Source organism: Sorangium sp. So ce375 (assembly GCF_051473855.1).
Taxonomy (GTDB): Bacteria; Myxococcota_A; Polyangia; order Polyangiales; family Polyangiaceae; genus Sorangium.
Genome location: NZ_CP150335.1, coordinates 12,347,590 through 12,405,260, shown reverse-complemented (window position 1 = coordinate 12,405,260; position 57,671 = coordinate 12,347,590). Strand labels below are relative to the sequence as shown.

The following is a 57,671-nucleotide window of genomic DNA, read 5'->3' as shown; positions in this document are numbered from 1 at the left end:
CCTCCTGGTGTTCTCGATCGCGATGTACGTCGTGAGCGGCGTCGTCAACAACCTCACGGCGCTCGTGCTCGTCCTTCCGGTGCTGCACGTGCTGCTGAAGCTGATGGGCACGCGCCAGCGGTACGTCTCCTGGCTGCTCGGCCTGCTGCTCGTCGCGTGCAACCTCGGCGGGGCCGCCACGCCGATCGGCGACTTCCCGGCCATCCTTCTGCTCGGCCGGGGCAGCATGACGTTCGGGGCCTACCTCGCGCGCGCCGCACCGGCGACGCTCTGCGCGCTGGCCGTGCTGCTCCTCATCGTGCGCGCCGTGGTGCGCCCGGCCGCGGGTGTGCCGCGCGATCCGGTCTCGGCGCGGCTCACGCGCGCGGCCATGGAGGCGCTGCACCGGCGGGTGCGGGCCGACCGGCGCCTCCTCGTGCCGGCGGCGGCGTCGCTCGGCGCGATGGTGGTCGCGTGGCTGTTCCTGCCCGCGGAGCTCGGCGTCGGCCCCGAGCTCGTGTGCTGGCTCGGCACCGGCGCGGCGCTGCTCATGTCGCGCAGGCTCGGCGAGCGGCTCGCGCGGACGGGGCTCGACATCGAGGCGGTGCTCTTCCTGCTCTCGCTCTTCGTGATGGTCGCGGCGGTGCGGCGCACCGGCCTGTTCGAGGAGGTCTCGCGCTCGCTGGCGCGCCTCCCGGTCACCCCGCCGCTGCAGCTCGTCGCGTTCCTCGTCCTCGCCGGCGTGCTCACCGGGCTGTTCTCGGCGGGCCCCAGCATGGCGGCGCTGCTCGACGTGGCCGAGTCGCTCGCCCAGCGGCTGCCCGCGCCCGCCGTGTACGTCGGCCTCGCCCTGTCCGTCTGCGCGGGCAGCTCGCTCTTCCTGACCGCCGCGACGTCGGGCCCGCTCGCGCAGGCGCTCACCGAGCGCGCCGACCTGCGGGACGTCGATGGCAGGCCCATCCGGTTCGGCTTCTTCGATTTCCTGCCGACCGGGCTCCTGAGCTTCGCGGTCATCCAGGCCGTGGCGATCGCGTACGCGCTCCTCGCCACCTGGGCGGCGCGATGAGGGCGCCCGCCGGGGGCAGGAGCTGGCTCGCCCTACGGGAAAGACCGGCCTCGTAGGCTCGCTCCGGCGAGGCGAGCGTCTCCTCGATCGCGGGCAGTCCTGATGGCGGCGGGCGGGGCGGGCCAGCTAGTTGCACCCGAGCCGGCACACCATGGCCGCCGTGTAGGCGCACCCGTGGTCGCCCCACAAAGACGAGCTCGGCCCCGTACACCGGAACGCGCACCCGCGCCCGTCCGCGGTCGCCTCGGCCGTCAGCCGGTATCCCTCGGCGTTGCAGCTCCCCGTCGACGACAGGCAGCTCGACAGCTGCGGCTCGCACTGCTCGACCACGTAGCCGGCAGGGCACGTCCAGTCCACGCTCGCCCGCCCATAGTCCGGCGACCTCCCCGTCTCGGTCGCGACGGGCTCGTGCTTCGAGAACGTCGCCATCCCCGTCGTCACCTGGAGCGGCACCACGACGGCCCGCTCGCGCGGCACCACCGGGGCGGCCGCGTCCTTCGGTCGCACGACGAACGTGTCCCGCCGCGTCTGCCGCTCGCAGCCGGCCGTCGCGCCCTCCGGCGTCCACGAGAACGTGAGCTCCGCGCTCCCATGCGCGGGCACCTCGACCGTGCGCTCGCCGTGGGTCACCCGGACGTCGACCTGCGCCCGGTTCGTGATGAGCGCCTGCGCCGTGCCTGCGGCGCCGTACGGCACCACGCCGAGGTCGACCGGCAGCGGCGCGATCTCCGGCTCGGCGAGCGAGAAACGGCACACGTCCGCCACGGGGTAGATCGCATACGCGAGCGGCACGGCCTTCTTGACCTCCATCCGCAGCGCGCCGAACGCCTGCCCGCCGCCCTTCGCGCCCGCGACCGGCGCGCCCTCGACGCCCTCAATGGCCAGCTCCCCGACCGAGGTCATCGTCACCCGGCGGTCCCCCGCCTCGATCCGGGCCTTGAACAGGCCGAGCGCCGTGCCGTGCGCCTCGCCGGCGGTGACGTCCGTCTCGTAGGCGACCATCGCGCCGCGCTTCACGGCCCCGATGAAGTGCGTCGCGCGACCGCAGCCGCAGCCGCCGCCCGGCGCCGGCACCACGCTCTCGGTCGGCTCGAAGAACTGCGGATCCTCGTCGGCGACCAGCGCCATCGCGACCAGCCGCAGCCGGCGCCGGTCGAGCGTCCCTCCGGCGCTGAAGTACGCCGGCAGATCGGCGTCGGCGCCGACGAGGACCGAGTCGACGGCGATGCCCACGTAGCGGAAGTCGATCGCGCGCTCACCCGATGCCGGCGCCGGTCCGCCGGGCGCCACCGTGGCCGCAGCCGCGGGCGCCGCCGCAGCCGCGGGCACCGCCGCAGCCGCGGGCACCGCCAGGGCCACGGGCGCTCCCGTCGCCACCGGCGGCGCCACGGCCGCCGGCGCCGCCCCGGCCACCGGCTCCACCTTCGGACGCGCGCAGGCGACGCCGACCGGCGAGAACGCCCCCGCCGCGCTCCGCGATAGCCCGCGGCCGGGCACCATCGCGCTCGATGTGTCGAGGAGATAGTCGTGCCGCACGTCGCTGAACGCGCGCGCGGCCGCGAGCAGCGCCCCTGCCTGCGAGCAACCGCTCTCCTTGCAGGCCGGCGAGACGGCGGCGCCGTCCGGCCTGCGCGACGGCGGGACCGGCACCTCCGGCGGCCCGGGGCAGCCGAGCGCGGAGGCCAGCGCCCCGAGCAGGAGCCCGCCCGCGCGCAGAGGCGCGGCGCACGGCCGACGAGCGCGATCTGCCCCGCTCACGGCCATGCGATCGTCATCCAGCGGACGCGCCCCGAGCCGCTCACCGAGTCGTCGGCGAAGAACAGCGAGGCGCCGGACCGCCCCGCGAACGCCGGCGTCACGTCCTGCGCTGCGCCGCCGGTCAGCCACGCCAGCGGCTTCAGGGGGGGCTCCGACACGTCGCCGGGCGCCAGCGTGAAGGCGTTCAGCACCACCGAGTCCCCCGGGGCCGACGCGAGCACGCCGCGGCAGACCTTGTCGCACGCGAGCGCGAGCGACGACACCGCCGCGCCGTCCGGACCGCCCACCACGACGGGCGCGCCCTGCACCGCTCCGCTGCCGTCGAGCCGCACGAACCGCGCGCGCCCGCCGGCCGCCACGCCCCCGGAAGCCGCGGCGGCATCGCCGACCGGCTCGTCGATCCAGCCGACGAAGAGCCCGCCCTCGAGCGGCGCGAGCACCGGGCTGCGCGAGTGCTCCGAGGAGGCATGGAGGCGCGACTCGTCCCCGATCCGCTGCAGCGTCTTCGCGTCGAGCCGCGCGAGGAAGATGTCGCCGCCAGGCTCGTCGCCCTGGCCAGCCGCGCCGACCGCCCCGCCCTGGCCAGCCGCCCCGCCCTGGCCAGCCGGCCCGCCCTGGCCAGCCGCGGCGACCGCCCCGCCCTGGCCCGCCGCCCCGCCCTGGCCAGCCGCGCCGACCGCGCCGCCGGCCGGACGCGCGTCCGACCACACGAGCCACACCTCCTGGCCGCGCATCGCGATCTGCACCTCGGCCGCGTCGAGCGGCGCGTTCGTGATGCGCCGGTCCGGCACCGTCCTGTTCAGCGCGCGGTCCACCCGCGCCGCGTACACCTCGGCGTTGCCGTCGCGCGAGTCGATCCACGCGACGATGAAGCCCCCCGCGCCGTCGTACGCGATCGCCACGTCCGACGCCTCGCTCGCGGCGCCGCCCTGCTTCTTCCGCGGCGCCGTGGTGAGCTTCTTCTGCGCGACCTTCGCGCCCGTCGCGTCGACCTTTGTCAGGTAGACCTGCGTCTCGCCCCGCTCGCGCGCGACCCACGCGATGACGCTCTCGCCCTGCGCCGCCCCGCCCTTGCCCTTCGCGTCGGCCGGGAGCGGCGGCGCCGTCGCGACCGCGACGCCGCCGAGCGACGACGCCTTCTGCGAGAGGACGTTCAGCTTGCCGAGGCCGCCCGGGGACACGGCGCGCACCGCGACCGTCGCGGAGAGATCCTGCCCGCGGCGCGCGCCGTCCGACGCGCCCTCGACGAAGTACGTGACCCACGCCGAGAGCGCCGCGCCGCCGTCGAGCTCGACCGCCGCGACCTTGGCGATGGGGTCGCCCGCGGCGAGCGCGCGCACCGCGGTCGCGCGCGGCGGCGGGTCCTTGTCCTCCCGGAACGCGGGCGCGCGCCACGCGCTCTCGCGCACCGGCAGCGACACCAGCGCGAGCGGCGCCCGCGCGCCCGACGCGCCGCCAGCGCCGCCAGGCTGCGGGCCCGCCGCGGCGCTCGCGAGCGTCGCGCACGCGCCCGCGTGGCACGTCAGCCCGCGCACGAGGTACGGCACGCCGTCCGTCGCCGCGAACGGCGCGGCGCGCACCGGCTCGGCCGCCCGCACCGAGAGATCCGGGCCGAAGCGCACGAACGTCGGCCAGACCGGCGGCGCGGCCGCCCCGTCGCGCGCCATCTTGAGCGTGGCGGGCGCGAGCGTCACCGCCGCGAAGCCGTCCCCGTCGCTCGCCAGGTCGGGCGGCCCGCTCGCGCTGAAGACGAGCGCCGCCCGCTCCGCGCCGAGCGCCCCGTCCGGGCCGACCGTCGCGAGGTGGATGAGGCGCCCCGGACCGCGCGCCCCCCCGCCGCCGTCGCGCTCTCCGCCGCGGGCGCCCAGCAGGTCCTCCCACGCGAGCAGCGCCCGCCCGCCCGCTCCTTCGGAGGGCGCGACGAGCGACACAAGCGCCTGCTCGCCGGACGGCGGCGTCGCCTGCCGCGGCGCCACCGCCACCTTGCCGCCCGGCTCGACCGCCGCGAGGTAGACCGCGCCGTCGATGTCCCGCTCGTCGGTCCAGGTGAGCAAATAACGCCCGCCGACGGCTGCGATCTCGAGATCGATCTGCGCGGTCGGCTCGGGGCTGACGACCACCGGCGCCGACACCTTCCCGGCCGCGTCGATCTCCAGGAGCGCGACGAGCCCGAGCTTCCCGCCCTCCGAGGCGTCCTCGGCCTCCGCCTTGCGCGCGGGCTTGCCCTCGCCCCGCCCGCGCGGCGCGGCCGGCGCGAGCACGACGGCGACCGCCGCGCCCCGCTCGGTGGCGACCGCGTGCCACCCGAGCACCTCGCGCGCGACGGACGCGGGCGCCGTCGGCTTGATCGCCGCGCCCTTGCCCTGCGCCACGACCGTCATGACCACGTCGACGCGGTCCACGTCGACGTGGCCCGCTTCGACGCGGCCCGCGTCGCCGCGCGCCTCGCGCGGCATCTCCCACAGCACGAGCGCGCCCTGCGCGTTCGGGAGCACCTCGAGCCACGAGATCTCCTCGGCCGTCTGCGCGACGAGGCTCGCCGGGGCGCTCGGCTTGCCGGCCGGGTCGAGCGCGAGCACGCGCACCGCGCGGCCCCCATCGACCTGCTCGATCCAGGCGGCGATGTAGCCCTGCGGCGTGGCGCGGAGCGCGGCGACCGGCACGTCGGCGGCGACCGGCCCCGCGTCCACGACGTCCCCGCGCGGCGCCCCGTCCGCGCCGAGGGCGCGCGTCCGCCACCGGCCTCCTGCCGCATAGAGCAGGAGCGCTTCGTCGCCGCGCCGGGCGAAGTAGGGCGTCGCGTCCTCGTCGTCGAGCTCCGCGATCACCCGGGCCGGCAGGAGCGGCGGCCCTTCCGGGGCCTTCGGCTGCGCGGGCGGCGTCTTCACGACGCGCGGCGGGCGCGCGACGGGGGCCTGCGGCGCGGCGGAACACCCGAGCGAGAGGGCGAGCGCGGCGCCGAGCAGCGCCGGCGCGCGGCGCCCGAGCGCGGCGCCGGTCTGGCGGCGCGCGTCGCGTCGCGGGCCGCGTGGAACCCAGGGGAGAGCGCTGCGGACGAGCATGGCGGCGACCATGCCAGAAGCGCAGAGCCCCCGCTACAGGGCGCCGCGCGCAGGCCACTCCGAGGCTCGGCTGCGCTGGTCGAACGGCCCGATCCGCGGACCGACGGGCCCGGGCGGTAGCCGAGCACGTACTGGTTGTGGCGGGGAGATGCGTCTTTCAGGTGCTGTGACCGAGCCAGCGGTGGCGAGGGAGATCCTCGCGCGAATTGGAGCCGGCGCAGCGCTCGCGTCCCTCGCGATCGATCGCGATGTCATGTGGCGGCGCAGCTCGTCGTACGGCGGCTCCGAGCGCGGGGCGCAGGCACGGCGTGTTGATTCGTTTGTGGTGAAATGATCCGGCGCGGGTGCGTAACGGCGGCTCCTCCGAATTTCGTGTGATCCGGTGCTGGACACGAGCCGCCCCGTTTCCTAGGAACGCGTCGCCCGAGTCCGTCCGAGGTCCGCCGCGGAGAGACCGGCGTGGAGACGAGCCCCAACAGAGGCTCGCCGGCGCGCTGGCCACGTGTGCGACGAGCCTGGAACGAACTTGGACGACAACCCACCTCGGTCGGAACGGCGACTGCGGGACTCTCGTCCTGCCCGCGCATCCGAAGGTCGAAAACCACCATGCCCGTGCCCAAGATCCCAGACCCACCACCAGAACCTGCTCTATCCACGTGGAAGAGCGATCTCGTCTCGGGGTTCCTCGTCTTCTTGATAGCGCTCCCGCTCTCCCTCGGCATCGCCATGGCGAGCGGATTCCCCCCCATCGCAGGCGTGCTCACCGCCGTCGTCGGCGGCGTGATCGCCACCTGGCTCGGCAGCGCACAGCTCACCATCAAAGGCCCGGCAGCGGGGCTCATCGTCATCGCGCTCGGCGCGGTTCAGGAGCTCGGCGGCGGGGACAACGCGACGGGCTACCGCCGCGCGCTCGCGTGCATCGTCGTCGCCGCCGTGGTGCAGATCGCCTTCGCGCTCGCGCGCGCCGGCACCCTCGGCGACTTCTTCCCCACCTCGGTGGTGCACGGCATGCTCGCGGCCATCGGGATCATCATCTGCTCGAAGCAGATCCACACGCTCCTCGGCCTCACTCCGACGGCCAAGGAGCCGCTCCCCCTGCTGCTGGAGATCCCGGCGAGCGTCCTCCGGCTGAACCCCGCGATCGCCCTGATAGGCGTCCTGTCGCTCGTCCTCCTGTTCGGCTATCCGGCGCTGGCCAGGCGAACACGATGGATGCAGAAGATCCCCGCGCCGCTCCTGGTGCTCGCGGCCTCGATGCCGCTCGCGATGGTCTTCGACCTCGAGCACAGGCACACGTACACCTTCTCGGTGACGGACTCGATCCACACGATCGGGCCAAAGTTCCTCGTCAACCTGCCTGGGAGCCTCGTGCAGGCGATCGCCTTGCCGGACTTCAGCGAGGTCGCCTCGTCCGCGTCCCTCAAGTATGTCGTGATGTTCTCCCTGGTGGGAAGCATCGAGTCGCTGCTGTCCGCGAAGGCGGTCAGCTCCCTCGATCCCGAGCGGCGCAGCGCTGATCTCGACAAGGACCTGCTCGCCACCGGCGTCGGCAACCTCGTCGCGGGCATGCTGGGAGGACTGCCGATGATCTCGGAGATCGTCCGCAGCTCCGCCAACATCGGCTACGGAGCGAGGAGCCGGCTCTCGAACTTCTTTCATGGCGCGTTTCTCCTGGTCTTCGTCGCCTTCGCGCCGGGGCTCATCCACAGGATCCCGCTCGCCGCGCTGGCCGCGATGCTCACCTTCACGGGCGTCCGCCTCGCGTCTCCCAGGGAGCTCGTGCACACGTTCCGCATCGGCAAGGAGCAGCTCGTGGTCTTCGTCGCCACCGCCGTGATCACCATCGCGACCGATCTGCTCGTGGGCGTCGCGGCCGGCATCGCCGTGGAGATGTTCATCCACGTGCTCAACGGCGCGCCGATCCGGAGCCTCTTCCGGCCCGACATCGAGGAGCGCGTCGACGGCGGGCGGCTGGTGCTGCGCGTCAAGCAGGCCGCCGTCTTCAGCAACTACCTCTCGATCAAGCGGAGGCTCGCGCGGCACCCCGACGCCACGGCCGTCGAGATCGACTTCGCCGATACGCGCCTGGTGGATCACACGGTCATGGCCAACCTGCACGATCTCAAGGCCACCCTCGAGCGCGAGGGACGGAGGCTGACACTCTCGGGCCTCGACGACCACGGTCCGATGTCGTCGCACCCGCTCTCCGCGCGGAAGAAGGTCGCGCTCGCCCCCGCGGTGAGCCGCTGAGTTTGCACGGCGGGCACGAGGCAACTCACGAGGCAACTCACGAGGCAACTCACGAGGCAACTGCCGTGCATCCGGTGAACCACGCGCGAGATGCGCGAAAACTGCGCGTGCACGCCGCGGATTTTGGACGACAACAACACTCCACGATTGACATGAACGAGCCAAGTTCGACATCCGGCGCAGGCGAAGCTCCAGAAGAGCGGCTGCGCGCCCTCCTCCAGCACGTCGGTCATTTCCTGCCAGCACAGGGGCCGATCGGCGTGTTCGTCCACCACAACACGCTGCACGCGTTCCAGCACCTGCCGTTCCACGACGCGCTCGCCGCGGCGAGCGCGCTGTTCGAGGCAGAGCCGTACCTCTCCGAGGCGGAGTTCCGCGCGCACATCGCGTCGGGCCGCATCGACGACCAGGACATCGAGGCGGCGCTCGCCGAGCGCTTCGCCGAGATGCCTGACGAGCGCCGAGGCCCGCTGTCACGCATCGAGATCGAGCGCCTCGCGCTGCGCTTCCCCATCGAGACCGCCACCGAGGCGGGGCTAGGGTGGCGCATCGCCGAGACGGGAGCGACGCGCAAGCTCCGGCCCGATCTGCCGCTCGGGCCGTACCGCCGCCTCCTCATCGATACGGAGCGCTGGCTCGCCGAGCGTCCCGACGCCGCCGCGCGCCTCCTGGACCAGGGCGGCCATGACCCGGAGTCCCACGCCGCGCTCGCCCTCTGGGACGCCTGCCGCGGCGTGCCGCTGCCGCCGACGGAGCCCGCCGAGCCGCCGCTCGTCGATCGCGTGGGCGTCGATCGATCGCACCGCGATCTCCTGCTCGCGATCACGGGGGAGGATCCGGCCGAGCTCATCGATCCGCCCTTCATCCGGCTCCTCGGCGCCTACCTCGACGAGGGCGTCGCGCACTGGGCGATGCCGGACCGCGCGCGGGGGCTCTTCCGCGCGTTCCGCGGCCTCGTGCTGGAGGGGTCGAGGCCGGCCGGCGCGCACTTTGCCGGGCTCGAGGCGGAGCTCCGCGCGATCGGGGCGAGCATGCCGCCCGCCGCCGTGGCCGTCGCCGCCCTGCGCGACCTCGGCGTCGCGGAGGACCACTGGGAGGGCTACGTCACGCGCGTGCTGCTCGAGCTGCCGGGCTGGGCGGGCATGGTCCACCGCCTCGAGCGCACGCCGAGCGACCGGCCTGCGGGCGCGCCGCCGGCGTCGCTGCTCGAGTACCTCGCCGTGCGCCTGACGCTCGCCCGGTACGCGCTGCGCGACGTGGCGCGCCGGAGGCTCGGGTACCGGGGGCCCCTCGCGGGGCTCGTCGGGCACGCCCGGCGCGCCGCGAGGCCCGTCGAGCCGCCGCCGCGCTCGCCCGACGGCGACAGGCCCTTCCGCCTGTTCCAGCTCGCCCAGCTCGCAGGGCTGTCGGTCGCCCAGCTCCAGCCGGTCTCGGCGGCGGATCGCGTCTGGGCGCTCGAGGTGCTCGAGGGGCTCGACGAGATGGCGCGGCGGCGCCTCCTGCACGAGGCCTACGAGCACCACCACCGGGCCGAGGTGCTGCACGGCATCGCGGCGAACCTGCGCCGTCCGGCGCACGAGCGCGCGGTCCGCTCGCCCCGGTTCCAGGTCGCGCTCTGCATCGATGACCGCTGCGAGGGGCTCCGGCGGCACTTCGAGGAGCTCTCCCCGCGGCACGAGACCCTCGGCATCGCCGGGTTCTTCGGCGTGCCAATCCGCTACCGCGGGCTCGACGACGCAGGCCACGCGAGCCTCTGCCCTGTCAACGTCGCGCCGGCGCACGAGATCGTCGAGCGACCCCGCGAGGAGGGCGCCGGGCTCGTCCGGAAGGCGCGCCGCAGGCGCTGGGCGCGCTTCGTCCACGCGCTCGGGCACGGGACCCGGACCCTCTCGCGCGGCCTCTTGCTCACGCCGACCCTCGGGCTGTTCTCCACGATCCCGCTCGTCGGCCGCACCCTCTTCCCGCGGGCGTACGCGCGGCTGCGCCGCGCGTTCGAGCGCCGCCTCCTGCCCGCGGTGCCGACCCACCTCCACAGCCCGCACGAGGAGGGGACGGAGCAGGGCCGCGGAGGCGCGGCCTTCACGGCCTCCGAGAAGGCCGCGCGGGTGGCGGCGACGCTCGAGATCATGGGGCTCACCCGGCGCTTCGCGCCGCTCGTGGTGATGCTCGGCCACGGCTCGAGCAGCGTGAACAACCCGCACCAGTCCGCGTACGACTGCGGCGCGTGCGGCGGCCGCCACGGCGGTCCGAACGCGCGGCTGTTCGCCGCCATGGCCAACGATCGGGAGGTGCGCGCCCAGCTCCGCGAGCGCGGCATCGACATCCCGGACGGGACCTTCTTCCTCGGCGGGATGAACAACACGACGACGGAGGAGATCGTCCTCTACGACGAGCACCTCGCGCCGGCGTCGCACCGCGGCGAGATCGCCGCGCTCAAGGACGCCCTCGGCGAGGCGCGCAAGCGGCACGCGCACGAGCGCTGCCGTCGCTTCGCGTCGGCCCCGGAGCGCCTGAGCCCCGAGCAGGCGCTCGCGCACGTCGAGGCGCGCGCCGTGGACCTCAGCGAGGCGCGGCCCGAGCTCGGCCATGCCACCAACGCCGTCTGCGTGATCGGCCGCCGCGAGCTCACCCGCGGGTTGTTCCTCGACCGCCGGGTGTTCCTCGTCTCGTACGACCCGACGCAGGACCCCTCCGGCGCGATCCTCGAGCGCGTCCTGCTCTCGGCCGGGCCGGTCGGGGCGGGGATCAACCTGGAGTACTACTTCTCCCGCGTCGACAACCTCCGCTACGGCGCCGGGACCAAGCTCCCGCACAACCTCGCCTCGCTGCTCGGGGTCATGGACGGCGCGCTGAGCGATCTGCGCACCGGCCTGCCGAAGCAGATGATCGAGATCCACGAGCCGGTGCGCATGCTCACCGTCGTGGAGACGAGCACGGAGACGGCCGCGGCGATCTGTGCGCGGCAGCCGGCGCTCCGCGAGCTCATCCACGACGGCTGGATCCAGCTCGCCTGCCTCGATCCGGCGACGGGCCAGATCGCGCGCTTCACCCGCGGCGCCTTCGCGCCGTTCACGCCCCCGGAGCGCCCGCTGCCCGAGGTGGCGCGGTCGCTCGACTGGTACGCGGGCAAGAGCGGCTTCGTCCCGCCCGCCATCATCCGCACCACGCCCTCGCGGCCCTCGCTGGAGATCGCCGACCATGCTGCCTGACCTCGTCCTCGGCAAGCTCACCGCGCTCGCGGTGCTCTCTCCGGCGGCGGCTTTCGCCGCGCTCGGCGCATTCCTGCTCCTCCTGCGCAAGCCGAGCGAGCGGGTCGTGTCGGGCGTCGTCTTGTCCTCGCTCTCGATCTCGCTCGCCGCCTCGCTCGTCGTCTGGGGCTCGTCCGTCCTCTCGCCCTACGCCTTCCTCCCGGTGGAGCTCGGGCACTGGTTCGAGGCGTCGGGCTACGCGTTCGACGTCGTCCTGCTCGCCGACAGGCTGTCGGCGACGATGATGGTGCTCGTCTCGCTGATCGCGCTCGTCGCCGGCAGGTTCTCGGTCGCGTACCTGCACCGCGAGGCGGGGTTCGCGCGGTTCTTCCTGCTCCTCGCCCTGTTCTCGGTGGGCATGCTCGCGCTCGTGTCCGCGGGGAGCCTCGACCTGCTCTTCGTCGGCTGGGAGCTCGTGGGCGTGACGAGCGTGCTCCTCGTGGCCTTCTTCCACGAGCGCGCGGCGCCGGCGCGGGCGGCGCTCAGGGTCTACATCACCTACCGGCTCTGCGACGTGGGGCTGCTCGTGGGCGTGGTGCTGATGCACGAGATCGCGGGCTCCTCCCACTTCGGCGAGGTGTTCGGCGGGGCCGCCTGGCCCGGGCCCGCCGCCGCGATCAGCGCCTCCGGGGCGACGGCGCTCGCGCTGTGCCTCTTCCTCTCCGCGATGGGCAAGAGCGCGCAGTTCCCCCTCGGCAGCTGGCTGCCGCGGGCGATGGAGGGCCCGACGCCCTCGAGCGCGCTCTTCTACGGCGCGATCTCGATCCATGCGGGCGTGTACCTGATGCTGCGCGCGGCGCCCGTGCTCGAGCGCTCGCCCGCGGCGAGCGCGGCGGTGGCCGTCGTCGGCGCGCTCACGGCCGTCCACGGGACGCTGGTGGGTCGCGTGCAGGCGGACGTGAAGAGCGCGCTCGCGTACGCGACGATGTCGCAGGTCGGGATCATCTTCGTGGAGATCGGGCTCGGGTATTACAGGCTCGCGCTCGTGCACCTGTTCGCGCACGCGTGCCTGCGGTGCCTGCAGATGCTGCGCGCGCCCTCGGCGCTCCGCGACGCGCAGGAGATCCGGGCTGCGCACGCCGGCGACCCGCTGCCGCACCTCGGGATCGCCGCCCGCCTGCTGCCGGCGTCGCTCGTGCGGCGCGCGTACTGGCTCGCCCTCGAGCGCTTCCACGTGGAGGCGCTGCAGCAGCGGTTCATCGCGGCGCCGTGCATGCGCCTCGGGCACGCGTTCGACCGGTTCGAGCGCCGCTGGGTCGCCGCGCTGAGCGGCGTCGCCGAGCGTGAGCCCGGCGGCGCGTCCGCCGGGAGCGCGCGCGGCGAGCGCGCGGGGGCGGCCGCTCCCGCGGGCGCTCCGGCCTCCGCGGCCGGCGCGAAGGGGGTGCGATCATGACGACGTTCCTGCTCCTCTCGGCGCTCGTCCTCGCGCCTGCGCTCGCCGCGCTGGCCGCCTCCCGCGCGCGCGGCGACGACGCCGCGCGCCGCGTGGCCCTCGCCGGCGCGGCGCTCACCCTGCTGCTCGCGCTCGTGGCGCTCGCGGTGTTCCACGCGGGCGGCGGCGTCGCCCTCGACGCGATAGGCCCGGCGGTGCCGCTGCTCGGCGTGCGCCTCCGCCTCGGCCTCGACGGCTTCAGCGCCTCGCTGCTGCCGCTGCTCGGCTTCATGCTGCTCGCCCTGATCGCCTCGGGCCCGCGCGCCGCGCTCGACCGGCCGAACCTCGCGGCGCTGCTCGCCACGGGCAGCGCCATCCTCGGCGTCTACTGCGCGACCGACCTCGCGGTGCTCGCCGTGGCGTGGGTCGCCGCGCTCCTGCCGGGCGCGCGCCTCACCTCCGGGAGGGGCGCGTCCGATCAGCTCCTCCGGCGCACCTACCGCATCTTCCTGATCGGCGGCGCGGCGCCGCTCGTCCTCGGGATCGGCATCATGGCCGCGCTCGCAGCGCGCCGCGGCGCGGCGCTGCCGTTCGACATCCAGGAGGTCGCCCGCGCCGGCATCCCAGAGGCGTGGCAGTCGCCGCTGCTCGCGCTCATCGGCATCTCCGTGCTGATGCGCATGGCCGCCATGCCGTTCCACGGCTGGTTGCCGGTGCTGCTCGAGCGAGGGCCGATCGGCGTGACCGTCCTGCTCGCCGAGATGCAGGTCGGCGTCTGCGTGCTGGTCCGCGTCGCGGTGCCGCTCCTGCCCGATGCCTGCGCCGAGCACATGCCGTTCCTCGCCGTGCTGGGGCTCTTCAGCGCCGTGCACGGCTCGATCCTCGCGCTCACGCAGACGGATCTCCGTCGGATGATCGGGTACCTCGTGGCGAGCCAGAAGGGGCTTGTGCTCCTCGGGATCGCGTCGATGAACCCGCAGAGCGTGAGCGGCGCGCTGATCCAGAGCTTCGGCCTCTCGATCGCGGTCACCGGGGTGACGATGGTCGTCTGGGCGATCGAGGCGCGGACGGGCACGGCGGACATGAGGGAGCTCGGCGGCCTCGTGGTGAGGACGCCGCGCATGGCCGCCTTCTTCTTCCTGCTCGCGTTCGCGGCGATCGGGTTCCCGGGGGCGCTGACGTTCATCGGCGAGGATCTGCTGCTGCACGGGATCCTGCACGTGCACGCCGTGCCCGCGGTGATGATGCTGGGCGCGACGGCGCTCAACGGCATCACGATGTTCCGCGCGTTCCAGCGCACCTTCCTGGGCCCGATCCCGCGCGGCCGGGCGAGCGCCGCGGCGATCACGCCGCTCCTCTTCCGGGAGCGGGCCGTCCTGCTGTCGATCCTGACGCTCATCGTGACCCTGGGCGTCGCGCCGTCCCGGCTGCTCGCGCAACACGCGCCGGTGGTGGAGCGCGTCCTCGCGGCGGTCGGCGACGGCCCGGCGAAGGTGTCACCTCACGCGCGGGCGGAGTGAGCTCTGGCTCATGGCTCAGGGAATGGCACCGAGCACGGGCGGCGTGCCCCGCGGGAGGACGCCGCGGCGCACGCCCTCCCGCGGCGCGCAGCCGGTCAGCTGGCTCGATGCAGACGGGCATCGCCGTCTCACGGGGCGTTACTCCCCCTTCGAGCCCCGCCAGCTGCTTCCCCCGGCAAAGCCGCCGGGCGAGCGGCGCGGACCGGTCGACGCTAGAATGCGAGCAGGCGCCCGAGCAGCGATCTGTACCTGCGCAGGGCGAGCCGGAGCTCCTCGGTCGATGCCTCTGCTCGGCCGGGCTCACCGTCGAGCAGGCGCTGCAGCCCGGCGCGCTCCTCCCGGAAGCTCTGCGCGACCCGCTGGATCACCTCGTTCACGAGCGCGTCGGCCTGTTCGACCGAGAGGCGCGGCGCCTCGATGAAGCCCGCCTGGATCGCGCCCCAGCGCTCGGACAGCTCGCGCGCCTCTTCCGGCGTGAGCACGGGCGCGCGCTCTGGCCAGGGCTCTCCGGTCGGTCCGCCGCGCGCGGTGTAGACGGCCGGCTGGCGGCCCGACTCGGGCGGGACCTCGTCGTCGGCGAACCGCGCCTCGGGCAGGCTGCTCTCGCGCGCCGTCACCATCCGTTCTCTGTGCAATGGGCTCACGATGGCCACCTCTCCGCTCGTTCGCGCTGTGCGCCCAGCGGGCATAGCAAGCAGCATGCGCGTCTCGATGTGTATCCGCGCCCGCTACCGCACGCGCAGCGCGGCAAGGCCAGAGGCCCGGAAGAGCCCGAGAAAATCCAGAGAGCTTTTCCGGCTCCGCCGAGCCGCCCGGCGCCGATCGCCCGGGCGCCCGCCGTGGCGATCCTTCATGAGCCGATGAGGCGGAAGAGTGCGGAATACGCCCGGCGCCGGCGGAGCCGCTCTGAGGACGGCAGGGCCCAGGTACGGCAGCGCCTCCCTCCGAGCGCGGCAGAGCCTCCCTCCGGGCGCGACAGAGCCATCGTTCGGGCGCGGCAGCGCCTCCATCCGGGCGCGACAGAGCCATCGTTCGGGCGCAGCAGGGCAGGCGCCCGGGCGACGACGCCCGCGCTCACCTCGGCGATGGGCGCAGCTTCGTCACGACCGTGCGGATCTCCCGCGCGACCTCGAAGAGCGCCTCTTCCGTGTCGGCCCACTGGGTCACGGGCTTCCTGTCCCGCGGCACCGCCTGGAGCTCGGCGAAGCGCGTCGCCTCCCAGAGGCAGGGGCGGAGCAGGATCGGCACGACCACGGCCTGCCCCGCGGCGCGCCGGCGCATCGCGTGCGTCACCTGCGGATCGCCCTGCTCGGACGCGAGGTAGCTCGCGCTCACCAAGAGGAGGACGAGGTCGGCCGCCTCGAGCTGCTCGCCGATCGCGCGCGCCGTGTCCTCGTCCGCCCCGATCTTCCCGCTGTGCCACGGCGCGATCAGCCCCTCCCGCCTGAGCGGGGCCATGTGCGCCTCGAGGCGCGTGAGGAGCTCCTCATCGCGCGAGGCGTACGAGAAGAAGACGCGCACCGGCCGCGGCGCCGCGAGCGCCTTCACGAGCGACGACGGCAACGTGGGCGACGACTGCTGCTGGGCCCGCACACCGGCGCGCGGCGGCGCAGCGGCGTGCGGCGGCGCAGCGGCGTGCGGCGGAGGAGGCGCCGCGCCCGGCTCCAGGCCGAGGAGGACCTGCGCGACCTCCGCATGATCCCCGTCCTGGTTCTCGTAAACGATGAGCCGGACGCCCGAGTCCTCGAGCAGCCGGCGGCGGAACGGCGGCGCGCCCTTCGGGAGCAGCGCGAAGTGCATGGGCGGCGGCCCGCCGGAGAGAGCGCGCACGCGGGCGAGCGTCTGCTCGATGTTGTCGTCGGCGAGGCCGAAGCCCACGAACAGGATGGAGTGCGCGCGGTAGAGCGCGCCGAACGCGTCCTCTAGCCGGGGCGAGCCGAAGATCGCCCGGTCGTACTGGTCGCGCGAGAACACCCAGGTGTCCCACGCCCGCAGCGTGCCGTGCAGCTTCAGGATGAAGCGCCTGTCCATGGAGAGGTCGCCCGCCGGCCGATCGATCATGCGCCACTCGCCCTGGAACGCGCGCTCCAGGAGGCGGTCGATGTTGGTGGTGAGCACCGCCTTGAGCCTCGGCTTGAGCGCGGCGATCGCGTGCGCCACCTCCGGGATGTCGCGGCCGGTGTCGTCGAGCTCCTTCTCGACCGTCGAGTTGAACTCCTGCGGCCCGAGCGCCAGCTTTGCGGCGGAGAGCGCGTGGATGAGCTGGTTCGAGGCGATGTACTTCTGGATCTCGTCGAGGACCGCTGGGTCCGCGCTCCGCCGCCGCGCGCGGTCGCGCAGCCTCTCGGCGAGCTGCTTCCAGGTGGGCATGCCTGCAGCCGCCGAGACGCCGGGGCCTGCGAAGACGATCAGATTCCCTGACGCGTAGCGCTCGCGCAGCTGCTCGAGGATCTCTTCATCCATCAGCGATCACGATACCGCGGATCCGCATCAACGGGCGGCGCCGCGCCCTCACCGCGCTGCACCGCCCCCTCACCGCGCCGCACCCTCACCGCACCGCACCTTCGCCGCGCCTCACCGTCACCTCGGCGGCGCGGAGCGCCGCTCGGCGGCGAGCGAGAGGCCAACCCCCAGCCAAGCCCCCTCGACTGCGCCCGCCTCCCCGCGGGCGCCCACGTAGTGCGCCGGCCGAAGCACGATCCCCGGATCCAGCGTGAGCCCGAGCCACACGGGGCCACCCAGCCGGGTCTCCACGCCGAGCCCGAGGCCGGCGCGGGCGGACCACGTATCCCGCTCGCCCGCGATGCCATCGACGGAGATGGCGGCGGGCAGCCTGAGCGATGCGACGGAGGCGGTGGCGCCGATCGAGAGGCGCCACGAGGCGGCCAGCCAGAAGCGGTAGTCGCCCGAGAAGCCCGCCTCGAGCCAGCGCAGCGGCTCACCGCCGGACGGCGCGGCCAGCAGGCGGGCGAACAGCGACTCCGTGAGCCTCAGGCGCCGCAGGCCGAGCGTAAGGCCGGCCCCGCCGAGCGCCTGCGGCCCGCCCGAGACGACCGCGGCGTAGGGCCCGGCCGAGATGGAGAGGGTGTCGAGATCGCGCGAGGCGAGCTCGACCTCGTCCTGGGTGGGGCGCCGCGGCGACGGCGGCCGCCGCGGGGCGCGCGCGCGGCGCATCTCGGCGAGGATCATCTCGGAGGCGGCGATCGCCACGAGCCGCGCGGCCACGTCCGAGGTGAGGCCGGAGACGGCGATCTGCCGCCGCACGACCGCGCGGCCGTCGAGGCGCACCTGGATCTCGAGGCGCGCCGCGGTGGGCCGATCCACCCACACGCTCGCGACGCGGTCGCCGAGCGGGCCGACCGGCTCGGCGGCGAGCGATGCGCCGTCCGGGAGCTCGATCTCGAGCAGGCGCCGCACACGGACGCTGGAGACCTCCTCCGCCGCGCCGCGCGACAGGGCGACGCGCACCTCGATGGGCGCCGCGGCGTCGGGCAGCCGCGGCGCAGCCGGCGCGGCGGCGCCGCTCGTGATGGCCACGACGGCGCGCGGCTCGGCGGCCTCGGCCGGGTGGGCGGCGCTCAGCTGGAGGACGAGCGCGACGACCAGGAGGACTGCCGCGCGAGCGGCGAGCGCGGGCAGCTCCCAGCGCGGGGCGCGCGCCGGGCGCTGGCGGCCAAGGCCCGTCCTCAGCGGCGGCGTCCGCGCCGGAGATGATCCGCTGGGCATCCTCGCACGGGCCATCGGGGTACTTGGCCACATACCCTGTTGCCATCGGAATTGCCTCTTTCTTGTGGTCCGAGACCACCTTACCGAGGCTGCTCTGGCCGGACGAATCCACCGCGGCGCGCCCTCGATCCAGAGCGGCCGCGCGTGCTCGTAATATTTCGCCACCAGCGCTCACCCCACAGGGGAGCGCGGCGGCCCGCCCAGGTCACGTCTCCTGGCGGAACGCGGCCACGAGCCAGTTGACGTGACGTCCGGTGTCGTCGTTGCTCGAATGGCGCTTGAAGAGGGGCATCCTCAGGATGCGCACGTGATCCTGGAGGTTCGTCTTGAAGGGCGAGCCCTGGATGGGCGTCCCGTCGGGCCGCACCTGCCGCCCCTCGATCTTCATCTTCTTCAGCACCTCGAGGGACGCGAGCCGCAGGAGCTCATAGGCCCTGTCCGGGTCCTTGCAGCTCACGGAGACGATGAGCTTGCCGAACGTGGGGTCCTTGTTCACGAGCACGTCCCCCGCCTCGAAGCCGCAGTCGAAGCGGACCTTCAGGTCGGTGAGGCCCTTCTCCTCGAGCGCCGCGCGGATCGCGTCGGTGTCGGGGAGCGCGATGCGGTCGAAGATACCCGCGTTGGGCAGGAAGAGCCCTTTGCCGCCGTCCCGCGAGTCCCTGAGATCGGGATTCCAGCTCTCCGCGTTGATGCGGAACTCGCGGCTACAGTGGGTCTGCACCACGTGGTCCTGCTCGAAATCGATGGCTTGCCCGTCCGCGATGCGCATCTGCCACGCGACGAGGTTCACCGGGACGCGGCCGCGCTTCCGCTTGATGGCGTAGCTCTCCTCGCTGACGGGGTGCTCCACCTGGATCCGCGTGTTCATCTCGAGGAAGTAGAACTTCCCTTCCTTGAACATCAGCTCCACGGTGCCCGCGCCCACGTAGCCCACGCGCTCCGCGATCCTCACGGCGAGCCCGCAGATGCGGTCCTCGAGGCCCGGATACCGCCGGAGCAGGGCCGGCGGCGCCTCTTCCTGGATCTTCTGGCTCGCGCGCTGCTCGCTGCAGTCGCGCATGCCGAAGTGCCGCGTGTTGCCGTAGCGATCCCGCAGCACCTGCACCTCCAGGTGGATCGTCTCCGGGATGTTCTGCTCGAACATCACGCCCGGCTGCCAGTTGTAGGCCTTGATCTCGCCGAGCACCTTCTGGATGGCCTGAGGCACCTGCTCCACCGTCGGGATGACCGCCTGCCCGCGGCCGCCGCCGCCGTTGGCGGCCTTCAGGCGCCCCGGGAACGTGAAGCGCCCGGCCGCGTGCGCCTCCAGGACGATCCGCTGGATCTCGCCGGGATCGTCGCTGTCGATGACGATGCCGGGCGTCACCGCGGTCGGGTCGAAATCCTGGGCCATCAGGCGGAATTTGCGCTTGTCGCCGGCGCTCTCGACGACGTCCTGCATGGGGCCGATGAAGACGATGTTCTTCTGGCGGAAGTGCCGGATGGCCGCGGCGTTCTCCGCGAGCGGGCCGTACCCGGGGTAGAGGCCCGCGCGCGACAGCTCCTCCTGCCAGCCGTCGCCGAAGCGCCGCTCGAACTCGTCCCTCACCTTGTCCGCGATCTGGATGTAGTTCGCGTAGCTCTCGCGGAAGCTCCCCTCGAGCCCCACCCCGAAGCCGCCGCCCTCGCGCGCGATCCGCAGCTGCAGGGCGTTCTCGTCGTCCTTCAGGCTGTAGAGGACCACGGGGATCTTGCCGAGCGAGATCGCCTCCCGCGTAGCCCGCACGCCCATCTCACCCTTGTCCGCCACGAGGATGTACTTGAGCCGCCCCGCGCTCACCGTCGTCGCGGGGAAGCTGTCCAGCCGATGCACGGCGGCGTACAGGAGATCCAGCACCTGCGCGTCTTCCCGCAGGAGCTCTCCGGCCCGGGAGCGCAGGAGCTCCGCCGCTTTGTCGCGGAGCGAGGGCTCGTCCTGCTCCAGGATCAGGAACTTGAGGAAGCGCTCGTCCTCGAAATCACGGCGCTTCAGCGCCCGGAGCAGCCCGCCCTCGAGGTAGCGGGCGAACCCGTCGCGGTCCGCGTCCGTGATCGACGCGCGCGCTTCCCGGATCCGCGACAGGAGGCCCTCCGCCGCCGGGAGGAGCTCCTGCACCCGCTCGTCGTCGAGGAGCGCCCTGCGCAGCGCCGCTTCCAGGGGGCGCTGCCAGCCGAAGTGCGTCCTCCACACCTCGCCGTTCGCGATGAGGTACCGCAGCCCGAGGAGGCGGTGCGCGTCGATGCCGCCGGCCAGCGTGCCCAGGTCGAGCAGCACGAACCCAGGGACGCCCATCGCCGTGGTGAACGCCTCCATCGAGGACACATAGCCGCCTCGGGGCAACACCAGCTTCCACGACGGGAGCGATTGGACATCGTTGCGAGCGGGTAGAGAGCTGGTGCGGACGGCGGTGGTCATCCTGAGCGGTTCTCCGGCGAGCGAGCAAACAAGCGCAGAACCGCTAGGGGATGTCAAGCCTGTCGGCCGAGCTCACCGGGGAGCGATCGACGTGGACGGGAGAGGCCAGTTACGGCGTCGGGCTCGCGTCCGGGGCCGGCGGAGGTTGCGGCGGCGGGGCCGCGGGCACCTCTTCCTCGGCCGCCTCCTCGCCCGAGACGATCCGCTGGACGTCCTCGCACCGGCCGTCCGGGTACTTGGCCACGTACTCCTTGGCCATCTGGGAGGCCTCTTCCTTGTTCCCGGCGACCACCTCGGCGCGGATGCGCTTGCAGAACGAGTCCTCCGCGAGGTTGCCCTCGGGCGACAGCGAGCGCGCCTGCTCGTAGTACCTCGCCGCCAGCGCCTGCTCGCCCATGCTGGCGTACATGTCGCCGAGCTTGTAGGCCGCGATCGGCGCGTTCGCGTCGCTCGGGAAGCCCTCGACGACGCGCGCGAACGCGCGCATCGCCGCGGCGCGATCGCCGCCCTTCGCGCGCAGCAGGTCGCTGAGGTCCATCAGCTCCCTCGCCGTCTTCGCGGAGGCGATGGCGCCGTCGATGCCGCCGCTCTGCTGCTGCAGGCTCTGCAGCGCCTCGGCGACGTTGCCCGCGTTGTACCGCGCGCGCCAGTCCGGCGCGGCGGCGACCGGCGCCGCGGTCGCCGGCGGCTCGACCGGCGCCACCTCCGCGCTCGATCGCGGGGTCGACGCGGTGCGGGCGCGCCGGGGCTCCGGCGGCGCCACGACCGCGATCCGCTGCCGGATCGGCACGCCCTCCTCGACGTCGCCGCGCCCGAGCTCCCGCGAGCCGGCCGGCGACGTGAGCTTGACCGAGCCATCCGCGACGTTGACGTCGATCGCGTCGACGTTGTGCTTCACGCGCAGCACGCTGCCCGCCGCCGCCGCGAGGCGGGCCTCGCCGGCGACGATCGCGAGCGCCGCCGTGCGCGTCGCGCTCACGGTGTCGAGCCACGCCTCTCCCTGCACGAGCCGCAGCGTCAGCGCGCCGCCGTCCGCCTGCTCGACCTCGACGGTCGTGCCCGCCGTCAGCGAGATCGTGCCGCCGCCCGGCAGCTGGAAGGTGCGCCCCTGCGAGCCCGCGGCGAACACGTCGACGAGCGACGGCGCGTCGTTGGCCGGCGCCACGGCGGTGGGCGCGGACGCGGCCTGCTCCTCGCTCCAGATCGCCTTGCCGAGCCACAGGCCGCCGCCGAACGCCGCGAACGTCGCCGCCGCGAGCATCGCCGCCACGCCCGCGCGCCGCGGCGACGAGCGCTCGCGCGCCCCGAGGTCGTGCTCGATGCGGTCCCAGACGCGCGCGATCCGCTCCTCGGTCGCGTGGTCGCGCAGATCTGCCGGGGCGATCCGGGGTAGCCCTCGCCGGCTCATGATGAGGCCTCGCTGCTGGTTGAATCCACAAAATGACCGTCGAGGAAGTGTTGCGCCCGCGAAATCCGCCGCTTGACGGTCGCGAGCGAGCAGTCCGTCATCTGCGCGACCGTCTCGAGGTCGTGCCCCTCCACCGAGCGGAGGATCCACGCGATCCGGTCGTCGGCAGGCAATGTCTGGAGCAGGGCGTAGATCTGCGCGATCTGCGCTCGCGCGTGGGGCGACGCGGCCGGGCTCGCCAGGGCGTCGAGATCGACCGGCTCGCTCGACTTGCCCATCCCGAGCACGCCGAGCAGCCGCGCGCGCCGCATCCGCGAGCGGACCTTGTGGACGATGATCGACCCGAGCCACGCGCGGAACGCCGCGGGATCCACGAGATCGTCGAGGCGCTCGAAGGCGCGGAGGAACGCGTCGTGCACGATGTCCTCCACGTCGCGCGCCGAGCCCTCGATGCGCGTCGCGAGGTGGATGGCGAAGGCGACGTGCCGCCGGTAGAGCTGCTCGAGCGCGCTCACGTCCCCGCGGGCGCCGAGCACCACGAGCTGCGCGTCCGGCAGCTCCGCGATGCCTCCTCCCCGCTCCGCCGGCGCCGTCGCGACGGAGGAGCGTCTGTCCGCCGCGCTCCCCGCGCGCGCGCCCCCGGGCCGTGCGCCGCCGCGCCCGCGCTCCTCCGGAGCGAGGGCGGACCCGGCGTCGCCCATGTCCTCCTCGACCTCCGCGGCCGGAGCGGCCGGGACGACCGGCTCGACAAGGCGCAAGCGCCCTCGCTGAGGTCTCATCGCCATGCGTTCGTACCAGGGGACATGACTGGAAAAGTACCGTGGATGGTGATCGCGACGCCCTCGCGGGCGGTGGGCGCTCGGCCCGGGCGGAGCGCTGCGCCCCGGGTTCCTGTCCAGAGCGGCATCAGGAGCGCCCCGAGCTTCCCACACTTTTCTAGACGCCTGGTCGGGCCCGGGCGGCTCATCGAAAAAACTGTGAGCCGTTCTGGCCCCCCGCGGCGTCTGGGTGGTGGCCGCCGGATTTGCGTGCGGTTTACACGCCTGTTGGTTGAGGGTGGTCTGCCCTCGTTTTGGAGGATTCCATGAAGAAGCTCGTTCTTGCGCTCGTCGCCGTGTCGTCCCTCGTCGTCGCCTGCGGCGGCAGCGCCCCGGCCCCGACCGACCCGGCGTCGACCCCGGCGGCTGACCCGGCGGCGGCTCCGGCGGCTGACCCGGCGGCGGCCCCCGCGGCTGACCCGGCGGCGGCCCCCGCGGCCGACCCGGCGGCGGCCCCCGCGGCTGACGCCCCCAAGCAGTGAGCTCTCTGCGCGGCACGTCGCTTCCTTGGTGAAGCGCGCACCGCGGAGCGCTTTGGGCGACGCCTCTCCGGAGGCGCCGCCCTCTTTCATTTTGTGCCGTGTGATCCCGCCGTCCGGCGCGGCTCGCCCGTTCAGAGCGGCTCGGCCGCTCGACGCGGCTCCGCGCTCGCGGTCTCGCTGACCGACGCCGCGCCCGTCAGCCCGCCGGCCGCGCACGCCGCCTCCCCGTCCTGGCGCGGGCGCGCCTGTGCTTTGGCGCCATCCACGGACCGTCTCCATGTATGTTCCGTCCGCGCGCCTTCCCGTGGACGGCTCAGCGCGGGGCCGCTGCGGCCCGCGAGCCGGTCCGACTCCTCCTGACAACCAGACCTCTCGTGTCCCAGGGGCTGATCGTATGGGTACCACAAGCCGGCTGAGCTTCCTGCTGCGGTCCGGGCGGCATCGCCCTGGCTTCCTCTCCGCGCGTGCCATCGCGTGGTCCGCGCTCCTCTGCCTCGCGGCGGCGTCGCTCGGGGCGGGCTGCGGCCGCACCGAGACGTGGGACTACGACGGCTCGTCCGGCCCCGAACCCTCGGCGTGCGGCGACGGCGCCTGCGATCCAGCGAGCGAGTCGTGCTCGAGCTGCGCGCGCGACTGCGGCGCCTGCCCGGCGTGCGGCGACGGCGCCTGCGCCGGCTCCGAGGACTGCGGCAGCTGCGCCGAGGACTGCGGCCCGTGTCCGCGCTGCGGCGACGCGGCCTGCGATCCGGCGAGCGAGTCGTGCTCGGCATGCCCGATCGACTGCGGCCTGTGTCCGAGCTGCGGCGACGGCGTGTGCAGCGGCGCCGAGACGTGCTCGACGTGCGCCGCCGACTGCGGCGTGTGCGAGCGTTGCGGCGACGGCGTCTGCTCGGGGACGGAGGACTGCCTCTCGTGCGCCCCCGACTGCGGCGTCTGCGATCCCTGCGGCAACGGCGTGTGCAACGCCGGGGTGGAGAGCTGCTTCTCGTGCCCGGCGGACTGCGGCGCGTGCGCCTCGTGCGGCGACGGCGTCTGCTCGGGGACGGAGACGTGCGCGTCGTGCCAGCGCGATTGCGGCGTGTGCTCGGTGTGCTCGAACGGCGTCTGCGAGAGCTTCGAGACCTGCACCGCGTGTCCTCAGGACTGCGGCGCGTGCGAGCCCATCGACTGCGAGGAGGTGGTCACCTGCGCCGCCCGGTGCATCGACGCGGAGCAGACGCCGCCGGCGTTCAGCATCGCGTGCGTCTCCGCTTGCGTCTCGAGGGGCTGCGCCAACGCTCAGTTTTTCGCCGATCAGGTCCTGACGTGCGCCTTCAGGTCGCTCCCTGCCTGCAACGGCGACTTCGGCTGCATCCAGAAGCAGTGCGGCGTCCAGCTCTCGGCCTGCATCAGGTCCACCTGCTGATCCCGCCCCGAGGCCGGCGCGGGCGTCCGCCCCCCTCGCCTCGGCCGCCCTCACCTCACGCGTCGTCGAGCAGCTCCTTGGCCGTCAGCTCGCTGGCCGCCCGGCCGTGCTCGTACTCGAGCAGGCCGAGCGAGGCGTAGCGCGGCCGGACCCGCTCGGAGAGCAGGCCGATCCGCTTCAGGTTCGGGACGATCCGCCGGAACATCGTCCGGCGGAAGAACCCCATCAGGTCGCTCTGGAGCATGAGCTCGTCCCACGCGCCGCGCGTCATGCGGTGGGCGTAGAACTCGTCGTAGAACTCGTGCGCCAGAAAGCGGTTGCGCAGGAGCACCGACAGCTCGAACGCCCAGTCCTCCCGCTCTCTCCTCGCCCGCTCGTCGATGCCCTCACGGTAGAACCTGCTCAGCGCGAGCACCCCGTAGTGGACGTGGCGCGCCTCGTCGGTGATCACCGACCGGAGGACGTCCTTGAGGAGCGGCTCGCTCGTCACCTGTCGAATCGAGCTGAACGCGCCGAGCGCCAGGCCCTCGATCATGATCTGCATGCCGAGGAACTTCATGTCCCAGCGGCCGTCGCTCATGATCGCGTCGATGACGACATAGAGGTTGTCGTTGATCTCGTAGAGCTTCTCCAGCTTCTGCGTGAGGTAGGCGTGGAACACCTCGACGTGGCGCCCCTCGTCGGCGACCTGCGTGCTCCCGTAGAGCTTCGCGTCGAGCGATGGCACGCACTCCGTGATCTGCGACGCCGCGAACAGGGCCCCCTGCTCGCCGTGCAGGAACTGGCTCAGCATCCAGGAGAGCAGCCCGTGGCGCTGCGTCGCGCGCTCCCGCTGGGAGAGCCTGTTCCAGGCGGGCAGCTTGGACGGCGGCATCCAGCTGTCGGGCAAGAGCGGCATTGCCGGGTCGAGCCAGTCGACGCTCCGCGACCAGTCGAGGTCTGTCGCAGCGTTCCACTGGGACGTCTTGGCCATGTGGTAGAGCCTCGCCATGTCGGGGTCGTCCCGCCCGTAACTCCAGTTAAAGCTGGCCTCGTATCCAACCGAGATTCCGGTCGAGACCACGCCCTTGCCGCGCCGCTGGACGAAGCCGCGAAAGGCGGGACCGAGGAGCGAGGCGAGCACACGGACGTTGCCGCTGCTCGACGCGTCGCGGAGGAGAGGGGCGGAATCGAGGAGGGTCTGGAGTGCTTGCTGGAGTCGCATGGACATGAGAGCTTTCCGGAGCGGCGAGGCGCGGACGCGAGGTCGAGCGACCCGCGGGCGGCCCTTATAATGGCACCTATCGTCGAGCGGCAATCGCCTCACGCTCGTTTTTGCGTCGTCATATCGACTCCGGGAGATCCCGAGTCGGCCAGGGGGTCCTCGCGGAGCGCGCGCCCGTCGCTCACCTGACATCGCACATCGCGGGGGCGCGGCGCGCGCGCCGCGCGCATCGCTGGACAGGCCGACGCGCGACGCCGGCCGCGCGCCCTCCGCGTCAGAGCGCGCGGCACCGCAGCGTCGGCGCCGGCGAGGAGCAGTGCCCGGAGGCGTCGCCGATCAGCACGAGCCCGGGCGGCCCCGCCGAGAGCTCGAGTCCGTGGATCCCGCTGACCGCCGCCTCCGTCGCGCAGAGCCCTTGCACCAGGTCGACAGGCGCCCACGCGCCGACCCGGGCGAGGTCGCCGCCGATGATCTCCGGGTGGTTCACCGAGCGCACCACCACCTGCCCGGCGTGCAGGCACAGGTTCGTGTGCACGCGCGTGTCCGGCCCGCTCCGCAGCGAGATCTCCTCGTGGAGCGCGGCGGCGATCTCGATCACCGCGGCGCGCTCCCGCAGCGCCTCCCACGGCTCACCGGAGAGCAGCCGCACCGCGAGGATCTCGCTGCCGGTCACGGAGGCCAGCGCGAGCCCGGCGTCCCGGAGGCGCTCCTCCGCGAGGTCGAGCACGAGGCCGAGCTCCTCGGCGAGCGAGTCGTCGAGATCATCGGCGTCGGTGCGCACCCGGAGATCGACGTACACCGCAATCGCGGCGGTCTGGAGCTCCGGCATGCTGCTCCGCCCCGACGTCGGCTCGCCGACCGCCTCGCGGAGCGTGTAGAGGAAGCTCTTCACCGAAGGGTAGCGGTGCTCCGGCTGCTTCTCCATGCAGCGCAGCACGACCGCGTCGAGCGCCGGCGGCAGCGGGGTCCGCCGGCTCGGGCGCGGCGCGGGCTCCTCCAGGTGCTGCCGGAGCAGCTCGGTCGCGTCCGGCGAGTAGAACGGGAGCTTGCCCGTGAGCAGCCGGTGAAGCAGGACGCCGAGCGCATACACGTCCACGCGCGCGTCGAGGACGCCGCCGAGGATCTGCTCGGGCGCCATGATCGTGAGGGTGCCGGGCGCCCTCCCCGCCGTGGTGAAGCCGCTCGATGCCTCTTCCGGCTCCATCAGCTTGGCGATCCCGAAATCGAGGAGCTTGACCGCCCGCGGCGTGCCCCTCGAGACGAAGATGTTGCTGCCCTTCACGTCGCGATGGATGACGCCGGCGGCGTGGGCCGCGTCGAGCGCCGAGCAGACCGGCTCGAGCAGCTCGAGCGCCTGCTCCGGCGAGAGCCGCCCTTCCTGCCGGAGGAGCACGTCGAGCGTCACCCCGTCGAGGTGCTCCATCACGTAAAATGGCCGGCCGTCCGCGAGCTCGCCGGCGTCATGAATCTCGACGATCCCGGGGTGATTGAGCAGCCGCACCACCTCGACCTCGCGCAGGAAGCGCTTCACCATCTTCGGCGACGCGGCGAGCGTCCCGTGGAGCACCTTCATCGCCACGCGCGTGCCGGTGCGGAGGTGCCGCGCCTCGTACACGGCGCCGCATCCGCCCCGGGCGATAGGCGACACAACGCAGTAATCGCCCGCGCGCGCGCCGCACGCCAGCTCGCCTCGGGAGAACGACCTCTCCTCCAGTGAAAATGCCCGCGTCTCGTTATCTCTCGTTGCCAAAGCATCCAACGTCATAACCCCCCCGATGCGGCTCAGGCCCCACCCGAGCGACGCGTTTCCCGCGCCAGACGGCCGTGTTGGCGCCACACGTCGCTTCGCCAAGTGGTACAGTAAATCCATCGTTATCCTTACGGTAGCCTATTCCATCTGCTAGCAGAAAGGGGGAGGGGGCCGAACCAGATGAAGAGGCGAATCCAATCGCTGTGCTTGCAGACGTTTCTGTTGGCTTCAGTGCCGTGCTGCGGTGGCACCGACGGATTTCCGGCGGAGTGGGGGTCGGTCGACGAGGTCTCAAGTGCGCTCCTGAATCACAACGCGCTCAACCCGAACGCTCTCAACCCGAACGCTCTCGACCCGGACGCTCTCGCCCCGAACAGACTTGCCGGGAGAAACCTCTCGGCGGCGGTCCGCGCCGTCATCGCCGCCCCCGGGGAGCTCGGCGCGATGTCCAGACAGCTCCTTCGATACATCGTCGGCTGCGCGCTGAACCCGTCTCAATCGCTCCGATTCTCGTGGCACGACGAGCTCGGCGAGCTGCACGAGGAGGTCTACCCGGGGAACCTCGGGCTCGCCGCGAGCTGGCTCATCGCACCGCTCAGCGAGTCCCGGGAGCAGTGGATCTCGGCCTGCGTGGCGTCGCGCGCCAACCGGACAGGCGTCTCCGTGATGATCTCGTCGCGCGCGGCGCACCTCGCCCTCAGGTACCCGGACGCGAGCGAGGTCGAGTCGTATCCCATGGAGGAAGGCGCGTTCTGGGGCAATCTGTTCGCGACCCCGCCCCGCCTCTATGCCTGCTACAAGGAGTCCAATGTGGAGAGCTCTCGCGCACTCAGCAGGGACTGCGCCGCGGGGCTCCCCGAGCCCGAAGGCGGCGTCCGGGAATGCCCGAACATTCACATCGTCGGCTCATGCGATCTCGCGTGTGGCGCGCTCAGCGCGATCGGCGGCTATCGCCCGAGCTGCGTCGACGATCGGGGCGAGTCGTGGCCCGCGGTGATTACGACGTTCCTGCCATGAGGCCCCCATGTTGCCCGAGGCTCGTCGAGGCGGAAACGCGGCTCGCGCCGGAGCGTCCACCGCGCGGTGCAAGGAGTGCGGCAGGCGTGTCGCCCACGCGGATCCCGGGTGTCCAGAGCACGGCCCCGTGGTGCGGCAGGCCAGCCCGGAGCCCGACGCGCCCGTCGGCACGGACGACTTCAGCGGCAGCTGGCTCCGCGAGGCCGCTCTGCCCACCATCGAAGGCTACCGCGGCCTCCGGCTCGCCGGCGCGGGCGGGTTCGGGGCCGTGTTCGCGGCCGAGCCCGAGGACGGCGGTCCGACGGTAGCGATCAAGATCGCGCGGGCCGACCGGCCCGACGCGAGCGCGCGCCTCGTCAAGGAGATGCGGGCCCTCTACGACATCGGGCCACCTCACGTGCCCGCCGTCTACGGGTGCGGCCAGCTCGCCTCGGGCGCGCCGTACTTCGTTATGGAGTACCTCGACGGCCCCACGCTCGCCGACCGCCTCGTCGCGCACGGCGTCGCCGACCCGGTACCGGCGCGCGAGGCGTGCGCCCTCGCGCGCGCCGCGCTCCGGGCCCTCGAGGCGATCCACGCGCGCGGCTACGTGCACCGCGACGTCAAGCCGGAGAACATCTTCGTTGCCTGCGCGCCGCTCGCCGCGGGCGCCGCCGACGACGGCGGGCACCGCGCCACCATCATCGATCTCGGCCTCGCCGCGGGGCACCGCGAGCCGTCACCCCACCTGCCCCGCCTCACCGCCGACACCGACGCGCCCGGCACCGCGGAGTACATGGCCCCCGAGCAGTGCGACGGCCGCGGCGACATCGACGCGCGCGCGGACGTGTACGCGTTCGGCGCCGTGCTGTTCGAGCTGCTCACCGGCAAGCCGCCGTTCTGGGGACCTCCCGCCCTGGTGCGGCAGGACCACCTGAGCCGCCGCCCCCCGCGCCCCTCCTTGTTCGCGCCGATCTCGCGCTCGCTCGAGGAGATCGTGCTCCGGTGCCTCGCCAAGGACAGGGGCCAGCGCTTCGCGAGCGCCGCGGCGCTCGGCGCCGCCCTGGAGAGCTACGAGCGCGGCCAGGAGCGCCGCCCGAGCCGCCTCCGGCGCCCCACCACGGAACCGCCGCCGCCGAGCGTCCGCAGCGTCGAGCGGCGCGCCGTCGCGCTCCTCTTCTTCGAGGCCGAGCTCGACGTCGTGGCCCTCCAGCGGAGGCTCAGCGCCCTGGGCAGCGAGCTCGCCCACGCCGCGGGCGGCCGCTTCGTCGCCGTCTTCGACCATGCCGACGGCGCGAGCCCGCTGCGCCGCGCGGTGTACGCCGGCCGCGAGCTCGAGCAGCAGGGCGTCCTCTCCCGCGGGCTGCTCGACCTCGCGACCGTGTCCGTCCAGCAGCGGCCCGATGGCACGCGGCGGTTTCTGAGCCCGCTCTTCAAACGGGAGGACCGGTTCGCGCCGGGCGGCCCTGCAGGCCTCACCCTGTCGTCGGCCGCCGCGGCGGCGCTCGGCGACGATGCCTCCCAGGCCCAGGGCGACGGCCTGCCGCCGCCGGGACCGGCCTCCGTCCGCCCCGGGCCGGCCGCCGCCCTGCCCGACGCGGACACCGCGCTCGACTCGAGCTCCCAGCCGCTCTTCGGCCGGAACGACGTCCTCGATGCGCTGATCGCGGGCGCGCGCGACGCCGTGGCGACCGCGACGCCCACCATCGCCAGCGTCATCGGCGTGGCCGGCCACGGCAAGAGCCGCCTCGCCGGCGCGCTCGCGCAGCGGCTGCGCGCGATCGAGGGGCGCGCCGAGGTGATCGAGCTGCGGACCGGCGAGCCGGTCGCGAACGGGGCCGATCGCGTGGTCCGGGAGATCCTCCAGCGCGCGCTCGCGCTGCCGTCGTCGCCACCGGCGGACCGCGGCAGCGCGCTCCTCCGGCGCCGCTTCGCCGGCGCGCAGCAGGCGCGGCTCGGGGCCGCCGTGGCGCTCGCGCTCGGCTGGATCAGCGACGACCCGCGCGCGGAAGAGCACTTCCCGGAGCTCCGCGCGCTCTCCGCGGCGCCCGGCGCGCTCCGCGCCGCGCTCGCCGTCGCCGCCGGCGAGGCCCTCCGCCGGCGATCGCGCCGGACGCCGCTCTTCGTGGTGCTCGACGACGCGCACGTGGCCGACGACGCGGCGCTCGCCGCGCTCGAGTACGCGGCGCTCGCCGAGGCGCAGGCGCCGCTCTTCATCTGCGCGTTCGGGCGGCCGAGCTTCGAGAGCGCGCGCCCCTCCTTCGGCCAGCGCGCCGCGCGCCGCGAGACCTACCGCCTCGAGGCGCTCGATCGCGAGAGCGCGATCGCCCTCTGCCGTCGGCTGCTCCTGCCCGCGGAGGACGTGCCCGAGCCCGCGGTCGCGCACCTCGTCGAGCGCGCGCAGGGCGTCCCGCTCCTGCTCATCGAGCTCGTGCGCGGCCTCAAGCGCGGCGGCATCGTGCGGCGGCACCCGCGGGGCGACGCGTGGTACCTCGCCACCGACGAGCTCGATCGGCTCCCGGACATGCCGCTCCTCGACTGGCTGGCCCTCGGCGAGATCGACGCGCTCCCGCCCGCGCTGCAGGCGCACGCGCGGCTGATCGCGCTGCTCGGCCCGGACATCGCGCTCACCGAGGTGGCCGGCGTGCTCCACCGGCTCGACGAGCACGGCGAGGCCGACGACCTCCCGCTCGACGCCGCGGTCGGCGTGAAGCGCCTGATCGCCGCGGGCCTCCTCGTGCAGGACCGGCGGGGCCGCATCGGCTTCCGGCACGCGCTGGTCCGTGAGGCGGTGGCCCGCGGCGCGCCCGAGCCGCTGCGCCGGCGCGTCCACCTCGCGGCCTTCAAGCTGCACCGAGACGCCGCGAGCGACGAGACCGGAGAGCGCGACGCGCCGCACCTCAAGAACGAGCGCCTCATCCCGCTCGCGTACCACGCTGCCCAGGCGGGCCTCGGCGAGATCGCCGAGATCGCCTACCTCACGCTGGCGGAGCGCGCGCGCGCGCGGCACGCCTACCTCGACGCGGAGACGCTCTACAGCCGCGCCCTGGAGCAGCCGATCGAGCCGACGGGCCCGGGCGGAGGCCCGCCCAGCCGCCGCGCGCCTGGCGGGGTGCGGCCCGACCGCGCGGCCGCGCACCGGGGCCGCGGCCTCATGCGCTACCGCCTGGGCCGCTACCACGACGCGCTCGCCGACTTCGCCAGCGCGCGGGCCATCGCGCGGGCGCGGGGCGACGTCCCGGCGCAGATCGACATCCTGCTCGACGAGGCCACGGCGCTCGACTGGATGGACGAGTTCAAGAGCTCCGAGGAGCGCGTCGAGGAGGCGGGCGTGCTCGCCGACGAGATCACGCTGTCGCCGGCGCTCGTCGCGCGCCTCGCGCTCGGCGCCGGACGCACGCTCCACCGCTTCAGCCGGGAGGAAGAGGCGGCCGCCGCGCTCGAGCGAGCGGCGGCCGCGGCCGCCACGCTCGGCGACGAGGGCTACGAGACGCTCGTCATCTCGCTGCTCATGCTCGGCTTCGTCCTCCAGGGGCTCGACCGGCTCGACGACGCCGAGGAGGCGCTCGGCCGTGCGATCGCGCTCTGCGAGGCGCACCACGACACGCTCCACCTCTGCTCCGTGACGAACAACCGCGCGCTCCTCTGGGCGTGCCGCGGCGACAAGGCCCGGATGATCACCGACCTCGAGCGGGTGCTCGCGCTCGCGCGCGACCTCGGCCAGAGCGCGCTGGAGCGGATCGGCGAGTACAACCTCGGCGAGTACCTCTACCTCATGGACGACCTCGCGGCGGCGAGGGCGCACATCGATCGCGCGCTCGATATCGAGCGGCACCGGCTCTGCGGGACGTGCCGGCCGGTCGCCCTGCTCCTCAAGGCCCGGTACCTCTTCTACTGCGGCGAGCACGCCGAGGCGCGCGCGCTGTTCGAGCAGATGCGCGAGATGCAGGAGCGAGCCCGCGAGGAGGACTGCGCCGACGCGCTCATGGTCCCCTCGGAGGAGGTGCTCTGCGCCATGATCGATCTGGCGACGCAGGACGGGGGCGCCGCGGACGACGCCGCGTGGGACGCCCTCGTCGACCGCTCGGCGCGCAGCTCCGTGGGCCAGGAGCACATCGAGGTCCTCGAGATCCGCGCGGTGACCGCGCTTCGCCGCGGCCGGCTCGCCGCCGCGCGCAGCGCGCTCTCGGCCGCGCTCCTGGCCGCGGAGCGCATCCCGAACGTGATGGGCGACCGGCTGCGCCGCCACGCCGCCGCCCTCGCCGAGCGCGAAGCGGCAGAGGCCGCCGTGGATCAGTCGACGCAGCTCGCGTAGGCGCGCGTCCGCGACCCGACGCGGCCACGGGCGCCGGGCCGCGCGCGCCCCGCGGCGCGCCCGCCCGGCAGAGCGCGGTCGCGGGCGGCGCCCCGCGAGCGCGTCACCCGGCGGCGGCGAGCGAGAGGGTCCTCGCGTTGTCGGGCACGCACGTCAAGAAGCGCTCTCGCCAGGTCGCGTCGCTGATCTTCGCCGCGCGCTCGAGCAGGTTCTCGCGCGCGACGGCGAGCGCCTCCGCGGCCTCGCGCGCGGCCCCCGCGGCGGCGAGCGCCTCGGCGTAGGCGAGCCGCACCAGCGACTCGCCCTCCTCGAGCGAGCCCGCCTCCTCGAGCTGCGCGAACGCCTCGCGCGCGGCCGGCAGCGCCTCTCCCGGGCGGCCCTGCGCGAGCAGCGCGCGCGAGAGCACCGCCACGGCGGCGGCGCGGAGCGGCGGCGTCACCGTCAGCACCTCGATCGCGGCGCGCGCCTCGCGCTCGGCGGCCACGGGATCGCCCGACAGGAGCAGGATCTTCGCCAGGTACGTCAGCGTCACGCCTTCCATGCGCCGGTCGCCGTTCTGCTGGAACACCGCGGCGACGCGCTGCTCGAGGAGCTTCGCCTCCTCGAGCTGTCCCAGGTGCGCGATGACGTAGCCGAGGTTCTGCAGCGCGGCCGTCTCCAGGTCGTCGAGGCCCATGCGCTGCGCCGCGGCGAGCGCCGTCCGGAGCGCCGACTCGGCCACCTCGAAGTCGCCGAGCTCGCCGTACAAAAAGCCCAGGTTCTCGCGCACCGCGCAGGCGTTCCGGCGGTCTCCGGCCTGCTCGAACGCCGCGAGCGCCGCCGTGAGCCCGTTCAGCGCGGCGCCGATGTCGCCCTTCGTCTGCGCCCGGATCGCGCGCGCCTCTTGGTAGACCCCGAGCGCCTGCGGCTCGAGCCCGGCGGGCTCGCTCGCGACCGCGTCGAGCATCTGGATCAGCGCGTCGGCCGCCGCGTAGCGGCCGCCGAAGATGAGGTACGTCGCGGCCTCGCACAGGCACATGATCCGCGGGCTGAACGCGCCCGCCGCCTCGGCCGCCCGCGTCGCCCAGGCCTCGACGCGATCGAAGTGGCCGAGCTTCCCCTCGGCGATGATCACCTGCCCGATGGCGCGGAACCACGGCGAGCTGCCGGTCCGGACGAGGCTCGCCGCCTCGGTGCCGCGCTGCGCGGCGAGCGTCGCCTCTCCTTGCCACAGGCCGATCTCGGCCTCCACGAGCCGCAGCCGCCCGAGCTCCTCGTCGGTGGCCCCGCACTGGATGCCCATCTCGGCGCGCGCCAGCGCGCTCGTCAGATCGTTCGCCTCGAGCGCCTGCTCCGCGGCCCTCCGGTACCACCGCACCGCGCGCCCCGGCTCGCCGCCCAGCCGGAAATGCTCCGCGAGCGCCATCGCGTCGGTGTGCCCGCTGCGCTCGAGCCACTCGCCGGCCAGCTTGTGGCCGAGGCCGCGGTCCTGCTCCGTGAGCATCGCGTACGCGGCCTCGCGCACGATCGCGTGGCGGAACACGTAGTCCGTCGGGATGAGCCACCCCGGCGTCGAGACCGGGGCGATGAGCTCCCGCGCGGCGAGCGCGTCGAGCCACGTCTCGGTCTCCTTCACGCGCGTCGCGCCGCCGAGCAGCGCCGCCACCGCGAGCTTCGAGAAGCGGTCGCCGAAGATGCTCGCGGCCCGCAGCACGCGCTTCGCCTCGTGCCCCTCGGCGTCGAGCCGCGCCTCGACCGTGCCCAGCACCGAGTCGGGCAGCACGTCCCCCTTGCCGTCCGCGACCGCGCGGATGAGCTCCTCCAGGTAGAACGGGTTGCCGTCGGCCCGGTCCACCACCCGGGCCACGGTCTCGGCCGGCGTGTCCTCGCCGAGCGCGCTGCGCACCATCCGCTCGCTCGCCTTGGCGGGCAGCGGCCCGAGCTTGATCGTCTGCACCTCGCGGTCGCTCCACAGCCCGGGGAACTGCTTGCTCACCTCGGGCCGGGCCAGCGCGAGCAGCATGAGCGGCAGGTCCCTGAGGTTCCGGAGCGTCTGATCGATGAGGCGCACGGTCGCCGGATCGCCGAAGTGCAGGTCCTCGAGCACGAGCAGCACCGGCTGCGCCGCGCACTCGGCGGCGAGCCAGTCCTCCCACGCCGCGCGCGTCGCGTCGGCCATCAGCATCGCGTTGTCGCGCGCCGCGCGCAGCCCGCTCGTCTCGCCGTCGGGGAACGGCGTCCGCGAGAGCTCGCCCAGGAAGGCCGAGATCCGGTTCAGCGCCTCGCCGCTCAGGTGGCGCCCTAGCCGGCGCTTCAGCTTGCGCCGCTTGGACTCCACCGACTCGCCCTCGCGGATCCCTGCCGCCCTGCGGATCGCGTCCGCGATGAGGCCGTACGGCGATCCCGCGGCCATCGACTCGGCCCGCCCGGAGAGGATCTCCACCGTCCCGAACTGGCGCCGCACCCGGGTGAGGAACTCCAGGCGGAGCCGCGACTTCCCCGCCCCCGCCGGGCCGATCACGAGCACCGCGCTCGCCAGCGACTCGCTCACGCACCCGGAGAACACGCCCTCCAGCATGGACAGCTCGCGGATGCGGCCGACCCAGAGGCTCGGCTTGCCGAGGAGGACGGGGGTGCTCTCGTCGGCCGCCGTCTCGGTCGCAAGGAACGGCCCGTGCTCGTCCGTCTCCACCTTCAGCCGGCCGCCGACGACGCTGGCGGTCACGTCGTCGAGCCGGACGCCCCCGGCCTGCGCGGCCCGCAGCGCGCGCACCCCCCGGTCGATGACGTCGCCCTCGATGAGCTTCGCCGACGACACCCCGCGCCCCGTCGCGACCGCGAGCGGGATGCCCGGGAACCTCGCGCGCAGCGCCAGCGCGCACCGCGCCGCCCGCTCTGCCCGGTCCACGGCGCTCCCGGCGCCGGCGAGGATCGCGATGAGCGATCCTCGCGAGATCTCCGTGATGTGGGCGCCGTAAGGCTCCACCGCGGCGCGCACCTCCGACCGAGGCACCGAGGAGCCCGGGCCCTCGCTCGAGAGCTCCTGCAGCACGCTCGATACGTCCGAGGCGCTGGGCACGCCGCCGGCCGCCGCCACGCTCATCTCCACGTCGTCCGGCTCGCCGGCGAGCACGAGCGACACGAGCCGCTGCTCGCTGCGCGTGAGGAAGCCCTCGGGCCGCGCCGAGCGCATGGTCTCGTCGCGCTGCGAGGCCAGCGTGGCGGGCGGCCGCGGCGTCGCCCAGGCGTCCAGCGCCTCCGCGATCTGCGCGAGCTCGACCCCGACGTCGCCGCCGTCGCGCGGCCGGTCCTCGGGGTTCTTCGCCATCATCCGGTCGATGAGGCGCTCCAGCGGCTCCGGGACATCCGCGCGGACGTCGCGCAGCCGCGGCGTCTGCTGGAACAGGAGCTTGGCGAGCGCCGCCATGACGTGCGCCCCCTCGAAGGCCGGGCGGCCCGCGATGCACTCGTAGAAGACGCACGCGAGCGAGAACACGTCCGCCCGCGCGTCGAGGGCGCTCCCGCTCTCGATCTGCTCGGGCGCGATGTACCCCGGCGTCCCGAGGATCCCGCCCGTGTAGGTGAGCCGCCGCGACTCCCCGTCCGGGCGCGCGATCCCGAAGTCGACGAGCTTGAGCTGGCCGACGTCGCCGGCGATGAGGAAGATGTTGCTCGGCTTGACGTCGCGGTGGATGATCCCCCGGGAGTGCGCGAAGGCGAGCGCGTCCGCCGTCCTTCGCAGCACCGCGAGGCTCTCGGCGAGCGCGAGCTGGCGACGCGCGAGGCACGCCGCCAGGTCCTCGCCCTCCAGCCACTCCATCGCGAGGTAATGGTCCCCCGCGGCGGTGCGCCCGTGCGCCACGTACCGCACGATCCCCGGGTGGCTCAGCTCTGCGAGGATCTGCGACTCGCGCTCGAACCGCTCGACGTCGAAGGCTTCGCGGCTGTGCAGGACCTTGAGGGCGACCGGGCGGGCGTCGAGGCGGTCGTGCGCGCGAAAGACCGTCCCCATCCCCCCGGCTGCAACCTGCTGCCCGACGACGAAGCGGCTCGCGAGGACGGCGCCGGAATCCACGCGGCTCGATGCTACTCGAGGAAGACGCTCACCGAAGCCTTGTAGCTGTCGGTGCCGCGCGGAAAGACGGGGGCGCCGCACTGCAGCTCGAAAGGCTCGCGATCCCGGCAGTTCGTGAAGCTGCCGTCGGGGCGCATTTTGTCACACACCTCCTCACAATCGCCCCCGACGACATCGACAACGCAGTCCTTGAGCGAGGGCCCGCAGACGCGCGGGATCGACGACTTGCCGGGCGCGAGGCACGCGAAGCGGCGCTGCTGCTCGAGGAAGACGTTGCCGTAGTAGGTCGCCTCCGGGACGTCGTACCCCGCCCGCTCCTTCTTCGTCGACGAGAGCGCCTCGTTCTTTCCGCGGAGCGAGATCATGACGTGCTCGCCCTTGTAGTTCACGCGGGCGAGCAGGCACGCCGAGACCCACTCCTGGCAGCTCTCGCCGCACGACCCGTGCTTCTTGCCCCACTCGGGCGCGAGGCCGAGCTCGCCGGGGAAGTGGTAGGGCACGCCGTCGACTTTGACATCGACGCTCTCGTCCTCGGGGAGAGCGCAGCTCACGATGAAGCTGAAGAGCTGCCTCGACTCGGCATCACGCAGCGCATCGCGCGTGAGCGAGTTGCCCATGAGGGCGCTGGAGGTCAGATCGTTGCGGATCAACGCGTTACGGATCAGCGCGTTACGGACCAGCGCGTTACGGACCAGCGCGTTACGGACCAGCGCGTTGTGGACGATGACATCCTGCTGGACCTCCGCCACCGCCTCATCATCCCCATCGAGCTCGCTAGACGCGACACAAGCAGCCTGCGAGGACGACACAGCCACGCAAGCGATGAGAGCGAACAGGCGTGCAGATTCCATAGTCCTAATCAGATCTACACCACTCCAGCTCTCAAGTTCAATTATTTTATGGACATTTTGCTGGACATGTTTCTCCACACTGCCACTACACGCATCACGTAGTCAGGTGCCGGGCGTGGGGCAACGCAGAGCGCAGCACTCGCGCGCACCCCGCGTCGGGGGGGAAGCGAAACAGCGTGTGGGTGGGAGATTTACGCCAGCTTCCTGGCCAGCAGCGAATTGACCAGGTCCGGGTTCGCCTTGCCGCCGGAGGCCTTCATGACCTGACCGACGAAGAACCCGATCAGCTTCGAATTCCCCGCGCGGAAGCGGGAAACCTCGCCTGGATGGCCGGCGAGGATCTGGTCGACGATGCGCTCCAGGGCGCCTTCGTCGGCGACCTGCCGGAGCCCTCTCTGCGCGACGATCGCCTTCGGGCTACCGCCCTGCTGCATTATCTCAGCTAGGACATCTTTCGCGATCTTTCCGGAAATCGTCCCGTCATCGATCAGCGCCAGGAGCTCGCCCAGCTGCGCCCCCGAGACGGGCAGGTCGCCTGTCTTCCTGTCCTTCAGCTCGCGGGCGAGCGAGTGGATGACCCAGTTGGCGGCGCCCCGGGGGTTGTCGTGCACGGCCACCGTCTCCTCGAACAGCCGGAGGAGGCCGTCGTCGTCGGCCAGGACGACGGCGTCGTCGCCCGGTATCCCACGTGTGTCGATGAGGTGTCTGGCCTTCTCGGCCCGCGCCGGGTCGAGCCGCGCGAGCCGCTCCTCGAAGGGCGCGCGCTCGGCCCTCGGCTTCGGCGGCGGCGCGCTCGCGGCCGGGCTCGCGGGCGCGGGCTCGGCGGCCCGAGCGGGCTTCTCCGCCGCCAGCCTGGACCATGAGTCCTTGAGCGCCACCGTGCGGTTGAAGACGGGCGCCCCGGGCGCGGAATCGACGGGATCCACGAAGAAGAACCCCTGGCGCTCGAACTGGACATGGCTGCCCTTCTCCACGGTGGACAAGCTCGGTTCCACCTGACACCCGCTCAGGACAACCAGCGAACCAGGATTCAAGTTCTCCAGGAAATCCTTGCCCTCTTCCACCGCGTCGGGCCGCTCGGCCGAGAAGAGCCGGTCGTAGAGCCGGACCTCGGCGGTGAGCGCGTGGGCGGCAGAGACCCAGTGCAGCGTGCCCTTCGGCTTGCGTCCGTCGGGCGCCTCACCGCTCTTCGTGGGGCGATCGTACGTGCAGCGGAGCTCGATCACCTCCCCTGTGGCATCGTCTCTCACCACCTCACGACAGGTGATGAACCCGGCGTAGCGGAGCCGCACCTGCTGCCCGGGCGCGAGCCGGAACCACTTCTTCGGGGGGTCCTCGAGAAAGTCGTCGCGCTCGATGTAGAGCACCCGGGAGAGGGGGACCTTCCGGGAGCCTTGCCTCGGCACGTCGTCGGGCCAGTAGGGCGCGTCGATCTCCTCGACTTGCCCCTCGGGGTAGTTCTCCAGCACGACGCGCAGGGGGCGCAGCACCGCCATGACGCGCGGGGCGCGGAGGTTCAGATCGTCGCGGACGCACGACTCGAACTTCGCGACGTCCACCATGCTGTTCGTCTTGGCGACGCCGATCTCCTCGCAGAACGAGCGGATGGCCTCGGGCGTCACCCCGCGGCGCCGGAGGCCGGCGAGGGTGGGCATGCGCGGGTCGTCCCAGCCCGTCACGAGCCCGCCCTTCACCAGCGCGAGCAGCTTCCGCTTGCTCATCACCGTGTAGCTCAGGTTGAGCCGGGCGAACTCGTACTGGCGGGGGCGGGACGGGACGTCGAGGTGCTCGATGAACCAGTCGTACAGCTCCCGGTTGTTCTCGAACTCCAGCGTGCAGATCGAGTGGGTAATCCCCTCGATCGCGTCCGAGAGGCTGTGAGCGAAGTCGTAGAGCGGGTAGACGCACCAGGCGTCGCCCGTCCGGTAGTGGCGCGCGCGCTTGATGCGGTAGATCGGCGGATCGCGCATCTTCATGTTGGGAGCGGCCATGTCGATCTTGGCCCTGAGCACGTGCGCGCCCTCCGGGAACTCCCCTGCTCTCATCCTGGCGAAGAGATCCAGGCTCTCCGCGGCGGACCTGTTCCTGTAGGGGCTATCCCGCCCGGGCTCGGTGACGGTGCCGCGGAGCTCGCGGGTCTCCGCCTCGCTCAGGCTGCACACATAGGCTCTCCCCTTCTGGATGAGCTCCACCGCGAAGGCGTACAGCCGCTCGAAGTAGTCCGACGCGAAGAAGAGGTCGTCGCCCCAGTCGCCGCCGAGCCAGCGTACGTCCCGGAGGATCGACTCCACGTACTCCATGTCTTCGGCGGCCGGGTTCGTGTCGTCGAAGCGCATGTGACATGCGCCCCCGAAGTCCGCTGCCAGCCCGAAATTGAGCAGGATCGACTTCGCATGTCCGATGTGCAGGTAGCCGTTCGGCTCGGGCGGGAACCGGGTCACGACCCGCGTGTGCCTGCCGGCGGCGAGGTCTTCGGCGATGATGTTGCGGATGAAGTTGGACGCGGCGACGCTGCTGTCAGCGTCGCTCGCTCTGGGGCTCTGCGTTGTCACAGCTCTTTTCACCTTGGCTCGGGCGGCGCCGCCCGCGCCGAGCCTACTCAAACGGCACCCGCCGGGCCACCGCGGAGACGGCGGCCGCCCGGCGCGGCGCCGGCCGCGCTCCGCGGGGACGGGCGCCTCGCGCAGCGCGGAGGGGGCGCGGCGGGCGGGACACGGGCGGGCGGAGGGGGAGGCGCGGGAGGCGCGCCGCGGCGGGCAGACGGCGCGCAGGCGGGGAACGGCGAGGTGCCGCGGCGGACGGACGCGGGCGTGCGCCACGGAGAGCGCACGCCCGCGCGGCGCTCAGAACTGGGCGGCCTCGGTGGACTCGTGGAGGGCCAGCGTGGACGCCGCGCCGCCCGAGATCACCTGGGCGACCTCGTCGAAGTAGCCCGTCCCGACCTCGCGCTGGTGGCGGGTCGCGCTGTAGCCGAACTGCTCGCCGGCGAACTCGGCCTGCTGGAGCTCGGAGTACGCCGCCATGCCGCGGCGCTGGTACTGGCGGGCGAGCTCGAACATGCTGTGATTCAGCGAGTGGAACCCGGCGAGGGTCACGAACTGGAACTTGTACCCCATCGCGCCGAGCTCCCGCTGGAACCGCGCGATCGTCGCGTCGTCGAGGTGCTTCTTCCAGTTGAACGAAGGAGAGCAGTTGTAGGCGAGCAGCTTGCCGGGGAACTGCTTGTGGATCCCCTCCGCGAAGCGCTTCGCCTGATCCAGGTCCGGCGTCGAGGTCTCGCACCAGACGAGGTCCGCGTAGGGCGCGTACGCGAGCCCGCGCGCGATGGCCGCCTCGAGGCCGCCCTTCAGCACGAAGAAGCCCTCGGGCGTGCGCTCCCCGGTGACGAACGGCTTGTCGCGCGGGTCGACGTCGGAGGTGATCAGCTTGGCGCTGTCGGCGTCCGTGCGGGCGACGAGGACGGTCGGCACGCCCATGACGTCGCTGGCGAGGCGGGCCGCGATGAGGGTGCGGATGAACTGGCTGGTCGGGACGAGGACCTTGCCGCCCATGTGCCCACACTTCTTCTCGGAGGCGAGCTGGTCCTCGAAGTGAACGCCCGAGGCGCCCGCCTCGATCATGGCCTTCATCAGCTCGAACGCGTTGAGCGGCCCGCCGAAGCCCGCCTCCGCGTCGGCCATGATGGGCGCGAGCCAGTAGCGCCCGGCCTTGCCCTCGGCGTTCTCGATCTGGTCGGCGCGGAGGAGCGCCTGGTTGATGCGGCGCACGAGCGTCGGGACGCTGTTCGCCGGGTACAGGCTCTGGTCGGGGTACATCGTCCCGGCCTCGTTGTTGTCGGCCGCCACCTGCCACCCGCTCAGGTAGATGGCCTTGAGCCCGGCGCGGACCTGCTGCATCGCCTGGTTGCCGGTGAGGGCGCCGAGCGCCGCCACGTAGGGCTCGGAGTGCATCAGGTTCCAGAGCCGCTTGGCGCCGAGGGTCGCGAGCGTGTAGTCGATACGGACGGTGCCGCGGAGGCGCGCGACGTCCGCCTCGGAGTACGGACGGAGGACGCCATTCCACCGGCCGGGGACGGTGTCGCTCGCCGTCGCGTGCAGGGAGTCCACGGAGATCGGCGTATTCAACGGGAAAGCAGCGGACATGACTGGGCTCCTAATGCGTTGGGGTTGGGGGCGGCAGCTGCCGCTGTGTTGAGGTCGAACGAAGCGCGCCGAGCGTCACGAGCGCCTCTCTCCGGCGCCGGAGATCAAGAGCTCGTAAGCAGGCAGCGTGAGGAACTCCTCGAAGGTCTCGCCGATCGACAGCCGCTCGAACAGCGCGCGCGCCTCGGCGAAGCGGCCGCCGTCGAAGCGCTCCGCGCCGAGCGCGCCGCGGAGGGCGGCCATCTCTCCGTCCACCGCGGCGCGGAAGCGCTCCACGGTGAGCGGCTGGCCGTCGTCGAGCGTCGCCTTGTGGTGGATCCACTGCCACACCTGGGTGCGGGAGATCTCCGCGGTGGCCGCGTCCTCCATCAGGTTGTAGAGCGGGACGCAGCCGAGGCCGCTGATCCACGCCTCGAGGTACTGGACGCCGACCCGGATGTTGTGGCGCAGGCCGGCCTCGGTGCGCGCGCCCGCCGGGACGCGCAGCAGATCGGCCGCCGAGACGTGGACGTCCTCGCGCTTCCGCTCGATCTGGTTCGGAGCCGGCATGTGCGCGTCGAACACCTCGCGCGCGAGCGGCACGAGCCCCGGGTGCGCGACCCAGGTGCCGTCGTGTCCGTCCTTCACCTCGCGCAGCTTGTCGGCGCGCACCTTGTCGAGCGCCGCGCGGTTCGCCTCGGGGTCGCTCTTGATCGGGATCTGCGCCGCCATGCCGCCCATCGCGTGGACGCCGCGGCGGTGGCAGGTCTTCACGAGCAGCTGCGTGTACGAGCGCAGAAAATGCTGCTCCATCGTCACCTGCGAGCGATCGGGCATCACGCAGGCCGGGTCGTTCCGGAGCTTCTTGATGAAGCTGAAGATGTAATCCCAGCGACCGCAGTTGAGGCCGGCCGAGTGCTGCCGGAGCTCGTAGAGGATCTCGTCCATCTCGAACGCCGCGGGCAACGTCTCGATGAGGACCGTGGCCTTGATCGTGCCGACGGGCAGGCCGAGCGCCTCTTGCGCGAACACGAAGACGTCGTTCCAGAGGCGCGCCTCCAGGTGACTCTCCATCTTCGGCAGGTAGAAGTAAGGACCGGTACCGCGGCGGACGAGCTCACGCGCGTTGTGGAAGAAATAGAGTCCAAAATCGAAGAGCCCGCCCGGCAGCGGCTTGCCGTCGAGCTCGACGTGCTTCTCCGGGAGGTGCCAGCCGCGCGGGCGCACGAGCAGGGTCGCCAGCTTATCGCCGAGGGCATAACGCTTGCCCGTCGCCGGATCCTCGTAACGGAGCTCGCGCCTCGCCGCGAGCCGCAGCGCCGCCTGCCCCTCGATGAGGTTTTTCCATGTGGGCGACGTGGCGTCCTCGAAGTCCGCCATGAACACGCTCGCGCCGGAGTTCAGCGCATTGATGATCATCTTGGGATCGACCGGACCTGTGATCTCCACGCGCCGGTCGAGGAGGTCGCCCGGCAGCGGCGCCACGGTCCAGTCCCCCTCGCGCACGCCCCGCGTTTCGGGGAGGAAATCGAATCGGTGGCCCGCGTCGAGTCGCTCTTGCACAGCGAGCCGACGGGCGAGCAAAGCTGGTACCCGGTCGGCAAACTTGCGCCCGAGCGCGGAAAGGAAGCGAAGGGCCTCTGGCGTGAGGACGGACTCGTCGCCCCCGACCCGGGGAGCGAGCAAGCGGACGCTTGCTGTCTCATGATTCTTGCTCATCCACATCTCCTGCAACGCTGCGCGTCGTTACAAGCAACCTATGTTTGTCGACGAGGTTTCAGCGTCAACTTCGCTGTGAAATGCAGGCGGATAACGATGTAGACGAAAGGGCTTTACAGCGTGTCAACGTGTAAACTATTGTAAATTTCCACCAGGCGAGCTGAGCCTACATGTGATCCTGGTTGTCCTAATCACGTCGGGAGGGTCCCCATGGCCGATGCACCTCTTCTCGGAGCCAAGGTCCGCGCGCTCCGGCGTCGCGAGCACATGACGCAGGTCGATCTGGCGGAGCGCCTCGGTGTCTCGGCGAGCTACCTGAACTTGATAGAGAACAACCGGCGTCCGCTGACCGCGCCGCTGCTCATCCGGCTCGCCCAGATATTCCAGCTCGATCTCCAGAACTTCGCGTCGGAAGAGGACGTCCGGCTCACGGCCGATCTCCACGAGGTGTTCGGCGATCCCATCTTCGAGAGCCACGGGCTGACGAACGCGGATCTGCGCGAGCTCGTCGCGGCATCCCCGAACGTCGCGCGCGCGGTGCTCACGCTCTACCGGACCTACGCGACGACACGAGAATCGCTGGATACGCTGGGAGAGCGGCTGGCAGGGGACGGGTTCGTCGCGGTCGACAACTCGCGTCTACCGTCGGAGGAGGTCAGCGATCTCATCCAGCGTCGGATGAACCATTTCTCGGAGCTCGAGGAAGGCGCCGAGGCGCTCTGGCGCGACGCGGAGCTCGATGCGGACGACGTCTACCGCGGCCTCGTCCGGTACCTCCACGCGACGCGCGGCATCGAGGTGCGCATCGTGCGGGTCGCGGACGAGCGCCAGGCGATGCGGCGATTCGACCCCGACAAACGCGTGCTGAGCATCTCCGAGGTGCTGCCGCCCCGGAGCCGCCGGTTCCAGCTCGCGCACCAGCTCGGCCTGTTGACGCAATCGGCGGCCATCGACCGCATCCTGCGCGACGAGAACCTGACGACGCCGGAGTCCCGCGCGCTCGCGCGCGTCGCGCTGGCCAACTACTTCGCCGCCGCGATCCTCATGCCGTACCAGCCGTTCCTGGATGCGGCGCGCGCCGAGCGCTACGACATCGAGCTCCTCGCCCACCGGTTCGGCACGAGCTTCGAGCAGGTGTGCCACCGGCTGACGACGCTCCGCCGCCCGGGCTCCGAGGGGGTGCCGATGCACATGGTCCGCATCGACATCGCGGGGAACATCTCCAAGCGCTTCAGCGGCTCCGGCATCCGGTTCGCTCGGTTCAGCGGCGCGTGCCCCCGCTGGAACGTCCACGCCGCGCTGATGACGCCCGGCATGATCCGGATCCAGCTCTCGCAGATGCCCGACGGCGCCGTCTACTTCTGCATCGCGCGCACGGTGCGCAGCGACCGCGGCGGTTACCACGTCCCCCACACGGTGCAGTCGATCGGCATGGGCTGCGACGTCCGCTACGCGCGCGAGCTCGTCTACGCCGACGGGATCGACCTGGACAACATCGGCGCGGCCGTGCCCGTCGGCGTCACGTGCCGGACCTGCGAGCGCCTCGACTGCGCCCAGCGCGCGCTGCCCGCGCTGCAGCACCCGCTGCGCCTCGACGAGAACCGGCGGGGCGTCTCGTTCTACGCGTCGGTCGACAAGTGAGCGGCGGCCCCCCTGGCCCACACGCCGGGGTGGCCAGCGCGCGGCGAGCGCGCCGGGGTATCCAGTGCGCGCGGCGAGCGCGCCGGGGTGGCCAGTGCGCGCGGAGAGCGCGCGCGCTCGCTCAGCCGGACCGCCCGAGCAGCTCGTTGAGCGTGGCGACGAGACGGGCCACGTCGATGGGCTTGACCATGTGCGCGTGGGCCCCGGCCTTCAGGCTCTTCTCGCGATCGTCGTCCCCGCCGAAGCCGCTCACCACGATGACCGCCCGCGGCCTGTGCGCGAGCGACGCCACGAGCGCGACGCCGCTGCCGTCGGGGAGCGACACGTCCGTCACCAGGGCGTCGACCGCGCTCTCGGCGAGCTGCGAGCGCCCTTCCTCGCACGTGCGCGCCACGAGCGCGCGGAAGCCGCGGCGGCGGAGCGCCATGGAGAGCAGCGCCGCCGTGTCGTCGTCGTCGTCGAGCACCAGCACCTGCGGCAGCTGGTCGGTCATCGGGCCACCGCCTTGCGATCGGCCGTGTGCAGCGGCCATTCCAGGGTGATCCGCGTCTCCGCGCCGACGCGGTCGGCCCGCGCCGTGCCGCCGTGCGCCTTGAGCACGCCGTCGATCACGCGGACGGGCAGCCCGCCATCGGCGAGCGGGTCAGCCTCCGGCGAGAGCGAGGCCTCGAAGAGCTGCTCCACCGAGGTCGTGCTCGCGTCGCTCGTCAGCACCACCCGCGCGCGCTCGCCGTGGGCCGCGAGCTCCACGGCGACCCGCCCGCGGGCTACGTTCAAGGCGAGCATGAGCGCGTCCGAGAGCGCGGCGGTCATCGAGGCGGCGTGCGCGAACCCGTGCAGCGGGGCGAGGTCGAGCGCCACCGTGACGTCGCGCCGCCCGTAGACGAACGACGCCTCGGTGACGGCCTTACGGACGAGCGCCTCGAGGTCGAGCGGCTGCGCCGGGGCGTCCGGCTGCCGCGACAGCTCGGACGCGGCGGTGTAGCGGTCGGCGAGGCGCAGCAAGCGGCGCACGCCCCGGCGCGCCATGGTGAAGTACACCGCGTTCTGGGAGGTGGCCTCGCCCCCGAGGGCGAGCTCCAGCTCGTTGAGCGCCGTGGCCACCACCCCGGCGGGCCCGCGGACGTCGTGCCCCGCGCGGGCGAACAGCTTGTAAATCGAGTCGGGCAGCGCCTTTTCCATCATGCCTTACGCCTCGCCTCGCGCCCCGTCTCAGCTCAACGACGAGCTCGCCGATCCCGGCGAAGAGGCCGACTTGTCCTTGTCTGGGCCGTCGTCTCCGCCCGAGCCGTCCTGCTCCCCGTAGCGCTCCAGCTTGCGGTAGAGCGTCCGCCGGTCGAACCCGAGCATCTGGGCGGCGCGCGACTTGTTGCCGCCGACGAGCGCGAGCACGCGCTTGATGTAGCGCTTCTCGAGCTCGTCCATCGTCATGATCTCCGCCGGCTCGTCGACGGCGACGACGAAGCGGTCGGGCCGGTAGGCCTGGACCTTCTCGGGCAGGTCCTCGACGGTGATCTGCTCGAAGCGAGCCAGCGCCACCGCGCGCTCGATGCTGTTCTCGAGCTCCCGCACGTTGCCCGGCCAGTTGTACGCGGTGAGCTTCTCCGCGGCCGCGGTCGAGAGCGAGAGCACGCCCTTGCTGCTGCGGGACGAGAACTTCTCGAGGAAGTGCATCGCGAGGTGGAGCACGTCGGTCCCGCGCTCGCGCAGGGGCGGCAGGTCGATCTTCACGACGTTGACGCGGTAGTAGAGGTCCTCGCGGAACCGCTTCTCGTACACCTCGGTCTCGAGGTCGCGGTTCGTCGCCGTCACGATGCGCGCGTCGAAGGGGATCTCGGCGTTCGAGCCCACCGGCCGCACCTTGCGCTCCTGCAGCGCGCGGAGCAGCTTCGGCTGGACCTCGAGCGGCATCTCGCCGATCTCGTCGAGGAAGATGGTGCCGCCGCTGGCCTCGAGGAACAGGCCGGTGCGCTGGGTCTTGGCGTCGGTGAAGGCGCCGCGCGCGTGGCCGAAGAGCTCGCTCTCGAGGAGCGCCTGGGGCACCGCGGCGCAGTTGACCGCGACGAAGGGGCCCGACCGACCGCTGGCCTCGTGGATCGCCCGCGCGATGAGCTCCTTGCCGGTGCCCGTCTCGCCGTGCACGAGGACCGAGGCGTCGCTCCGCGCGACGCGCCCGATCAGGTCGTAGACGCGCTTCATCGCGGGGCTGCGCCCGACGAGGCCCTTTGTCTGCTGGACGTCGTGGGCCGCCTCGCGCAGGCGCTTCACCTCCGACCGGAGCCGCCGGTGCTGGACGGCGCGCGAGACCGTCAGGCCGAGGAGGTTCGCGTCGAGCGGCTTCGTGACGAAATCGAACGCCCCGGCGCGCATCGAGGAGATCGCGGTCTCCAGGCTCCCGAGCGCCGTCATCACGATCACGAGCATGTCGGGCCGGGCGCCGAGGATGCGCTCGCACAGCTCCAGACCGCTCATCTCGCTCATGCCGACGTCGGTCAACACGACATCGAAATCGTCCTCGCTCACGAGCTCGAGCGCGCTCTTCGCCGAGGTACGCGCCGCGACGGAGAACTCCTGTCGCTTGAGGAGGGCCTCGACCAGATCGCACGTCGCTTCGTCGTCGTCGACGACGAGTATCCTGCCGCTCATCGCGTGTCCTTCCTCGGCAGCTCTTCTATAGGTCGACCGCTGCCTTCAGTTGCAGGGAACGTGCCACGGAGAGTGCGCGCCATCAAGCCCAGTCCGCTCCTCGCGGACGTTCTCCAAACGTGACGTTTCGCCACAGGTGCGCGTTCTTGCCTCAGCCGGGCCGGCACCGGCCGCGCGCCGCGGCGGAGCGCCCCGCCAGCCCCCGGAGCCCGGCGAGCGCCCCTGCGCCCAAGGCCATCGCCGGGCGGGGAGGCCTTACCGGACCACCGAATCCTCCAGGACCGGCAACGGCCGGCAGCACGCCTCTCGCCATGCGCGTCGCGCGGCGCCGCCGCGGCCGAACGGGGCGTGGCGTCGCTCCGGAGGCATCGTCGCGGTCACGCTCCGGCGCCGAGCGCCGATCTCGATCCGGCAGACGGTCCCGGCTGCTGGCAACTGCCGAGTCCGTCCGAGCCATGGGCGCGGCGCGAGGGGCGAAATTGCACATCGATGTTCCCTGTCGAGCATCCAGCGTCTGTTCGCATCCGGAATAAACCTAGTCGGCACGGTGATTGCTTGATTGCCGTCTCGACGGGAGAGGGGGCGGGGGGGCGGTTCGCTTTGTCGCGGGCCTCGCCGCTGGCGCTGCGTGAGCTGCACGACGGCGCAATGACATCTCGCTGAGGGCTCCCCGCGGCGCATCACCGCGGGCCTCGGCCGAGGCCGCCGTGTGCGCTGGTCGCGCGCGAGGGCGACGAGACCTCTTGTTCACCTCAGTTCCACCTCAGTGAACGACAAATCATGTCCGGTCCTCGAGAGGAGAATGCATGAAGGCAACACAGCTCTTGAAGGGGCAACACCGCGAAGCCGAGAGGCTGTTCGATCTGGCCCTCTCGGGCATGGGCGATGTCCGGCGAGCGACGGACGAGCTCACCAAGCACCTCCTCGCCCACATGCTCGCCGAGCAGGTGGTGCTCTTCCCGGAGCTGCTCGCCATCGAGCCGGATCTCATCGGCGGAGCCTGCGAGGAGCACACGGTCACGCGGTTCGAGATCCGGCGCGTCGTGGGTATGGCGCCCGAGGACCCGGGCTTCAAGGCCAGGCTCGTCACCCTGAGGGAGCTCGTCACGCACCACGCGGAGGAGGAAGAGCGAGACCTCTTGCCAAAGATCGAGGCGGAGCTGACCGACGATACGAACGAGCGTCTAGGCCGGCAGATGCTGGAGCTCTTCGATGCGCTCATCGCCCACTCCCACCGCCCCCAGGCCCCGATCCACGCCGCGAGCCGCGCGGCGAGGGCGGCCTGAGGGGCGGGCGCCCCTTCGGCTCAGGAGCTCGTCGCCGGCGCGTCGCCGGGGCCGGTCGGGCCGCCGTGCGCGGGGCCGTAGCCATGGGACTCGCCGTAGCCGAGATCCTCGGGGACCATGGTGTCCGCCGGGCTCGGTGGAGCGGACGAGGCGGCGCTCCGCGCGTCGTTCGCGGCGAGCTCGTACACGCCGCGCTCGAGCTCCACCTCGTCGAGGGCCGAGCTGCAGACCCGGCAGGGCGTGGCCGCCGTCGATACGAAGAGGTACCGGCGGCCACAGGCTTTGCATCGGAGCTCTCGGATCATCGCTGCCTCGCCCCGATCAGCTGGGCCGACCCCGGCGCGCCGCATCCTCTGCTTCGCGGAGCTCGTCGCCCTCGGGGCCGTCCAGCGCGCGGGCGGCCTCCTCCGCGTGCTCCTTGATCTTGCCGGCCTTCACCGACTTCTCGACGCCTTCGCGGTATCGCCGATCGGCCGTCCGGTTGCCCTCTCCCTCGATGTCCGCCGACGGGGTCTGCTGGGTCTTCTGGTTCTCCATCTCGTCCTCCTCGTGTCGAGCCGTGCTGGGCTCAGGCCCTCGGGTCTGCATGGGTTGCATCAAACGCGCCGCTTCGCGGCCTGGATCGCGCGATCCAGCTCGTCCACGCGCTGGTAGATGCCCTGCTTCACCCGGTCGAGGTTCGCGCTGGTCGCCGTGTCGAGGTCGCGCAGGCTCCTGCGGACCGCCTCCGACTTGTCCTCCACGTCCTTCATCAACCTGCCGAGCTCGTCCTTCGACAGCTTCTTCTCCGCCTTTTCGCGGAGCTCGACGGCATCCTTCTGGAGATCCTCGATCCTGCGCGACGTGGACGCGCGCACGTCCTCGCGCGCCTTGGCCAGCTCCGCCGCGGCGTCTGCGGTCTTCTCCTGGGCCTCGACGGCGGCGTTGTTGAGCTTCTCCGCGGCCTCCCGGAGGGCCTTGTCGGTCTCCCGCTCGGCCTGCTGGTCGATCTCGGTGACCTTCTTGTCGAGCTCGGTGGCGACCTCCGCCGCCTTCTGCTGCGCCTCGCGCTGCGCGCGCTCGGCCTTGGCTTGCGCGTCCGCGGTGGGGGAGTCGCAGCCCACGACGGCGCTCATGACGATGGCGATAGGCAGGAATGTTCGGACGGTCAACATGATGATCTCCTCCGGTCTGCGGTCGATGCTCGACCCTGCGTCGGGGCGAGGGCCCGGCGCGGCGCGGACACCCCATCGGCGCCGCCCGGGATGGGCCTCATGGCGCGATCGACGGGTCTCTCCGCGGGTATTGCGACAGACGTGCCATGGGGAAGCCCGGGTGCCGCTCGGACTGGCGAGGCAGTTCGCCCCCATCGTGGCCTCCGAGCACGTGCGGCGTCACGTCGGGACGCGTCGGCCGAGCGCGAGGGAGACGAGCGCCAGGACGAGGAAGATGACGAAGAGCAGCTTCGCCAGCGCGGCGGCGCTGGCGGCGAGGACGCCGAAGCCGAGGATCGCAGCGATGATCGCCACGAGGAAGAACGCGACACTCCAACTGAGCATGATGACCTCCTCATTGGGTGAATCGTTGTTTCAGTGCTAGGGCCTGTATTGCAGCGACTGCAGAAGTCGCGCTTGCACGTTGTTACGTTGTTACGCTGTACGTCACTCGTACGTCAGTGCAGCCGCCATGCCGCGAGGTCCGGAGTTGGCCCGGTCCGACGAGGGTCCTGGCGCCCGACAGGTCGCTGCAGGTGCCGCCGCACGACACGGCGCGCGGGGCGGTTGCGGCAAATTGCCTCACTCGTGACGTCGCGCACCGCACATCGTCCAGCCCATCGGCTGGCCGATCTAGGCACAACGCTTGCTCACGCCTGGGCTTGTGCGTGCGAGGTGGAAGTCGGGCTCAGCTCAATCGCCGCGTCGAAATCGATGTCGACGGAGAGCCGGGCGCGGCTGCTTCACAAGAGCAGCGGCCGTTCGTCCGGTGCCTGGCGGGATGCGCTGGCAGGGCGCCTTGTGGATGTCGGTCGGCTCGCCGAAGATAGGGTGCTCGCTGGCGCCACTTGCGGCGCCGATCGCCCACCGCTTCTCGCCGCTCGCTGCCCATGCCCCCTGACGGCGATGGTTGCCGAGGTGGAGCTCCCCGCCGCGAACGACCCAATCATGAGGATTCCGCTCTCCACGCTCATCAGGACCCGCCGCGAGGCCATCATCGAGCGGTTCGTCGGCGAGCTCCGCAGGCGTAGCCCGGTGGTGCGAAGCATGCCGAAGCCGCTCATCATCAACTCGCTGCCGAGCTTCCTCGACGAGGTGGCCGTCAGCCTGGAGCAGCGCGCCTCGACGGAAGGCAGCAAGGAGGCCGCGCGCGAGCACGGCGAGGTGCGCTGGGAGCACGGGCTCGACCTGGGCGTGATGGTCCGCGAGTACGGCGTCCTCCGACAATCGATCCTCCGCGAGATGGAAGAGGCCGGGATCACGCCGGATCTGCGGGAGATCGAGGCGCTCTCCGAGCGCGTGGACGCGGGCATCGCCCAGGCAGTAAGCGAGCACACCCGGCTCCAGCTGGAGGCGATCGAGACCGAGCGCAGGCGCACCGAGCTCGAGCGGGGCAAGAGCGGCTCGCTGCTCGCGCAGGCGCCCGCGCCGATCTGCTTCCTCAAGGGCCCAGAGCTCGTGTTCGAGCTCGCGAACCCGCTGTTCTGCCGGATGGTCGGCCGCGACGATCTCCTCGGCAAGCCGCTCGTCGAGGCCGTCCCGGAGCTCCGCGGGCAGCCGCTGCACGCGCAGCTCGAGGCTGTCCTGGCGAGCGGCGAGCCGAGCGTGGCGAGCGAGATCCCCGTGCGGCTCACGCGCTGGACGGGCGAGACCGTCGAGCGGCTGTACAACGTCCTGTGCAAGCCGGTTCACGACATGAGCGGCGCCATGGAGGGCGTCATGGTGACGTCGTTCGACGTGACCGAGCAGATCGGCGCGCGCCGGAAGGCGGAGCGGCTCGCGCTCGAGCTCCATCAGAGCGTGGCCCAGCGCCTGCGCGCGGAGCAGGCGCTCCGCGTGAACGAGGAGCGCTTCCGCAAGGCGCTCCGGGGGTCGCCGGTCATGGTGTTCACCCAGGACCGGGACCTGCGCTACACGTGGATGCACAACTCGTTCGGCAAGTCCGAGCACGAGGTGATCGGGAAGACCGACGGGGAGGTGCTGGAGGACCCGGACGCGGCGAGGTCGCTCGACCGGACGAAGCGCGACGTGCTCGCCAGCGGCGTCGGCCAGCGGCGCGAGATCGCGGTGCGCGCCGACGGGCGCACGCAGCACATCGACGTCTCGATCGAGCCGCTGACCGACGACACGGGCGAGATCGTCGGCATCACCTGCACGGCGACGGACATCACGGAGCGGAAGTCGATCGAGCAGGCGCTGCGGGCGAGCGAGGCGAGGTTCCGCACCGTCCAGGAGGCGTCGCCCGACGGGTTCATGATGCTCCGCAGCGTGCGCGACGCCTCCGGGGCGATCTCGGATTTCGAGTGGGTCTACGTGAACCCGGCCACGGGGCCGATCGTCGGGGGCCGCGGCAAAGATCTGGAGGGCAAGCGGCTGCTGGTCGAGGTGCCAGGCAGCGCGATCGCGAGCGCGTTCGACGCGTACGCGCGCGTCGTGGAGGCGGGGGAGCCCGCCCGGATCGAGCTCTCCTGCACGCACGAGGGCGCTCCGCGGACGTTCCGCGCCATCGCGGTGGCGCTCGGCGACGGCGTCGGCATCTCGTTCCACGACATCACGGAGCAGAAGCGCACCGACGCCGAGCGCTCCCAGCTCCTCGATCAGGAGCAGCGCGCGCGCCAGCACGCCGAGCAGCTGAACCGCCTCAAGGACGAGTTCCTCGCGACGGTGTCGCACGAGCTCAGGACGCCGCTCCAGTCGATCCTCGGCTGGGCGCGCATCCTCCGGACCGGCGAGGTCGACGCCGAGTCGCTCGAGCGGGGGCTCGCCACGATCGAGCGCAACGCGAAGGCGCAGTCGCAGCTCATCGAGGACGTCCTCGACGCCTCGACGATCCTCGCGGGGAAGCTGCAGCTCCGGACCGATCCGGTCGACGTGCGGCAGGTGCTCGCCACGGCGCTCGATCTGGTGCGCCCGGCGGCGCTGGCGAAGGGCGTCGAGGTCAACGCCTGGGTCACCGACGACGTGGGCATCTTCCTCGGCGACGCCGACAGGCTCCAGCAGGTCGTGTGGAACCTGCTCGCGAACGCGGTGAAGTTCACGCCCTCCGGGGGCCACGTGCGGGCCCTCGCCAGGCGCGTCGACGCGATGCTCGAGGTCGAGGTGGAGGACGACGGCGAGGGCATCCCGAAGAGCTTCCTGCCGTTCCTGTTCGAGCGGTTCAGGCAGGCGGACGGAGGGATGACCCGGGCCCACGGCGGGCTCGGGCTGGGCCTTGCCATCGTGCGACACCTGGCGGAAGCGCAGGGCGGCAGCGTGCACGCCGAGAGCGACGGCGAGGGGAAGGGCGCGCGCTTCCGGGTCCGGCTGCCGATCCGCGCCGAGGCGCCCGCGGCGCTGCCGTCGCCGCAGCGCCGGGGCAGCGAGGCGCAGGGGGGCGCCGCGCGGCGCCTGCTCGAGGGCATCCGGGTCCTCGTGGTCGACGACGAGACCGACGCCCGCGAGCTGCTCGGCATCATCTTCGTGCGCGCCGGCGCGACGGTGAGCGAGGCGGCCTCAGCAGGCGCGGCGCTCGAGGCCCTGCGCGTGGGCGAGTTCGACGTGCTCGTCAGCGACATCGGCATGCCGGGCGAGGACGGCTACGCGATGATGCGGCGGCTGCGCACGATGGGGGACGACGTCCCCGCGAGCGGCATACCGGCGCTCGCGCTCACCGCGTACACGCGCATGGAGGACCGCCGCCAGGCGATCGCCGCCGGCTTCCAGATGCACCTGGCCAAGCCCATCGAGCCGAACAGCCTGGTGACCGCGGTAGCGAACCTCGTCGGCCGCGCGGGCAAGCGCGGTAGCTGGCCCTAGCCGCCGCGCGCGGCGTGCGCCGGCCGCCACTCGGCCCTTCCCGGCGCCGCTCGCCCACGTTAACGTGGGCGACAGACGACCCGGCCACGGCGGGCGCGGAGCTCTTCGAGCGCCGAGTGAGCCGCTGTCCGGCTCCCGCGAAGCAGGCCGTATGCAGCACGTCCGCCCCTGGAAACGAGTCGGCCGGCCCACGGCGTGGTCGCCCGGCATCGCGTGCAGCGCTGCTCTCGTATGCTATCGACGGGCCAGCGCTTTGCCCCTCAATGAGGACGAGGATGGACGGTAAAATCCTGAATATTATCCTAGTCGAGGACGACACCGTCGACGTGATGAACGTCCGGAGGGCGTTCGAGAGGGGCAAGATCACGAACCCGCTCTGGGTGGCGGGCGACGGCGTGGAGGGGCTCGATCTGCTGCGCGGCAACCAGGTGCCCAGGGATCGGCGCCTCGTCCTGCTCGACCTGAACATGCCCAGGATGAACGGCATCGAGTTCCTCCGCGAGCTCCGGGCCGACGTCTCGCTGCGGGCGACGCCCGTCGTCGTGCTGACGACCTCGAACGACGATCGCGACAAGGTGGACGCGTACGATCTGAACGTCGCCGGCTACCTGCTCAAGCCGGTGACGTTCATGAGCTTTGTCGAGCTCATGACGGCGCTGAACCGGTACTGGACGCTCGTGGAGATGCCTTGAACCCTAGGTCGGTTCGCCTCCTCGTGGTCGACGACGACACGGTCGATCGGATCGCGATCTTGCGAGCGCTGCGCAGCGGCCGCGTCGACGCCGAGATCAGGGAGGCCGATTCCGTCGATTCGGCGCTCGCGGTGCTGTACGAGCAGCAGATCGACTGCGTGCTGCTCGATTTTTACCTGCCCGGGGGCGACGGGCTCGCGGTGATCGAGGCGGCGCGCAAGGCGAAGCTCACGGCGCCGTTCATCATGCTGACCGGGCAGGGAGACGAGTCGCTGGCGGTCGATCTGATGAAGCGGGGCGCGGCGGACTACGTGCCGAAGAACCTGCTGACGCCCGAGCGGCTGGTGCAGAGCCTGCGCCACGTCCTGCGCCTGAGCGAGGCGGAGCGCCGCGAGGACGAGGCGCGCAGGGCGCTCGCGCGCCACGCGAACCAGCTCGCGCAGCTCACCGAGGCGACGCTGCGGATCCACCGGTCGCTCTCGCTGAACGAGCTGATCCAGCGCACCACCGACGAGGCGCGCGCGCTGCTCGACGCGAGCGTGGCGGCCTCGCGGCTGGCGGCGCGGGGCGTGGCGCAGCGGCCTTTGACGGGCGTCTCGCTGTCCGAGGAGTACGCCGCGCGGCAGGACCGCGACGGCATCCGCGAGGTCGCGCTCGGGCTGATCGAGCGGAGGAGCACGAGCGTCCGGCTGACGGGCGACGAGATCGCGAGCGATCCGACGTGCGTCGACGTGCTCTCGCGCTCGCCGGCGGAGCTCCACCCGCGCTCGCTCCTCGCGGCGCCGCTGCGCGGCCGGGACGGCCAGTGCATCGGGAGCATCCAGCTGCTCGATCGGCGCGACGGCCCGTTCGTGGAGAGCGACGAGGTGCTGCTCACCCAGCTCGCGCAGTCGGCGTCCGTCGCCCTCGAGAACGCGCGGCTGTACAACGAGGCGCAGGCCGCGACGCGCGCCCGGGACGACCTCTTGGCGATCGTGTCGCACGATCTCCGGAACCCGCTCAACACGATCGCGATCACGTCGTCGCTGCTGCGGAGCGATCTGCTCCAGCGGAAGGACGGCGACGACGACGACGCCGTCCAGCTCGTCGATCGCATGGACCGCGGCATCCAGAGCATGACGCGGCTCATCGAGGATCTGCTCGACGCGTCGCGCATCGAGGCGGGGCGGCTCGTGGTGTCGCCGAGGGTGGATCGCGGCGGGGCGCTCGTCCGCGAGGCGCTCGACGCCGCCGCGTCGCTCGCGGAGGCCAAGGGCTGCCGGGTGACGCAGGGGCTCGTCGACGCGGGTCTGGAGGTCCTCGCCGATCGGGATCGCGTGCTCCAGGTCTTCTCGAACCTGCTCGGCAATGCGCTGAAATTCACGCCGAGGGGCGGCGTCGTGAGCGTGTCGCTCTGCCGGACCGCTGACAGCGCGCGCTTCTCGGTGGCCGATACGGGCCCGGGCATCCCGCCCGAGCACCTGCCGCACCTCTTCGATCGCTACTGGAAGGCCTCGCAAGAGTCGCGCACCGGGGCCGGGCTCGGCCTGTACATCGCGCGCGGCATCGTCGAGGCGCACCACGGGACCATGGCGGTCGAGAGCGCCCCGGGCCAGGGGACGACGATCCACTTCTCGCTGCCCCTGGCGAGCTGAGGGGCGTCAGGGCGGCGGCGGCGCGCTCCCTCGGCCGATCCCGGGCAGGAAGCGGCCCACCTTCGCGCAGTAGGCCGCGTACGCGCCGCCGTGGGCGCGCAAGAGGTACGGCTCCTCGACCAAGCGGACCTGCAGCTCGATCGCGATGACCAGCGCGACGAACGAGGCGAGCGCGGCCGCGTTCGGGAGGACCAGCAGCAGCCCGAGCGCGGCCAGCATCATGAAGCTGAAGATGGGGTTCCGCACCACGGCGAACGGACCTCCGGTCACGAGGCCCGTGCGCTCCGCCTCGCTGACGCCGATGCGCCAGGACGCGCCCATCGCGCCCTGCGACCAGAGCGTGCCCAGCGTCCCCGAGATCGTCATGGCCGCGCCGGCGACGACGAGGGGCGGGCTCGGATCGGCGAGCGGCCCGATCCAGGCCGCGAGCTCCGCGACGGGGGCCAGCGCGCCCAGGGCGAGCGCGAGCGCGAACAGCACGCCGCCGAGCCACGGCAGCGACCCGGGTGGCCCCGAGAGGCCGCGGAAGCCCGTCGATCCTGTCGCGCGGCGCTGCCTGAGCGAGCGCCATCCGAACGCGAGCGCAAGGTAGATCCCGTAGAGAACAAGGGCGAGCCAGGGTCGATTCACGTAAAACTCTCAGGGGTTCCCGGAACCTTAGGTGGTTCCTGTCGATGGGTCGACCGGTAGAGGACCGGCAGGGCGAGCAGCGCGAGCGTGGTGGAGGAGAGGATCCCGCCGATGACGACCGTCGCGAGCGCTGCGCCTCGGAGCCGGTGACTAAGCGGCCGCCGGCTTGCCTCGAGCGCGTGGAGCGCTCGCGCGAAGAGCCGCAGGTGTGCCCGGTCCGGATCGCGCGGGAGGGCCGAGCTCGCGGCAGCGCGACGCAGAGGCGCTCATGCGCCTCTGCGCTGCTGCCGTGCTCGCGGGTGCGACACCTGATGCGGGCGCCTCAGGCGCACGGGTGTCGGGGTGGCCGTTCGAGGCGGTGAGGGAGCGAGCGCCCTGGCATTTCCGGCAGCGTCGGCGCGGCGATCTCGAGCGGCCTATCGCGCCACTGTACAGGTCGAGCCCGACGACTAAAGCAACCCACGTGCCCGCGAGCGTCGCGCGCGCTTTCTCTAGCTTTATGGGCGTACGCGTCTTTCTCGCGTCCTCTACGTCCACTGCGGCCGCGATGTGTCGTGACTGAACCGGCGCCCCGCACCGGCGAGCGAGGGCGCAGAACATAGTGAGTGATCGCAAA

The 57,671-nt window shown here is 72.5% G+C and carries 38 protein-coding genes (1 of these 38 running past the window's edge); 14 read left to right on the top strand and 24 right to left on the bottom strand.

The window, feature by feature from the left end; translation table 11 throughout:
• Positions 1-1,045, top strand: partial view of an SLC13 family permease gene (locus WME90_RS46055; protein WP_437278465.1) — the 3' portion only. It extends 293 nt beyond the left edge of the window; 1,045 of the gene's 1,338 nt are visible here — the last part of the coding sequence; its start codon lies off the left edge, out of view; it ends in the stop codon at positions 1,043-1,045.
• 126 nt (positions 1,046-1,171) lie between these two features.
• Here WME90_RS46055 and WME90_RS46050 read toward each other — a convergent pair whose 3' ends face one another.
• Together WME90_RS46050 and WME90_RS46045 are read right to left on the bottom strand one after the other, a co-directional pair.
• Positions 1,172-2,803: a hypothetical protein gene (locus WME90_RS46050; protein ID WP_437278464.1), complete on the bottom strand. Its 1,632-nt coding sequence runs from the start codon at positions 2,801-2,803 to the stop codon at positions 1,172-1,174.
• Complete coding sequence (locus WME90_RS46045; protein WP_437278463.1) at positions 2,800-5,865, bottom strand: hypothetical protein; 3,066 nt, start codon at positions 5,863-5,865, stop codon at positions 2,800-2,802. Before WME90_RS46045 ends, WME90_RS46050 begins: the two co-directional genes overlap by 4 nt.
• Before the next feature lie 606 nt (positions 5,866-6,471).
• Here WME90_RS46045 and WME90_RS46040 point away from each other — a divergent pair.
• From WME90_RS46040 to WME90_RS46025, 4 genes are all read left to right on the top strand, one after another.
• Positions 6,472-8,115, top strand: a complete 1,644-nt coding sequence (locus WME90_RS46040; RefSeq protein WP_437278462.1) for a SulP family inorganic anion transporter — start codon at positions 6,472-6,474, stop codon at positions 8,113-8,115.
• A 152-nt stretch (positions 8,116-8,267) separates the two neighbouring features.
• The gene (locus WME90_RS46035) at positions 8,268-11,324 is read left to right on the top strand and encodes a YbcC family protein (RefSeq protein WP_437278461.1); all 3,057 of its coding nucleotides are present in this window, start codon (positions 8,268-8,270) and stop codon (positions 11,322-11,324) included.
• The gene (locus tag WME90_RS46030) at positions 11,314-12,756 is read left to right on the top strand and encodes a proton-conducting transporter transmembrane domain-containing protein (protein ID WP_437278460.1); all 1,443 of its coding nucleotides are present in this window, start codon (positions 11,314-11,316) and stop codon (positions 12,754-12,756) included. Before WME90_RS46035 ends, WME90_RS46030 begins: the two co-directional genes overlap by 11 nt.
• Positions 12,753-14,255 (top strand): complex I subunit 4 family protein, encoded by a 1,503-nt coding sequence (locus tag WME90_RS46025; protein ID WP_437278459.1) that lies wholly within the window; start codon positions 12,753-12,755, stop codon positions 14,253-14,255. Before WME90_RS46030 ends, WME90_RS46025 begins: the two co-directional genes overlap by 4 nt.
• Before the next feature lie 212 nt (positions 14,256-14,467).
• On the opposite strand, the gene WME90_RS46020 is transcribed toward WME90_RS46025, so the two are convergent.
• From WME90_RS46020 to WME90_RS45995, 6 genes are all read right to left on the bottom strand, one after another.
• Positions 14,468-14,899, bottom strand: coding sequence for a hypothetical protein (locus tag WME90_RS46020; protein WP_437278458.1), 432 nt, complete (start codon positions 14,897-14,899; stop codon positions 14,468-14,470).
• A gap of 430 nt (positions 14,900-15,329) precedes the next feature.
• Complete coding sequence (locus tag WME90_RS46015) at positions 15,330-16,718, bottom strand: SIR2 family protein (protein ID WP_437278457.1); 1,389 nt, start codon at positions 16,716-16,718, stop codon at positions 15,330-15,332.
• Positions 16,719-16,835: 117 nt separating this feature from the next.
• Complete coding sequence (locus WME90_RS46010) at positions 16,836-17,981, bottom strand: hypothetical protein (protein WP_437278456.1); 1,146 nt, start codon at positions 17,979-17,981, stop codon at positions 16,836-16,838.
• Positions 17,982-18,186: 205 nt separating this feature from the next.
• The gene (locus WME90_RS46005; protein ID WP_437278455.1) at positions 18,187-20,415 is read right to left on the bottom strand and encodes a biotin carboxylase N-terminal domain-containing protein; all 2,229 of its coding nucleotides are present in this window, start codon (positions 20,413-20,415) and stop codon (positions 18,187-18,189) included.
• 109 nt (positions 20,416-20,524) lie between these two features.
• Positions 20,525-21,823: a FecR domain-containing protein gene (locus tag WME90_RS46000; protein ID WP_437278454.1), complete on the bottom strand. Its 1,299-nt coding sequence runs from the start codon at positions 21,821-21,823 to the stop codon at positions 20,525-20,527.
• The gene (locus WME90_RS45995) at positions 21,820-22,602 is read right to left on the bottom strand and encodes an RNA polymerase sigma factor (RefSeq protein ID WP_437278453.1); all 783 of its coding nucleotides are present in this window, start codon (positions 22,600-22,602) and stop codon (positions 21,820-21,822) included. Before WME90_RS45995 ends, WME90_RS46000 begins: the two co-directional genes overlap by 4 nt.
• 305 nt (positions 22,603-22,907) lie before the next feature.
• Here WME90_RS45995 and WME90_RS45990 point away from each other — a divergent pair, with 305 nt between their 5' ends.
• Entirely contained in the window at positions 22,908-23,123 is a 216-nt protein-coding gene (locus WME90_RS45990; RefSeq protein WP_437278452.1) for a hypothetical protein, read from the top strand.
• A 131-nt stretch (positions 23,124-23,254) separates the two neighbouring features.
• On the opposite strand, the gene WME90_RS45985 is transcribed toward WME90_RS45990, so the two are convergent.
• On the bottom strand, positions 23,255-23,389 hold the full coding sequence (locus tag WME90_RS45985) for a hypothetical protein (RefSeq protein WP_437278451.1): 135 nt from the start codon (positions 23,387-23,389) through the stop codon (positions 23,255-23,257).
• A 128-nt stretch (positions 23,390-23,517) separates the two neighbouring features.
• Here WME90_RS45985 and WME90_RS45980 point away from each other — a divergent pair, with 128 nt between their 5' ends.
• Positions 23,518-24,528 carry a hypothetical protein gene (locus tag WME90_RS45980; RefSeq protein WP_437278450.1) on the top strand — a complete coding sequence of 337 codons (1,011 nt, stop codon included), beginning with the start codon at positions 23,518-23,520 and terminating at the stop codon, positions 24,526-24,528.
• Positions 24,529-24,583: 55 nt separating this feature from the next.
• Here WME90_RS45980 and WME90_RS45975 read toward each other — a convergent pair whose 3' ends face one another.
• Both WME90_RS45975 and WME90_RS45970 read right to left on the bottom strand, forming a co-directional pair.
• Complete coding sequence (locus tag WME90_RS45975; RefSeq protein ID WP_437278449.1) at positions 24,584-25,738, bottom strand: ferritin-like domain-containing protein; 1,155 nt, start codon at positions 25,736-25,738, stop codon at positions 24,584-24,586.
• 268 nt (positions 25,739-26,006) lie between these two features.
• Positions 26,007-27,482: a serine/threonine protein kinase gene (locus WME90_RS45970; RefSeq protein ID WP_437278448.1), complete on the bottom strand. Its 1,476-nt coding sequence runs from the start codon at positions 27,480-27,482 to the stop codon at positions 26,007-26,009.
• Positions 27,483-27,926: 444 nt separating this feature from the next.
• Between WME90_RS45970 and WME90_RS45965 the strand changes: the two genes are divergently transcribed.
• On the top strand, positions 27,927-28,499 hold the full coding sequence (locus WME90_RS45965; protein WP_437278447.1) for a hypothetical protein: 573 nt from the start codon (positions 27,927-27,929) through the stop codon (positions 28,497-28,499).
• Between the two features lie 127 nt (positions 28,500-28,626).
• The gene (locus WME90_RS45960) at positions 28,627-32,793 is read left to right on the top strand and encodes a serine/threonine-protein kinase (protein ID WP_437278446.1); all 4,167 of its coding nucleotides are present in this window, start codon (positions 28,627-28,629) and stop codon (positions 32,791-32,793) included.
• A gap of 103 nt (positions 32,794-32,896) precedes the next feature.
• On the opposite strand, the gene WME90_RS45955 is transcribed toward WME90_RS45960, so the two are convergent.
• The 5 genes from WME90_RS45955 to aceB all read right to left on the bottom strand — a co-directional run bounded on the left by WME90_RS45955 (position 32,897) and on the right by aceB (position 43,538).
• Positions 32,897-36,847, bottom strand: a complete 3,951-nt coding sequence (locus tag WME90_RS45955) for a serine/threonine-protein kinase (protein WP_437278445.1) — start codon at positions 36,845-36,847, stop codon at positions 32,897-32,899.
• Positions 36,848-36,858: 11 nt separating this feature from the next.
• Positions 36,859-37,596 (bottom strand): hypothetical protein, encoded by a 738-nt coding sequence (locus tag WME90_RS45950; protein ID WP_437278444.1) that lies wholly within the window; start codon positions 37,594-37,596, stop codon positions 36,859-36,861.
• A 293-nt stretch (positions 37,597-37,889) separates the two neighbouring features.
• Complete coding sequence (locus tag WME90_RS45945; protein WP_437278443.1) at positions 37,890-40,250, bottom strand: glutamine--tRNA ligase/YqeY domain fusion protein; 2,361 nt, start codon at positions 40,248-40,250, stop codon at positions 37,890-37,892.
• 291 nt (positions 40,251-40,541) lie between these two features.
• A complete protein-coding gene (gene aceA, locus WME90_RS45940; protein ID WP_437278442.1) occupies positions 40,542-41,840 on the bottom strand; it encodes an isocitrate lyase in 1,299 nt (432 codons plus the stop codon).
• A gap of 75 nt (positions 41,841-41,915) precedes the next feature.
• Complete coding sequence (aceB, locus tag WME90_RS45935) at positions 41,916-43,538, bottom strand: malate synthase A (protein ID WP_437278441.1); 1,623 nt, start codon at positions 43,536-43,538, stop codon at positions 41,916-41,918.
• Positions 43,539-43,748: 210 nt separating this feature from the next.
• On the opposite strand from aceB, the gene WME90_RS45930 reads away from it, so the two are divergent.
• Entirely contained in the window at positions 43,749-45,179 is a 1,431-nt protein-coding gene (locus WME90_RS45930; protein WP_437278440.1) for a helix-turn-helix domain-containing protein, read from the top strand.
• Positions 45,180-45,300: 121 nt separating this feature from the next.
• Here the strand turns inward: WME90_RS45930 and WME90_RS45925 are convergent, their stop codons facing one another.
• From WME90_RS45925 to WME90_RS45915, 3 genes are read right to left on the bottom strand one after another with little or no spacing between them, the layout of a single operon-like run.
• Complete coding sequence (locus WME90_RS45925) at positions 45,301-45,672, bottom strand: response regulator transcription factor (protein ID WP_437278439.1); 372 nt, start codon at positions 45,670-45,672, stop codon at positions 45,301-45,303.
• Positions 45,669-46,364: a histidine kinase gene (locus tag WME90_RS45920; RefSeq protein ID WP_437278438.1), complete on the bottom strand. Its 696-nt coding sequence runs from the start codon at positions 46,362-46,364 to the stop codon at positions 45,669-45,671. The genes WME90_RS45925 and WME90_RS45920 overlap by 4 nt, the downstream gene beginning before the upstream one ends.
• 27 nt (positions 46,365-46,391) lie before the next feature.
• Positions 46,392-47,825: a sigma-54-dependent transcriptional regulator gene (locus WME90_RS45915; protein ID WP_437278437.1), complete on the bottom strand. Its 1,434-nt coding sequence runs from the start codon at positions 47,823-47,825 to the stop codon at positions 46,392-46,394.
• Positions 47,826-48,631: 806 nt separating this feature from the next.
• On the opposite strand from WME90_RS45915, the gene WME90_RS45910 reads away from it, so the two are divergent.
• A complete protein-coding gene (locus WME90_RS45910; RefSeq protein ID WP_437278436.1) occupies positions 48,632-49,111 on the top strand; it encodes a hemerythrin domain-containing protein in 480 nt (159 codons plus the stop codon).
• A gap of 20 nt (positions 49,112-49,131) precedes the next feature.
• Here WME90_RS45910 and WME90_RS45905 read toward each other — a convergent pair whose 3' ends face one another.
• From WME90_RS45905 to WME90_RS45890, 4 genes are all read right to left on the bottom strand, one after another.
• On the bottom strand, positions 49,132-49,416 hold the full coding sequence (locus tag WME90_RS45905; RefSeq protein WP_437278435.1) for a hypothetical protein: 285 nt from the start codon (positions 49,414-49,416) through the stop codon (positions 49,132-49,134).
• 16 nt (positions 49,417-49,432) lie between these two features.
• Entirely contained in the window at positions 49,433-49,648 is a 216-nt protein-coding gene (locus WME90_RS45900; RefSeq protein ID WP_437278434.1) for a hypothetical protein, read from the bottom strand.
• Positions 49,649-49,707: 59 nt separating this feature from the next.
• Positions 49,708-50,265 (bottom strand): hypothetical protein, encoded by a 558-nt coding sequence (locus WME90_RS45895; RefSeq protein WP_437278433.1) that lies wholly within the window; start codon positions 50,263-50,265, stop codon positions 49,708-49,710.
• Between the two features lie 219 nt (positions 50,266-50,484).
• Positions 50,485-50,649 (bottom strand): DUF1328 family protein, encoded by a 165-nt coding sequence (locus WME90_RS45890; protein WP_437278432.1) that lies wholly within the window; start codon positions 50,647-50,649, stop codon positions 50,485-50,487.
• Between the two features lie 603 nt (positions 50,650-51,252).
• Between WME90_RS45890 and WME90_RS45885 the strand changes: the two genes are divergently transcribed.
• From WME90_RS45885 to WME90_RS45875, 3 genes are all read left to right on the top strand, one after another.
• Complete coding sequence (locus WME90_RS45885) at positions 51,253-54,099, top strand: PAS domain-containing hybrid sensor histidine kinase/response regulator (RefSeq protein ID WP_437278431.1); 2,847 nt, start codon at positions 51,253-51,255, stop codon at positions 54,097-54,099.
• Between the two features lie 275 nt (positions 54,100-54,374).
• Positions 54,375-54,791, top strand: a complete 417-nt coding sequence (locus WME90_RS45880; protein WP_012241324.1) for a response regulator — start codon at positions 54,375-54,377, stop codon at positions 54,789-54,791.
• Positions 54,788-56,425, top strand: coding sequence for an ATP-binding protein (locus WME90_RS45875; protein ID WP_437278430.1), 1,638 nt, complete (start codon positions 54,788-54,790; stop codon positions 56,423-56,425). Before WME90_RS45880 ends, WME90_RS45875 begins: the two co-directional genes overlap by 4 nt.
• A 6-nt stretch (positions 56,426-56,431) precedes the next feature.
• Here the strand turns inward: WME90_RS45875 and WME90_RS45870 are convergent, their stop codons facing one another.
• A complete protein-coding gene (locus tag WME90_RS45870; protein ID WP_437278429.1) occupies positions 56,432-57,055 on the bottom strand; it encodes a methyltransferase family protein in 624 nt (207 codons plus the stop codon).
• Between the last annotated feature and the right edge of the window lie 616 nt (positions 57,056-57,671).

What these genes read in the sequence shown, in the direction of transcription:
- WME90_RS46045 (WP_437278463.1), bottom strand. Translation starts at nt 5,865, where the DNA reads ATGCTCGTCCGCAGCGCTCTCCCCTGGGTTCCACGCGGCCCGCGACGC.
- WME90_RS46040 (WP_437278462.1), top strand. Translation starts at nt 6,472, where the DNA reads ATGCCCGTGCCCAAGATCCCAGACCCACCACCAGAACCTGCTCTATCC.
- WME90_RS46035 (WP_437278461.1), top strand. Translation starts at nt 8,268, where the DNA reads ATGAACGAGCCAAGTTCGACATCCGGCGCAGGCGAAGCTCCAGAAGAG.
- WME90_RS46030 (WP_437278460.1), top strand. Translation starts at nt 11,314, where the DNA reads ATGCTGCCTGACCTCGTCCTCGGCAAGCTCACCGCGCTCGCGGTGCTC.
- WME90_RS46025 (WP_437278459.1), top strand. Translation starts at nt 12,753, where the DNA reads ATGACGACGTTCCTGCTCCTCTCGGCGCTCGTCCTCGCGCCTGCGCTC.
- WME90_RS46015 (WP_437278457.1), bottom strand. Translation starts at nt 16,718, where the DNA reads ATGGATGAAGAGATCCTCGAGCAGCTGCGCGAGCGCTACGCGTCAGGG.
- WME90_RS46010 (WP_437278456.1), bottom strand. Translation starts at nt 17,981, where the DNA reads ATGCCCAGCGGATCATCTCCGGCGCGGACGCCGCCGCTGAGGACGGGC.
- WME90_RS46005 (WP_437278455.1), bottom strand. Translation starts at nt 20,415, where the DNA reads ATGACCACCGCCGTCCGCACCAGCTCTCTACCCGCTCGCAACGATGTC.
- WME90_RS46000 (WP_437278454.1), bottom strand. Translation starts at nt 21,823, where the DNA reads ATGAGCCGGCGAGGGCTACCCCGGATCGCCCCGGCAGATCTGCGCGAC.
- WME90_RS45995 (WP_437278453.1), bottom strand. Translation starts at nt 22,602, where the DNA reads ATGAGACCTCAGCGAGGGCGCTTGCGCCTTGTCGAGCCGGTCGTCCCG.
- WME90_RS45990 (WP_437278452.1), top strand. Translation starts at nt 22,908, where the DNA reads ATGAAGAAGCTCGTTCTTGCGCTCGTCGCCGTGTCGTCCCTCGTCGTC.
- WME90_RS45980 (WP_437278450.1), top strand. Translation starts at nt 23,518, where the DNA reads ATGGGTACCACAAGCCGGCTGAGCTTCCTGCTGCGGTCCGGGCGGCAT.
- WME90_RS45975 (WP_437278449.1), bottom strand. Translation starts at nt 25,738, where the DNA reads ATGTCCATGCGACTCCAGCAAGCACTCCAGACCCTCCTCGATTCCGCC.
- WME90_RS45965 (WP_437278447.1), top strand. Translation starts at nt 27,927, where the DNA reads ATGTCCAGACAGCTCCTTCGATACATCGTCGGCTGCGCGCTGAACCCG.
- aceA (WP_437278442.1), bottom strand. Translation starts at nt 41,840, where the DNA reads ATGTCCGCTGCTTTCCCGTTGAATACGCCGATCTCCGTGGACTCCCTG.
- aceB (WP_437278441.1), bottom strand. Translation starts at nt 43,538, where the DNA reads ATGAGCAAGAATCATGAGACAGCAAGCGTCCGCTTGCTCGCTCCCCGG.
- WME90_RS45930 (WP_437278440.1), top strand. Translation starts at nt 43,749, where the DNA reads ATGGCCGATGCACCTCTTCTCGGAGCCAAGGTCCGCGCGCTCCGGCGT.
- WME90_RS45925 (WP_437278439.1), bottom strand. Translation starts at nt 45,672, where the DNA reads ATGACCGACCAGCTGCCGCAGGTGCTGGTGCTCGACGACGACGACGAC.
- WME90_RS45920 (WP_437278438.1), bottom strand. Translation starts at nt 46,364, where the DNA reads ATGATGGAAAAGGCGCTGCCCGACTCGATTTACAAGCTGTTCGCCCGC.
- WME90_RS45915 (WP_437278437.1), bottom strand. Translation starts at nt 47,825, where the DNA reads ATGAGCGGCAGGATACTCGTCGTCGACGACGACGAAGCGACGTGCGAT.
- WME90_RS45910 (WP_437278436.1), top strand. Translation starts at nt 48,632, where the DNA reads ATGAAGGCAACACAGCTCTTGAAGGGGCAACACCGCGAAGCCGAGAGG.
- WME90_RS45905 (WP_437278435.1), bottom strand. Translation starts at nt 49,416, where the DNA reads ATGATCCGAGAGCTCCGATGCAAAGCCTGTGGCCGCCGGTACCTCTTC.
- WME90_RS45900 (WP_437278434.1), bottom strand. Translation starts at nt 49,648, where the DNA reads ATGGAGAACCAGAAGACCCAGCAGACCCCGTCGGCGGACATCGAGGGA.
- WME90_RS45895 (WP_437278433.1), bottom strand. Translation starts at nt 50,265, where the DNA reads ATGTTGACCGTCCGAACATTCCTGCCTATCGCCATCGTCATGAGCGCC.
- WME90_RS45890 (WP_437278432.1), bottom strand. Translation starts at nt 50,649, where the DNA reads ATGCTCAGTTGGAGTGTCGCGTTCTTCCTCGTGGCGATCATCGCTGCG.
- WME90_RS45885 (WP_437278431.1), top strand. Translation starts at nt 51,253, where the DNA reads ATGAGGATTCCGCTCTCCACGCTCATCAGGACCCGCCGCGAGGCCATC.
- WME90_RS45880 (WP_012241324.1), top strand. Translation starts at nt 54,375, where the DNA reads ATGGACGGTAAAATCCTGAATATTATCCTAGTCGAGGACGACACCGTC.